The organism is Methanothrix sp. (genome assembly GCF_016706325.1).
In the GTDB taxonomy this organism is placed as follows: domain Archaea; phylum Halobacteriota; class Methanosarcinia; order Methanotrichales; family Methanotrichaceae; genus Methanothrix.
In genome coordinates this window covers 574,638-632,308 of record NZ_JADJJX010000001.1, presented here as the reverse complement: position 1 = coordinate 632,308, position 57,671 = coordinate 574,638, and the positions used below count along the sequence as shown (strand labels likewise).

Below are 57,671 nucleotides of genomic sequence, written 5' to 3'. Positions count from 1 at the left end.
CTCGCTCCTCCGTCCCAGGGCCAGCTCGAAGCAGGCCTCGGCCATTCGGGAGAGGAAGAGAGCTTTTGCATAGCGGTCCTTCTCCTCAACACCGATATGAGGGAGCAGGTAGCGATCCAGAACGTAGGTGGCCCTCTTCTTCTGGTACTCCTTGGCCTGGCCGGCAGCGACGCGAGAGCCGATCTTCTCCAGGGCCTCGTCATTGGTCGAGACCTCTGACTCCTCCAGGTTCTCCAGCATGAACTTGATGATCTCCGGGTTATCGGATACTGATTTGACTATATCCATATCTGTCTCCATCCCCAGGGAGCGGAGAAGGGTGATGAAGTTCAATCTGCCAGAGACGGAGGGGAATGAGACCTCGAGGATGGAGCGGCGGCCTCTTTCCACAATGACCAGCGATCTGTAGCCCTGCCTTTGGGAGAAGACCTTGGCCACCTCGATGTTCTCGTCATAGCGCTGGTTGTACTCCACCAGGATCTTGTTCGGGGCCAGATCCTCCAGGGTCATGATCACCCTCTCCGAGCCGTTGACCACAAAGTAGCCGCCGGGATCAGAGGGGTCCTCTCCAAAGGATATCATCTCGTCTGCGTCCAGGCCGAAGAGATTGCAGACCCTGGAGTTGAGCATGATGGGCAGTGTGCCTATGTCAGCCTCCACTGGATCTTTCTCCGTCTCCCCCTCGACGATGGTCATCTCCAGCTTGATCGGCGAGGCATAGGTCAGGTTGCGCAGACGGGCATCATTGGGGTAGAGCCTCTCCACTGAACCGTCCGCCTCGCGCACCATGGGCTTTTCCACCCGGATGTTCCCCAGCCGGACATAGGTGTTCTCGATATTGGTCTCTATGACATTGACCTCATCGATCACCTTCTGCAGGCCTTTATCTATGAAGTCATTGAAGGAGTTGATATGATGATGCACCAGCTTATCCCTGGTAAAATAGGCGCTATAAAGGGCATTTCTGTCGAGCAAAAGACCACCTTTAATCGATTACCAGCCGGTAGAAGACTGAATGTTTGGCTGTTGTGCTTTTCCTTATTATCTTGATTATGTCGCCCACTTTGGCCCCGATCTCCTTGGCGGCGGGGTCGCTTGCATGGATCTTCGGCAGTTGTGGCGCATCGATGCCGAACTCCTTCAGCACCTGCAGTCCCTCATCCGGAGTGAGCAGAATATGTTCCGGAACCATCTCATGATCTCTTACGGCAAATTTGGTCACAAAAACCACCAACCCTTAGAAGGAGCAGCATACAGGCTCAAGGAAACTCCAAACGGGCTCGGGGGGATTTGAACCCTCGACCACCTGGTATCTTCATACAAAAATTTAAAAGCCAGACGCTCTGCCTAGCTGAGCTACGAGCCCTCGCGGCCTGGCATTCCTCAAGCCCTATGTGCTGCACTAGTTGAGAAATGAAGAGATCCTCCTTAAAAGCCTTTTCCTTTGTGGGACTTACATCAGTCCCACTAGGCGAGCAATCTCCGATCCAACCTCGGAGGTGGTTGAGCTTCCTCCCAGGTCATATGTCTTTATCTGGCCTTCAAATAGGTTCCGCTCTATAGCCGAGACTATGTCAGCTGCTGCAGCCGGCTGGCCGAGATGCTCCAGGAGTAGAGCCCCTGCCCAGATGGTGGCCAGAGGGTTGACCACATTTCGGCCCTTATACTTGGGGGCAGAGCCATGGATGGGCTCGAACATGCTGGTGCCCTCAGGGTTGAGGTTGGCTCCCGGCGCCAGGCCCAGGCCGCCCTGGATCATGGCCCCCAGATCGGTGATTATGTCTCCGAACATATTGGGGGCGACGACCACATCGAACCACTCCGGATTCTTGACAAACCACATGGTTATGGCATCAACGAAGTTGAAGTCATACTTGATCTCTGGATATCCTTTTGCCACATCCAGAAGGATCTCCCTCCAAAAGCCATAAATGTCGCTGAGCACATTGGCCTTGTCGACGCTGGATACCTTCTGGCGGCGCTTCCTCGCCAGGTCGAAGGCATACTTTATCACCCTCTGGCAGCCCTCCCGGCTGACCTCGCCTATCTGATAAGCGATCTCCTCGCTATCTGAGTCGATATCCAGGCCGAACTTTATATTGTAGAGCTTGCGGCTGACCTGGAAGTCGGCATGGCTTTTGCCCTTCTGTGCGCGACTGCCTATGCCGATGTAAAAGTCCTCAGTGTTCTCGCGAACCACAACAAAATCGATATCTTTCGGCGTTTTATCCTTTAGAGGGGTCCAGACGCCCTCCAGTAGCCTGACCGGCCGGAGGTTGATATACTGGTCGAGGTAGAAACGCATCGTGAGAAGGACGCCCTTCTCCAGCACCCCTGGCCGGACCCTGGGGTCGCCTATCGCCCCCAGATAGATGGCCCGATAGCCTGAAAGCTCTTTGAGCGTCTCCTCGCTTATCAGCTCGCCCGTCTTCAGGTAGTGCTCTGCACCGATGGAGTAATCGATCCACTCCAAGGAGAAGTTGTACTTGTCTGCTGCTGCCTCCAGCACCTTCTGGCCCTCGGCTACTATCTCCGGGCCGATGCCATCGCCGCCGATAACTGGTATTTTATAGTTCATGCCCTCACTCCGGACACCTGTAGTCTGGTGTACTCCACCAGGCCGCCCGCATTGACGATCTCCCTTAAGAAACTTGGAAGTGGTGTGGTCTTATAGGATTCATTGCGGGTTATATTCTTTATTACTCCGCCCGCCATATCGATCTCGATATAAGCGCCCTCCTCGATCCTGTCCACATCTGGACAGATGAAGAGGGGCAGTCCTATGTTTATGGCGTTTCTGAAGAAGATTCTGGCAAAGGACTTGGCGAGGACTGCTGAGATACCAGCTCCCTTCAGGGCCAGAGGTGCGTGCTCTCGCGATGAGCCGCAGCCGAAGTTCTCCCCCGCCACCACATAGTCTCCTTCCTTGACTGCTCCTGCCATCTCCGGGCGCACCCCTTCAAAGAGGTGTGCAGCCAGTTCCTGCGGATCGTTCATCACCAGGTAGCGACCGGGGATGATGGCATCGGTATCGATATCGTCCTTGAACTTCCAAGCTCTGCCCGCCAAAATATCAAGCTCCCCAATAGTGAACCACTTCTCAATGAGAATGAAGTATATTAAAGTAATGCACAGAATTTTTTGAGAAAGAGCGCCTTTCCCGTTCGCGATCCCCAGTCCGGGGAGGAGAGCAGGGCTGATGCTCCGGCAAGCCCTCCAGGCGGCAGTGATATAGTGGAGGAGGAAAGAGAGGGCCAATCCCGCCTGCTGGAGGGAAGAAGGATCCAGAGGCAGGAATTAAAGGCGAGGATAAGAGGCAGGGATAAGAAGCAAGGGGCATGAGGGGCATAATCTTTATCGCAGTGAGGGTACTTGAGATGGGAGGATTGGCAATAGGCAGCATGGGATGCTGATACCTGTCCGGAACCGCCGGGGCTTCTCTCCCTGCTGCCTGAGGCCCTTCTATGTTGTCAGGAGGGAATAGAGGGCGATGTCTTTGTGTGATAGGGTCATCTTGATAAATCGGGATGGGAATATGAGGGACCAATATAATTATTTTGAGGTGCTCAGACTTGATTGAACGCAGCAAGGTTCTGGAGGTGTTGAGGGGATACGAGCTCAAGGATCTGAGAATCGGGATGATAGCATCCCATTCTGCCCTGGATACGGCAGATGGCGCAGTGGAGGAGAACTTCAGGACTTTGGCGGTATGCCAGGAGGGGAGGGAGAAGCCCTATGTCAGGTACTTCCGGGCGGAGAGGGACCGGAAGGGGAGGATAATAACCGGCATGATCGATGAGATTATGATGCTGAAGCAGTTCCCGGATGTCTTAGACCCGGAGAACCAGGAGATTCTCAAGGATAAGAACACCCTCTTCGTTCCCAACCGCTCATTCACCTCCTACTGCGGCATCGATGCTGTGGAAGAGCAGTTCGCGCTTCCCCTGCTCGGCTCGCGCAACCTCCTTCGCTCTGAGGAGAGGGGGGATAAGAGAGATTACTACTGGCTGCTGGAGAAGGCGGGCCTGCCCTTCCCCGAGCCGGTGGAGGCGGAGGAGATCAACCAGTTGGTGATGGTCAAGCTGCCCCATGCAGTGAAGACCCTGGAGAGGGGGTTTTTCACTGCCGCCTCCTATGAGGAGTATTGCCAGAAGGCTGATCTCCTCTTGCGCCAGAATGTAATCGATCAGGATGGGATTGAGCTGGCCAGGATTGAGCGCTATATCATCGGCCCGGTCTTCAATCTGGACTATTTCTACTCCCCAATAACGGAGAGGATTGAGCTGATCGGTATAGACTGGAGGTTTGAGACCAGCCTGGACGGCCACTGTCGCCTGCCCGCTCCCCAACAGCTAACTCTCAATGAGCAGCAGATCAACCCCGAGTATACTGTCTGCGGGCACAACTCCGCCACTCTTAGGGAGTCGCTCTTGGAGAAGGCCTTCGTCCTGGCGGAGAAGTATGTGGAGGCGACACAGGAGTACTACAAGCCCGGGATCATCGGCCCCTTCTGTCTGCAGACCTGTGTGGACAAGGACCTGAACTTCTACATCTATGATGTCGCGCCCAGGATCGGCGGTGGGACCAATGTGCATATGGCAGTTGGCCATCCCTATGGCAATGCCCTCTGGCGGACAAATATGTCCACGGGGCGCAGGCTCGCCCGCGAGGTGAGGATCGCTCTGGAGAACGGCTGCCTGGAGCAGATTGTGACCTGAGGCTGCAGGAGAAGATGACTGAAATCGCGCAGACAGGCGAGGGCGGGTCCAAGGAGCGGACACAGAGCCCGGAGGTTCCCAAGAAGCTGGGGAGGATTGCAAGGAAGCTCTCCGCCTCCGGGGAGGAGCTGGTGCTCATCGCCCCGGCCATTCTGCACAGCCAGGCATCGAAGCAGATGCTGACCATCGCCAGGATGGGGATGCTGGACAAGATCCTGGGCTACCTGGTCACCACCGATAAGAATGTGCATTTCGTCCGCCCGGGGCTGGCCTGGGATAGTGTGCGCTCAGTGCCCTTGGATCAGGTCACCGGTGTGGAGTATGTGGATGAGTTTCATAATAACACCCTGAAGCTGCTGGTGGGGGAGAAGGCGGAGAAGATAGTATTTTATGATGATCTGCATGGCATCCGGTTTTATCAGTATATCCGGGGGCTGAAGCGATAGGATCAGGCAGGTGGGGTCCGGCCGGCCCAGACCCCCTCTTCCTGAGATGTATTGTTGCGCAATGGAGCTTTGACGATTATGATGCTGCCATCAAGGGAGGGCATTCAAGCCCGGAGGAGGGAAGAGCCGACTGATTACGGAGGGCAGGAGATCGTTCTCGTTGCCCATTGCCTTCTCAATCCTATGACCCGGGTCAAGGGCCTGGATCCTCTGGCCTTCTCTCCAGCCGGGCCGACGATTCAATTGCCCTGCCCGGAGGCGCTCTATCTGGGCCTTGAGCGCTGGGCTGTTACCCGAAACCAGCTTGATGTACCCCAGTTTCGCCTGTTCTGCCGCTCGCTTATTGTCCAATATGCAGACCTGCTGCAGATGCTAGCAAGAGAGGGAATTCGGGTGCGTATTGTGGGCGTAGCCGGCAGCCCGAGCTGTGGAGTTGTCAGCACGAGCAGCGGCTATAGGGGCGGGCGGGTTGAGGCTTGCGAGCATGAGCATGTGCCCGGGCGGGGGGTCTTCATGGAGGAGCTGCTGGCTGAGCTGGAGGGGCGTGGCATTATCTTTGACTGCGAAGAGATCGGCCAGAAGTCCGGGAAACAGTTCTTATAATTTTATAGGTATATAGAGGTCCCTGCTCCCTTTGGGGATGACAGTGCTATTCGGCCCTTCCCTCTATTGCTCTCCTCTCAACGCCGGGTGCTTGGCTATATGCCCGGCCAGAACATCATTTCAGGACTGCGCATCACGCCTGGACTACGAATACCATTAAATACTACTACTGCATGAGACATGGCTGCACCCTTTTGCGGGGGTTGCCAAGCCAGGTCAAAGGCGCTGGATTCAGGGTCCAGTCACGAAGGTGTTCGTGGGTTCGAATCCCATCCCCCGCACTATCTATTTCATGTGATTGGATGGATGTCATATTCACGGATGCATCTGAGAAAGTGGTTTGCCGGCTTCAAGTTCAACTAATACAGATATCTTGAAACCACTGTAGAGGGGCTGACTGCCTTCGCCATGCCCTCCCCTCCTCGGATCGTAATTGCTCGATTTTTTATCCACTCAGAGGATTGACATAAAAAATTAATCGCGATATTAGCCTTTGGACAAAGGAGTTTCTAATCATAATTTTTTCCTGAGATAAAGGGTTTATTTGGCCGGATGAATCTGATTGTTGAATGCAGCCCCCCTCTGGACTAAATAAATGCTAACCGTAATGCATTTAAAGTAGTTTGAAGTGATGGAATACTGATCATAAATATGAATTAAGAGGGTGAGGGCGGGAGAGGCTTCGAGGATAGTCTGCAGAAGGTCCCGTATCTGGCTTCTGACTGGCTAAGACGGTATACAAGGCAGGTCGCTGAATTGAGGATGCTTCAAATACATCTGTGATAGGTGATAAGAGCCATCCAAGGATGATAAGAGGCGCCTGACCATTCAGCGATAGCTGTAAGATTTTCGTTTGATGCCATCCATCGCCATCCTGTGCACTTATCAGTCTGCAGATCGCGCCATCGCCGGGGGCCGCTATGAGGTCTTTGATGATGTTGATAAGCTTCTGGCTTGGCTATCTGAAGATCCCTGATATCTTTTCTATCAGGCCTTTCATATTGTTTAGGCCTTCGCTTTCAAGCCATCCCCCTAATCAATTCAGGAAGCTAACCAAAAAAGATGCCAATTTAAGAGAGAGGCTTAAAAGAAGCAGATCAAAGTGATAGTCAATAACCCCGAGTAGAATCATTGATCTTCCTTTAGAGCTTTTGGGTTTGCCTCATGGCATCCGGGACACTGATTCTGTGGGGTTCCTAAGAGCTTTTGCAGTTGGAGCTGGGTGGCAGGCAGGCCTGGCCGGCTCCGGCAAGGGGCCGGGAGGAGGCATGGTTCCTGAGGGTGCCCTGCATGGCTTTGCGGGATGATATCAAGAGGCCGGAGACGATCGAGGTGGGGGGGCAAATGTCGTTGATTTGGCTTTTCATCCTCTGGTTTTGTTCTGCATTTCTGGGATGTTACTGCAAATGTTTACCGGAAATAGGAGTGGATTTTTTGGGTTTAACCATCGCGGCCATGCCGGCCTACAATGAGGAGCAATCCATTGCCAGGATGGTTTGTGGCTGCAAGAAGCACGTCGACTGCGTCGTAGTGGTCGACGACGGCAGCTCCGACCGGACGGCTGAGATTGCCGCGTCTTCGGGCGCCCACGTCGTCCGCCATATGAAGAACAGGGGATATGGCGCAGCTTTACAGACCTGTTTTGAGACTGCCAGGGATTTGGGCGCAGAGAGGATGGTTGTCATCGACTCGGACGGCCAGCATGATCCTGAAGAGATACCAAAGCTGCTAGCCCGCCTGGGCAGGGGCGCAGATCTAGTGATTGGCTCGCGGTTTTGCAACGGAAACGGCAGCGATATCCCCGCCTATCGCAAGGTAGGTATGAAGGTGCTTGATATCGCCACATATCTGGTTGGCGGGATCAAGGTGACCGATAGTCAGAGTGGCTTTAGGGCCTACGGAAGGCGGGCGATCGACTGCATCTGGATCGATAACCAGGGGATGTCTGCAGGCTCGGAGATTCTGTTGCAGGCCAAGGACAACCGTCTGAAGGTCGAAGAGGTGGATATCCACTGTAGATATGATGTGCAGAGGGCCTCAACAGAGCACCCGGTGAGCCACGGGGTCAAGATACTATTGATACTGCTGCAGGATATGGAGCTGCGCCGTCCGCTGTATTATTTCACCTTGCCGGGAACTGCTCTGGCGGCGGTGGGAATCGGGATCGGGCTTGAGCTGTTGCGAGTATTTTATCATGGTGGGCAGCTTAGCTATGGGCTCACACTGCTGATGATACTGCTGACGCTGGTAGGGTCGTTCATGGCATTTACTGGGATTATATTGCATGCCATATCCAGGCTGATCGACCAGTCGATAAGGAAGCTCGAGATCGAGAGGCCGAGAAAGGCGAGGGTGGAGTCGGTGTAAGTGCGGGCTGGGTTTAGGTCGGGTAGATGAGAGGCGATAAAGCGACATAATCGTTGCAATCCTCGGGACATGGCCGGAGGTCATCAAGAAGGTCACGGTGATCTGCGAGTGCCAACACCTATGCCCGAACTGCAGCGTGATCCCTGCTGGCCTTCTCTGCTCTCGTCCTATGGATCAATTTGGCATGGTTTTGCCCTTTTGTGAGAAGGTTGTTTAGCCTTTAGAATCCTATTTCAGTGGAGTTTTTGCGGTTTAAGGTCGTTATCAGCAATGGGGAAGATGGCCAGTTGGTTGTAGAATGCTCATCTCTTCCAGGCTGCGTCTCATAAGGAAGAAACGTTGAAGAGGGCCAGTAAATGACCGAGGATGCTATACTGGGCTGTCTGGATGTGCTTGGCGATAGAGCCCTGACCAAAGGCAGTGAAAGGATGGTGGAAGTAGAGGCTTAACGTCCCGGCTGGTTCTGACCGATTCAGGAGTGGGTGCAGAGGGAGGCCTGCATCCTTGGCATGCCCTGCGTGACCTTGCGGGATAACACAGAGAGGCCGGAGACGATCGAGGTGGGGGCCAATGTGCTGGCGGGGGCGGGTGGTCATCAGATGATGAAGAAGGCAATGCTGATGATGCAGAGGGGGGGGGGAGGCCCGTTTGGGATGACGGGCAACAGAGAGCATAATCGAACATCTGCGCCTTCGCAGATAAAGCCAAACACAAAGAGCGTGAGATTGTAGATGACGATGAGGTTCACAGCATACGTCTCCGGAAGGTCAGGAGGTCGGATATCGAGCCAGGGTAGTCGATATAGCCAATGCTCTTGGCCTGAAGGGCATGATAGAGAATCTGAAGGACGGCAGGGTGAAGATCATAGCCGAGGGCGAAGATGAAAAGAAGCTCAGGTGGTTCGAGGATGCAATAGACATAAAGAATGCCCTGATCTATGTCTCATCCATAGAAAAGAGCTACTCTCCTGCAAGCGGCGAGTTCAATTCGTTCGGCAAGCTGGTGGCAAAAAGGAGACCACACAAGGTTGGATACAGCGGCAGGCTACCTAAAAGAGCTTATCTCTGCCGTCAATAAGATGAACGAGAACCTGGGCGGCAAGATGGATCAGATGCTCAGCAAGCAAGATCAGATGCTCAACAAGCAAGATCAGATGCTCAGCAAGCAGGATCAGATGCTTGGCAAGCAGGATGAGCTTCTTGATGAAGTCAGAAGCATGAACGATAACCTGAGCGGCAAGATGGACCAAATGCTTGGCAAGCAGGATCAAATGCTAGACAAACAGGATCAAATGCTAGACAAACAGGATCAAATGCTAGACAAACAGGATCAAATGCTAGACAAACAGGATGGTCTTATTATCGAAGTCAAAGATGCGAACCGGAAGATGGATCGGGTACTTGAAACGGGCATTGTCCAGTTGAAGAGCGACATGGCCGAGGTTAAGTCTGCCCTTAAAGCGAAAGGTATAATCTAGGCTCTTCGCTGAATTTTTATCTGTGAGATCGGGCATAATTATCTTCTCTGTGCTTCAGTCCGGCGAAGGCGGAGAGGCACAAGGAGACAGAGAGCTCTGTGATTCTTTCTTTTCACCCCGGAGCGATGAAGGCGTCCGGCCCACTGGGGCCGCTCGGGCTCCAGGGGTGGGAGGCTGGCATCAGGCCCTGGCTCTGGCCGGTTCAGGAGGGGTGCAGGGGGAGGAGCCCGTTTTGGGATGACGGGCAACAGAGAGCATAATCGAACATCTGCGCCTTCATAGATAAAGCCAAATACAAAGAGCGTGAGATTGTAGATGACGATGAGGTTTACAGCATACGTCTCCGGGAAGGTCCAGGAGGTCGGATATCGAGCCAGGATAGTCGATATAGCCAATGCTCTTGGCCTGACGGGCATGATAGAGAATCTGAAGGACGGCAGGGTGAAGATCATAGCCGAGGGCGAAGATGAAAAGAAGCTCAGGTGGTTCGAGGATGCAATAGACATAAAGAATGCCTTGATCTATGTCTCATCCATAGAAAAGAGCTACTCTCCTGCAAGCGGCGAGTTCAATTCGTTCGGCAAGCTGGTGGCAAGGGGAGACCGACACAAGGTTGGACACAGCGGCAGGCTACCTAAAAGAGCTTATCTCTGCAGTCAATAAGATGAACGATAACCTGGGCGGCAAGATTGACCAGATGCTCAGCAAGCAGGATGAGCTTCTTGATGAAGTCAGAAGCATGAACGATAACCTGAGCGGCAAGATGGACCAAATGCTTGGCAAGCAGGATCAAATGCTAAGCAAACAAGACCAGATGCTCAGCAAGCAGGATCAGATGCTCAGAAAACAAGATAATCTTATTATCGAAGTCAAATATGTGAACCGGAAGATGGATCGGGCACTTGAAATGGGCATTGTCGAGTTGAAGAGAGACATGGCCGAGGTTAAATCTGCCCTTAAAGCGAAAGGTATAATCTAGGCTCTTCGCTGAATTTTCATCTGTAAGATCAGACATAAATTATCTTCTCTGTGCTTCAGTCCGGTGAAAACAGAGAGGCACAAGGATACAGAGAGCTCTGTGCTCCTTTCTTTTCATCCCGGAGCGATGAGGGCGTCCGGCCCACCGGGGCCGCTCGGGCTCCAGGGGTGGGTGGGTGGCTGGCATCAGGCCCTGGCTCTGGTCGGTTCGGGCGGAGTGCAGGGAGGCCTGTATCCTGGGCGTGCCCTGGGTGACCCTGCGGGATAACACAGAGAGGCCGGAGATCTTGGGGGTAAAGTCCAACGTTCTTGCTGGGGCCGATGCTCTGCGGATGGTTGAGAATGCAAAGCGGATGATGCAGCAGGGGAATTGGTGGAAGAATCCGTTTGGAGGCGGCAGAGCGGGAAAGATTATCGTTGAGCATCTCAGAAATTGACCATGTATGATAATTCTTTCATGAACCTTTATAAATGATCAAGAGCCAATTAAGTATTCGTGAGCGCTCATGATAGATGGGATCGATCTTATGGTCATTCATACATGGAGTTGTACCTGACAATGGCATCTGCGAATGACGAAATTGATGCTCTGATGCGAACTGAGATTTATAAGTCCCGAGAGGAGCTATTGAAGGATGCATTAAGAGCTCTATTATATATGAAGCCGGGCCTCCGAATCGAGATAGCTATTGATCTTTACAAGAATGAGAAGGTCAGCCTGTGGAAGGCTGCTGAAATAGCGGGGCTTTGCATGGAAGAGTTTAAGGACGTGCTGGCCTCCAGGTCCATTAAAGTCGAGGTAGGTGGGACGGATGAGGAGAGCCTGTTCCGACTGGCCAGATTGGGCCTCATATGACGACGATGATTATCATCGATTGCGATGTAGCAAGCATGCTTGCCAAGGTCGATCGCATTGATATCTTGATTAAAGCCTTCCCGGATGCGAACTTCTGTATAACCAACTCAGTTTACGCAGAGCTCATGAGGGCTAAGCATGCCGGTTATTCCTTTCCTGACCGGATCTTCAAACAGCTTCCGGTTATCACAATGGACCGAGATGATCTCAAAGCGTTTAAGGAAATCTCAACGGATAGCACCGTGCAATTCTGCCAGCCTTCAACGAGGAGATCTCCATCGGCAGTGTGATCTTGCGCTTCGCTGAATTTTTATCTGTAAGATCAGACATAAATTATCTTCTCTGTGCTTCAGTCCAGCGAAATACAGAGGTACAAGGAGACAGAGAGCTCTGTGATTCTTTCTTTTCACCCCAGAGCGATGAGGATGTCCGGGCCACCGGGGCCGCTCGAGCTCCAGGGGTTGGAGGCCGGCATCAGGCCCTGGCCCTGACCGGTTCAAGGGGAGGAGCCCGTTTGGGATGGCCGGGCAGAAGAGAGCATACTCGAACATCGGCGCCTTCATAGATAAAGCCAAATACAAAGAGCGTGAGATTATAGATGACGATGAGGTTTACAGCATACGTCTCCGGGAAGGTCCAGGAGGTCGGATATCGAGCCAGGGTAGTCGATATAGCAAATGCTCTTGGCCTGAAGGGCATGATAGAGAATCTGAAGGACGGCAGGGTGAAGATCATAGCCGAGGGCGAAGATGAAAAGAAGCTCAAGTGGTTCGAGGATGCAATAGACATAAAGAATGCCCTGATCTATGTCTCATCCATAGAAAAGAGCTACTCTCCTGCAAGCGGCGAGTTCAATTCGTTCGGCAAGCTGGTGGCAAAAGGGGAGACCGACACAAGGTTGGATACAGCGGCAGGCTACCTAAAAGAGCTTATCTCTGCCGTCAATAAGATGAACGAGAACTTGGGCGGCAAGATGGACCAGATGCTCAGCAAGCAAGATCAGATGCTCAGCAAGCAAGATCAGATGCTCAGCAAGCAGGATGAGCTTCTTGATGAAGTCAGAAGCATGAACGATAACCTGAGCGGCAAGATGGACCAAATGCTTGGCAAGCAGGATCAAATGCTAAGCAAACAAGACCAGATGCTCAGCAAGCAGGATCAGATGCTCAGAAAACAAGATAATCTTATTATCGAAGTCAAATATGTTAGCCGGAAGATGGATCGGGCACTTGAAACGGGCATCGTCGAGTTGAAGAGCGACATGGCCGAGGTTAAGTCTGCCCTTAAAGCGAAAGGTATAATCTAGGCTCTTCGCTGAATTTTCATCTGTAAGATCAGACATAAATTATCTTCTCTGTGCTTCAGCCCGGCGAAAACAGAGAGGCACAAGGGTACAGAGAGTTCTGCGCTTCTTTCTTTTCATCCCGTAGCGATTAGGGCGTCCGGCCCACCGGGGCCGCTCGGGCTCCGGGGATGGGAGTCCAGCATCAGGGCCTGGCCCTGGCCGGTTCAGGAGGGGTGCAGGAGGAGGCCTGCATCTTGGGCGTGCCCTCCCATCGGCAGTGAAAAAGAAGACTCGTACCTTTGCTGAGACCTTTGCGCTTTTTGTGGTTGAAGCCCTTCTATGGCAGCCCGATCAAAGCGAGGTCAGATCTGCGACGAATACAGACCGCAAAGCTCACAAAGGGCACCAAGACCGCACCAAATCTTCTCCCGATTATCAAGCATCCAAAAGGCGGCGATCTACCCGTGATCATTGCAATTATCCTCGGGACCCGGCCGGAGATCATCAAGATGGCTCCGGTGATCCGCGAGTGCCAGCGCCGATGCCTGGACTTCAGCATCATCCACACTGGCCAGCACTACTCCTACCACATGGACCGGATATTCTTCGAGCAGCTGGAGCTGCCTCAGCCGGATCATAATTTAGATGTAGGCTCCGGCAATCACGGTGAGCAGACCGGGCGGATAATGGCGGGCCTGGAGAAGGTGCTATTGGCAGAGCGGCCCGATGTGGTCCTGGTGCAGGGGGACACCAATACTGTGATGGCCGGGGCCCTTGTTGCCTCCAAGCTGCACATCAAGGTGGGGCATGTGGAAGCGGGCCTGCGCAGCTACGACCGCAGTATGCCCGAGGAGATCAACCGGGTGGTGGCGGACCATATATCTGATTATTGTTTTGCTCCCACTGAGAACTCCAAGGCCAACCTGCTTAAAGAGGGCATTGCCGGTGAGAAGATCCACATCACCGGCAACACCATTGTGGATTCCGTCTATCAGAATCTGGAGATCGCCATGAGGAAGGTCAACGTCCTGGCCGACCTGGATCTTGAGCCCAAGAGATATTTCCTGGCCACCTCTCACAGGCAGGAGAACGTGGACAGCAGGGAGCGACTGGGCGAGATCATCCGGGGTCTGGAGATGCTCGAATCCGAGTTCGGCCTGCCGGTGATCTTCCCGGTACACCCCAGGACAAGGAAGATGGCGGAGAGCTTCGGGTTTCGAGTTCGGTGGCATCAGAGCCATTGAGCCGCTGGGGTTCCTGGAATTCCTGCAACTGGAGGCCAGCGCCCGGCTGGCCCTGACCGATTCGGGTGGGGTGCAGGAGGAGGCATGCATCCTGGGCGTGCCCTGCGTGACCCTGCGGGATAACACAGAGAGGCCGGAGACGATCGAGGTGGGGGCCAATGTGCTGGCGGGGGCGGATGGTCATCAGATGATGAAGAAGGCAAAGCTGATGATGCAGCAGGGGGGCGGGTGGAGGAGCCCGTTTGGGGATGGCCGGGCAGGTGAGAGCATAATCGAACATCTGCGCCTTCATAGATAAAGCCAAATACAAAGAGCGTGAGATTGTAGATGACGATGAGGTTCACAGCATACGTCTCCGGGAAGGTCCAGGAGGTCGGATATCGAGCCAGGGTAGTCGATATAGCCAATGCTCTTGGCCTGAAGGGCATGATAGAGAATCTGAAGGACGGCAGTGTGAAGATCATAGCTGAGGGCGAAGATGAAAAGCTCAAGTGGTTCGAGGATGCAATAGATATAAAGAATGCCCTGATCTATGTCTCATCCATAGAAAAGAGCTACTCTCCTGCAAGCGGCGAGTTCAATTCGTTCGGCAAGCTGGTGGCAAAAGGGGAGACCGACACAAGGTTGGACACAGCGGCAGGCTACCTAAAAGAGCTTATCTCTGCCGTCAATAAGATGAACGAGAACCTGGGCGGAAAGATGGACCAGATGAATGAGAACCTGGGCGGCAAGATGGATCAGATGCTCAGCAAGCAGGATCAGATGCTAAGCAAGCAGGATCAGATGCTCATCAAGCAGGATCAGATGCTTAGCAAGCAGGATGAGCTTCTTGATGAAGTCATAAGCATGAATGAGAACCTGAGCGGCAAGATGGACCAGATGCTCAGCAAGCAGGATGATCTTATTATCGAAGTCAAAAATGTGAACCGGAAGATGGATCGGGCACTTGAAACGGGCATTGTCGAGTTGAAGAGCGACATGGCCGAGGTTAAGTCTGCCCTTAAAGCGAAAGGTATAATCTAGGCTCTTCGCTGAATTTTTATCTGTAAGATCAGACATAAATTATCTTCTCTGTGCTTCAGTCCAGCGAAATACAGAGGCACAAGGAGACAGAGAGTTCTGTGCTCCTTTCTTTTCATCCCGTAGCGATGAGGGCGTCCGGCCCACCGGTGCCGCTCGGGCTCCGGGGGTGGGAGGCTGGTATCAGGGCCTGGCCCTGGCCGGTTCGGGTGGAGTGCAGGAGGAGGCCTGCATCCCTGGCATGCCCGGCGTGACCTTGCGGGATAACACAGAGAGGCCAGAAAAGATCGAGGTAGGGGGGCAAATGTGCTGGCGGGGGCCGGTTAGCGCAGATTATAGGCGGCGCCAGGCAGATGCTCGGAGCGGATGAAGGATGGAAGAGTCTATTTGGAGATAGGAACACTGGCAATAAAGTTATACAGATTATCGAAAGTTAACGTTTTTTTTCATTCAGCCAACGGAATTCAATCACAAAGGCAAGAGATCGCAAAGGCCTGCAAAGGTCAATTGAGTTCGTGATAGCCAACAGAACTTCGGACAAGCTTGATAAACATCTCATGATTATAATTCGTGGAGCTTTTATATGAATACTCGGAAGATACTAGTAACTGGCGGTGCAGGATTTATCGGCACTAATCTGGTAAATGAGCTTAAGAGCCGGGGTCATGAGGTAACGGCCCTGGACCTTTACAATACCGACCGGGAAGACTACATCCGGGGTGATGTCAGGAACTACCGGCAGTTGGAGAAGGTTTTCGACCAGCATAAGTTCGATTACGTCTATCACCTGGCTGCCGAGTACGGGCGCTGGAATGGTGAGGATTACTATGAGAATCTGTGGCAGACCAATGTGATGGGCACAAAGCACATTCTCCGCCTGCAGGAGAAATTGAAATTCCGGATGATCTTCTTCTCCAGTGCTGAGGTCTACGGAGATTACGAGGGCATCATGTCTGAGGATGTGATGATCAACAATCCCATAAAAGACACCTACCAGATGAACGATTACGCCATCACCAAGTGGGCGGGGGAGCTGATGTGCATGAACTCGGCCAAGATGTTCGGCACCCAGACCGTCCGGGTCCGGCCGGTGAACTGCTACGGCCCGCATGAGCACTACAATCCATACCGGGGGTTCATTCCCAAATTCATCTATCACGCTCTCTTCAACAAGCCTTACACCGTTTTCAAGGGCCACAAGAGGATAATTGATTATGTGGAGGATACTGCCCGGACCTTTGCCAATATCGTGGACAACTTCATTCCTGGGGAGGCCTACAACGTGGGCGGGCGCCAGGAGTGGGAGCGGGACATCAAGGAGTACTCAGACCTGATTCTGAGGGCGGTGGGAAGGGATGAAACCCTTGTCACCTACAAAGAGGCCGAGCCCTTCACCACCAAGATCAAGACTATGGACTTCTCCAAGTCCGTGTGGGATCTGAAGCATGATCCGAAATACCCGCCGGAAGAAGGGATCAAGCGAACTGTGGAATGGATGAAGTGGTACTACAGGATTTAGAGCCCTTTGCCAACGTTAACCACAGAGGAGCAGGGCTTTGGTGCAGACTTTGTGCTCTTCGTGAGCTTTATGGTTTATTATTCTGCGCAAGTTGGCTGAACAAAATTAGCGCAATGCAGACTCAAACCAAAAAAAAACGTACAGAATGGCTGACATAACTGCAACAGATTGTAAGTGGGATCGATAAATGAAAGACATTTACTCAGATTATGATGGAAAGACAATTCTTGTCACCGGCGGGGCGGGAGCAATAGGCGGAAACCTTTGCCGGAAGCTCTCTGAGCTGAACGCTGAGAAGGTAATAATCTTGGACGACCTCTCCTCCTCTTACGAGTGGAATATTCCCAAGGCCAAGAACATCATGTTCGTGAAGGGGAGCATCCTGGACGATGAGATGCTGAAGCGCGTTTTCAAGGAGAAGCCAGAGTACGTCTTCCATCTGGCGGCTCACTTTGCCAATCAGAACTCAGTAGATAATCCTGAGATCGATCTCATGGTTAATGGCATGGGAATTTTGAAGGTGCTGGAGTATGCTCAGCTTGTGGATATCAAGCGCTTCGTCTACTCCTCTTCAGGCTGCGGGGTCTATGGCCTTGATTCCGTGATGCCCTTTGAGGAGCATGATACCTCCATCAGCCTGCACACGCCCTATCAGGTCACAAAGCTGATCGGAGAGCTTTACACCAATTACTTCCATAACCTGTACGGCATGCCGACGGTCAATGCCAGGTTCTTCAACGTCTTCGGGCCGGGGGAGGTTCCTGGGAGGTACAGGAATGTCATACCAAACTTCTTCTACTGGGCCATGAACGGCAAGCCGCTTCCGATTACCGGCGACGGGACCGAGACGCGGGACTGGACTTATGTCGATGACATAATCCGCGGACTGCTGGCGATGGGGGTTGTGGAGGAGGCAATCGGCGAGGCCTTCAATCTCGGCTCGGCCAGGGAGCACAGGGTAATTGATATGGCCAATATGGTGAACAAGCTTACAGGGAATGAGGCGGGGATTGTATTTGCTGAGAGAAGGAATTGGGATGTGAAGTGCAGGCTGCTATCGTCGGTGGAGAAGGCAAAGAGGATACTGGGATACCAGCCAGAGATGAAATTTGAGGATGGGCTGAAAAACGTTCATCAGTGGTTCACGAATAATTTGGATGATATACGGAAAGCAGCTGAATTCTAATGCGACGCCGCTAACATCATCTGTGCCTTAGATCATCCGGACCTGGAGAGCCTAGCCCAGGATGCGGCTCTTGGTGGAGCATCGATTCGAAAGAACTGTGGAGAAATGAAGAAAGGTGCTGGAGGTGGTCTGCAATGACGCATGGTGGCGGAGGAACTAAGAGACCGTCAGCGCTTCATCATATATTCTGCATTAATTACATTAAAAAATTGCTCCCGATGATACTCGTCACCCGTTGTAGATGAGGGCTGCAAGTATTGGGTTCAACGCACTCATGGAAGTTATAGTATGCTTGAGGATGGTAAACAGAAGTTGGAAAACCTAGCTGATCAGAAACCTAAATCTGAATTCAAACCGCTAAAAATTCTCGTTGTTGTGCCCAATTTCATTCCGGAAATTGGCAGTGCGGCGCACATATACTATGACCTTTCAAAATGTTTTGTTAACAGAGGTCATGAGGTTGATGTTATAACGACCTATCCCAGAGGGCATTACCTTTCCGAAAATAGTATCGATCCAAATATACCTCTAGACGAAGTAATTGATGGAATCAATATCCATCGATGTAAGTATCCGGTTATCAGGGATAATATTGTCATTCGAGGACTCGAACATTTCATAATTCCTAGGTTGTATTTTAAAAAATATCTTGAAATAGGGAGAAAATTTGATTTGAGCCTGATATATATACCTCCATTACCTCTTTATTATTTTGCAAAAAAAATAAAGAAATATGATGGGACACCATCCATCTTGAATTATCAAGATTTTCATCCCCAAGAACTTATAGATGTTGGGATTATCAGAAACCCTCTGGTGCGAAGAATTATGGAACATATAGAAAGACAATCATACAAGAATTCGGATTACATTACCGTGCTTACTGAAGGAGGTATAGAATTTGTTACACAGAGGGGGGCAGATCCAAAAAAAGTCTGCCATATATATAACGCTGTAAATCTAAATGACATCAATTCTCATCAAACAACAAATGATTTCAAAAAGGAAGAAGGGATCGAAGATAAATTTCTCATTTCTTACGCTGGGATTCTTTCATATTTCCAAAATGTAGACCAAATTCTCGAAGTCGCCAAAGAACTAAAGGAATACAACGATATCGTTTTCTGTATAGTAGGCGACGGAAACAGCAAAGAGATATTAGAGCATAAGATCTCTAAAGAACAAATTAATAATGTTAGATTGCTCCCACTTCAATCGCGAGATAAATATTACGATATCATAAAATCGTCAGATATTTCGCTATTATCCCTTGATAGTAGAATGCAAGCTCCTTGTTTGCCAGGGAAGACCATTAACCTCATGGCATTTGGGAAGCCGATAATTGCACTAGTTCCGGAAAATAGCGAGACTGCAATTATCCTGAAGCGCGTACAATGTGCAGTGGTAGTAAATCCAGGAGATATTGAAGGAATGCGATCGGCTATTCTTCGCCTTAAGGATAACGCTTCTGCTCGTGAAGCAATGGGAAACAACGGCAGGAGGTACCTGGAGCAGAACATGAACGTGGAAAAGAGCGTATCCATATACGAAGAGATTTTTCGCGCCCTTACAGAAAATAAGGATTTGGCGGAGAGGTCGATTTCTTCGAGCAGCAAGAATACGTTTGGAGGTATGAATTCTCATGGCACATAAAGTGGCAATCTTGGATACAAATGCCCTGGAAAACAAGGGAAGCTATGGAAGACTGATAGGTCTATTAAGAGCCCTTTTGGCTTAGATGGTATTTTGTTGTGAATTATGCAGGGATTATGCCTTACTTATAAGATGTTGACACTTTGATTATTATAATTAAATTAATATTAATTATATAATTGAATGGATGTAAAATTCCTCCCATTTAATGATAGTTCGAAAACGCAAAATGTTATATAAAACATAAATAATTTAAATAACGTCAGCTCATTATCTAATCAGATGCAAGGAAAATACGAACAACTATTTTCGAGATACTCAAAATCAAATGAGGGATAAAATGGAACGAGGGTCTTCTATATGGATAGGAAGCTTTCAATTTAGCCCTATCTACAAATCTCATTGTTGCGCATTGGGCAATCAACTCGAAAAATTAGGATTTTCTGTTAGATATTTATTTAGCAAGGAGTATGATTGGATGCTAACAGATCACCAAAAAAAAATACTATTTTTATTGGTAATTCTACCGATATCCTTTCTGCTATTCGGGATGGTTTTGATTTAAGGAATGTTGCAATTTTAAGGGAAAAAATTATAAGTGAGAGACCTGATTATATTTATATGTATAATTTCCATCCTTTTTTAAATTATTATTTAGCTAAACTAGCGCAAAGAAATAAGATCAAATACATATACCATATGCAGGAACCGTATGCTGAAAATAAAAAAATCTATGGAGGAGCATCCCAATATTGGCTACATACGTTTGAATTTTTTCAAGAAAAATTAGTAAATAATGTGAATACCGTTGTCCTTTCGTCTAATGTGGCGAGAAATCTTTTTAAAAAAAGATATAAAAAATTTAAAAGGAATGTAATATTCATACCTTTAATGTATGAAGACCTTGGACATAATGATAGAAATGAAAAAAGAAGATATATAACTTTTATAGGGCCACCTGTTCCTTCAAAATCTCCAGAAACTTTTCTTAAAATAATAGATAATACACAAGATCTGGATCTAGATTATCTCTTAATTACTCGAAAGCCGGTTCGAGATAAAAAATATATTAAAAAGAATTTAGAAATATATTTTAAAGAGAGAATCAGCGACTATGAAATTGGAGATAATCTAAGCCGTAGCATTATGACAATTGCTCCATATAAAGTCTCAACACAAAGCTCTGTTATATTAACTTCATTTATGTATGGAACACCAGTTTTGTCTACAAATGTAGGTGGAATCTCTGAAGTAGCTTCTCATGGGAAAACAGGATATTTAGTAAATTTGGGTTCGTCAGTCAGTGAATGGATAGCAGGTCTTAAATTTATATTGTCAAATCAAACTATAATGTCTCAGAATTGCAGACAAGAATTTATAAATAATTTTTCTGAAGCAAATTGGAAAAATTATTTAGATTATTTATAGTATAGATCAAGTTGCAAGAGAATTGCTGTTCACAAGCTAATCATGACGGCACTAACAACATGAGGGTAAAGAGAATTGGATTGTGCCCAAATGCTAACCATGAAACTGGCGAGTTATTATCAGGGGTGGAGTCCTTTCTGAAGTCCGATTTGGGAAACGTAGGCATAATGATTTCTGACTTCCGAGAAACTGGGTACTCTGCCCGAAGCATACCCCATTCATTTTGAGTGGGGTAACAATGCTCAGTTTGATTTAGCGAGGCGAGAAAGCCATGAATGTTCCTGAATGCGAATCAAAACTTTTTTTCAAAGGCGATTTTCAATTTTCTGAATTGATTAAGATGATCCTTCCGGGGGAGGCGTCTCTGTACACGGTTGCAATATTGATCTCTTTCTTCCTGAAATCTGAAGGGGCCAGTAGAGTAGCCGAACTGCAGGCTAAGGAATTAACAGCAATGGGCTACTCTGTGGTTGTCTTTACATTTGAATCTGATATTCATCCCACTGACTTCAGCGTTAAGATCATAGAATCTTGCACAGGAACGTCTACATCTAAATTAAGTATATTATATAGGGCATTATTCCCATTTAACCTTTGGAAATCAATAAGGCTTAGCTCCAAACTCAAAACAACAAATTTAATCATCGTTCATCAGGAGACATTAGTAAATGTAGCCTATTATGCGAAATTATTTCATGGATCTAAAATAATTTATTGGCATCATCATATTACCGAATCTCGTTTAATGACATTGAGAGAGCGGCTCTATAATCTGATTATTTCTCCATTTAATTGGAGAAAGATAAAAACATTCAATTTCATTATCTCAATAAGCGAACATTCGAAAGACATGCTCAGGGAAGAAAAAGGCGTTGAGAGTATAGTAGTCTATGATGAAATTGAATATAGTAGATTTAATAATAATAATCTAGATGGAACATACATCCGGAAAAAGTACAATATTGAATTCGATGATCCTGTAATTCTTTTTGTTGGACGAATAACCCCAACGAAGAACATCCATTTTTTAATATCTGCTTTCAGAATCGTAAAGATGAAAATCCCCAATGCAAAGCTAATTATTGTAGGCAGGGCTTACAATAAACCCTATGCAGAAAGTTTAATGAGAAATTGCGATCCAGGAGTTTCTTTTGCTGGATTTGTGGCTGATGAAGAGCTGCCGAGTTATTACGCTGCATGCGATGTCTATGCTACGTGTTCTTTAGTAGAAGGATTTAATATGCCTTTAGTCGAAGCTCAAGCTTGTGGAAGATCTGTCGTTGCGTTCGACATTGGCCCTCATAGAGAAGTTGTAAAAAATGGCCTTATAGTTGCTGAAGGAGATCTTAACGGATTTGGTGCAGCTTTAATATATATATTGACTTCAAATAAAGGGGATGTGAGTCTCTAATAGGTTATAGTTTTATGAAACTGAACCTGGTCGAGCAACTGGATGCGATACCGCAGGCTGATGCAGAACTGTATCAGAGAACTAAACACCGAAAAGCACACATGAACGGCTATAAGGAATTATCTCTGAAAAAAACGAGCATGAGAACTAAGGCATAAGAAGCCTCAATTCCGGGAAATTTCCTTTAAGGGAAAAGCAATGCCGTGTTCAAGGAATCTCAACCCTTGGAGTTGAGAATCTATCAGCGTCTAGAGTCTCAAGGATATCTTAAAAACTCGACGCGGAAATAGAAGAATTCTTCAATAAGCCAATTAAACGCCTAATCTCTTATCATTATATAGATGTAAGCTAATAAGGGTTAATCCAAGATAGACTCCTCGCTGTTTCATGTGGGTAAATTGAATTTGAGTTTCCCGGTCCTAAGATAAATAGTAGTAATGAAATTTTTTGTTAATCTGAAACCTCTGGCACTGTCCTTTGCAACCTGGATCAGACTATTTGCTCCTTTCAGGATACCATTATCGATTTTAGTTTTAATATAGTTAGTTACACCATTCCAGTGACTCTTTATCATTTTAGCGCAATCGATCACAGGATCGAGTCTGCTATGCGTAGCCCAAAAATACCAACGTTTGAGGTAGTCCTCGGCTGATTCCCGAGATTCATAGCTCCAAAAGTCGCGAAGGGCTAATTTGATATTATAAGCTCTCACCGTTTTTAATCGGATACGTTTTAGTGGCGTTAACATCCTATTTTGATTGGTTGTGTGGTTCTCGGGATTTTTAAGCCAGATATATCTTGTTCTTTTCAGCAAAGTATTATGTGATTGTTCTTCACGCCCGACTTTATCAACGGCTTCATTCATCAATTTCATAACATGAAATTTATCAAATGTTATCGATGCATTAGGAAAACTATTTTCTATGCCAGATATAAAAGCAGGTGATATATCGCAACAGAAATTCTCAATATTTTCGCTAGATCCGTTATACAGCTCTAGATCATCTTTAAATGTTTCGATCATTGAGGCATCTTTTCCTTCGCATACATGGAACAGTTCCGAGGAACGTTGCCAAGAAACCAAGCGTCATGAGGAGAATGGAAAAACATCATTTGGTTATACTGAATGTATTACAGCTTCTCCATTGAAGTATACTCTACTTGTTTTCTCTATTTGTCGCTCTTTGTCTCCTTTTCTATTCCCCTTTATATTAAAAGTAATTAAGGTATTATTATCTTGATCATACGGATATCTCTCAAATACGATAATTCTGTCTAGTGGTGTCTCTCCCCAGAAAAAAATGGCAGAATGAATAAAATATCTTGTTGTATCTATTAAAATTATAGGTTTTGCGGGGCTAAACCCAGCTATCCACTTGCCAACAGCCTCATATTTCTGCATATCCGGCAAATTATTTTCACACCAATAATAATCATTTTGGCCGAGACTTTTAAAATAATAAGCAGGAATATAATTTCCTCCAAAGAATGTTAATGTTATTATTCCTGCTGTAAATATGCATAATAATACAGTTATTGTCGTTCTTTTATTCAGTGATTTTAGCCATATATCCCTCAGCCTGAATAGCGTTAATGCTGCAAATACCCCAATCAACGTTTCATAAAACGCCACAATCCTACCAACCTCCAAGAAAATCAACGTATTTCCAATAATACCAAGTGCAATTAGAAGTGTGCATATTATCGAAAATAATATCTCTTCATGCGTTTTGGTTTTCATTGTATAACAAATTGATCCAAATCCCAATATAAGTACAATAAAACGAATATTTTGTATTATATATGTTGGAAAAGGAACACTACCCTCAACAGAGACAAGGGGGGCATTATACGGATTTGCAGAAAAAATTATATGAATGTAATCATTAATATGTCCAGAAAATACATAAAAGTGATAGCTAAGAACTATTATTAGCAGAAGAATGCTAGAAAAAAATATTTCGCTTGTCCATTCCACTCCAAATATATTTAATTGAGGGCTTGAGAGATTTCTATTAGCTATTAGTATAAATAAAAGTGTGCAGGAAAGAGATATCAAGATAAATGATATAAATAAGGAAGAAAAATAATGAGATGTGGTAAATGCTATTATAAATATAATAGCAAGTATTCTATATTCCATTTTGTTCTTTAATTCCCACGACCTTGATAACACAACGAGCAAGAACACAAGGATTATAAAAGCATATCCTTGAGGGTGATATTCTGACTGATAAAAGATTACATGTGAACTTAGAGACGAAATTAGTCCAGATATAAGAGATACTCCATAATTTTGAGAGACTGAATATGCTAACAAATAAACTCCTAAGAAAAAAATCATCCCGAAAATGGGCTGTTGGTAATTAAATAACCACATGTGATCAATGCCTCCAATTTGGGATAATAATTCGGTCATTATCATCATTAAAGGCCAATTAATTAGATTTTCTAATGGAGGGAACCAATAACTATATATTTGTTCTAATGTCCGGAATTCATGTATATTTAGAAATGTGACCAAAAAGGCATACGGATCCCAAAGCACTGGGTACGATAATCGAAGATATGGGATGCACCTCGCAATAAAGCAGATCAACAAACATTGGGGCATAAAAAGTATCAATTCTTCTAAATATTGTATCATAAAAGAACCAATGATAATTGATAACAATAGAGCAAATATTAATATTACTACAGATATATCGCTAACTATCGTATTAATAAGGGTCGGAAACAGCTTAAAATATAAAGCACTAATTGCGACAAGTACCCATGAGATAATAGAAAGACAATAAAGAAGCTTTTTTCGTAATATTTTCATCATTTTTAAAACTAATTGAGAATTTTCTGTATATGCACATATTTTATTTTTCATTGCGTTGCCACCTATTTACTGCCCTACTGTCCTTGGTATGCTACTATTATATGTTATTCAGTATATGTTTACTCCTCTGAATAGTTCGATTAATGCTGATTTCACCTATGACAAGCATGTGGCAAACAATCTACCCCATCGGGAAACGATAATAATAATTAGCCTCGTTCGAAATCTGCTATTGAGAATTGGTTGCACAAGAAGCTGCTTAATTGGTTCATTGGTATCGATTATGATAAACACATCCGTTATCTCTAATATGGTGATTTGAAATTTTGAAAAATTGATAAAATCAGACTGCGTGCGGCCGCCCTACCCTAAGGATGGAGTATGCTTCGGCCCGCACGCCCTCACGCCCGGTTTTGTGGAATCTTGAAATCGTCAAGTCTTCGTTGCCATAATCTCCTGGACCCGCACGATTGAATCTCCGCTTTCGGTTTCCTCTGAGATCCCTCAATATAGTGCTTGATTGTATCCGCAGTCACATTTCCCACAGATCGAAAGAACTTGCCACTTGACCATAGGCTTTTATTGAACGATTTTTATTAAGGAAGTACTTAGGTGGGATTCCAAGAGCAAGTGAGCGTGATCCGCCACAATTTCTATTATATGAATTTTATATATTTGCTCTATGTAACATGTCAATATTTTTGAGGATCAACTCACAATCCTGTTTAACTCGCCTGTCATAGAATATTTTGTATCAATACTTGAGCATCAACACGATGTGGAGGTGATTTGACCTTAGTCACGGCTGAAACTGCGCAATTTCAAGCTTATCACATCCTATCCACAGGTGGGTGGCACCGCCTGGGCTAGGGTGTCAAGTATAAACTCATCCTAAAAGAAGTGATGTTTAATCAATTTTGGTGAGCACAAAGAATGAGAGAGGGTTCACTTCATCCTCACTCTAAAGGATGGAGAATTCGCGACCCATCGCGCTCCCCATGTATTAACTGATGACCGATGAACTTCATTATGGAGATTGCTATGAAAGCTCTAATTTTAAATCTTGATCCTAAAAATAAGGGTAATGAGGCACTTGTCTCTTCGACCAAGTTTGTAATCAATCAATTTGAAGATGACATCAAATTCATTAATATGGGTGGGATGATAGATGCTATAAATTCGCAAAATACTATCATTCCATTACCTGCTGAGACTATTCTGAATCCCAACGCGTGGTTATATTTGCTAGAATGCTTTATCGTTAAGATCTTGCGACGATACGGATTTAAAGCCAGTTTGCCCACCATATCAAGAATCCATATTTACGATGATGTTGACGTTGTAATAAATAGCGGAGGAGACTATTTGAGTGGAGAAAAATTCACTTTGAGTGGTTTCTTAAATATTATATATGCTCTGTGGCTTGACAAACCAGTAGTTTTATTTGCTGAGAGTCTTGGATACTATAGATATTTATTGAACCGTATAACTGCCCGCTATGTTTTCGAAAATGTAAATCTGATATTGGTCCGCGAAGACCTTTCCAAAGAGTATCTATTGAAAATAGGGATAGATCCAGAAAAGATACATGTTACTGCTGACCCAGCATTTCTTTTATCTCCTGCACCACGCTCAAGGATTGATGAAATATTGAGATCTGAAAGCATTATAATCACATCGAGGCCGGTTATTGGCATAAATCCTAGTGGATTGATCGGTAGATATCGCGATCCTGCGGAGTCTGAAGAGGCATATACTCAGTCAATGGTATCTGTTATCGATCATCTTATTAAAAGTTGGGATGTTAATGTTTTATTAATACCACATGTGTATACTCCTGGCAGTGATGATAGAAGAATTATTGGTGAAATTATAAAAAACGCAAACAATCCACAGAGGATTTTTCAGATTAAGAATGAATACTCTGCAGCCGAGCTGAAAGGAATCATTCAACTATGTGATATTTTTATTGGCTCAAGAATGCACGCAACAATTGCCGCAACATCTCTTTGCATTCCTACTGTAGGAATTGCTTACAGCCATAAAATGAATGGAATTTTAGGCGGTTTGCTTGATATGGATCAGTATATCATCAAGATAAGTCAATTGAATGACACCCGGTTAATAGAAATTGCTGATTTGGTTTGGTCTAATAGAACTGCAATAAAGGAACACTTAGAAGAAACCATGCCGAGGGTAAAAGAAAAGGCTCTATTGAATGGATATTATTTTTCAAAATTCCTGAAAAATCTTGAGTCAAATCGGGCGAGTCATAGCAATCAACAAAACGAAAGGTAACCAATTCCTTGAGAATTTTTCCGGCCATATCTTCCAACGGTCTAGGGAATTCTACCTCTGAAGTCAAACAGCACACCCCACTGCAAGCTGCGAAGCATGTTCGAGTCGTTTGCCTTCATTCGAAATCCAGCAAATTCATTTGTTTATGGGATTTCTTTTCTTCAGGCGTTCCTTGTGTTTCAGCATAATTCCATATGGTGTCAGCTATAACACCATCGTCTACAGTTCCGACATAACCTCATCGCTCTAAAATTCTTCTTCCCAAAGCTGCTTTTTTACTTCTGAAAGCTTTTTAAAAAACTCTCCTTCGATAACGCCCTTTATATTTTGCACAATTCTTAAAGGCAAATAGTTGCAATGCCGACAAATACTTCAACCATTTGGTATCGATTATGCCGCTTTCCTTAAGTCGGTTTCTTGACCATCCCAGCAGCAAGCTGTGGGGTATTCATTTAAAAATAAATATACCTCTAATCATTAAATGAGCGATATGTCAAGGATTTATTATCGATGCTTAATTCAGTAGGTCGCCTTAATCGTCATTAGAAGATGATGAGCGACTCTGACCGGTAACATAATAGTATTTTGTATTGCCAGCTGCGTCAGAACCGGGCGCATCGCTTTTCTGAAGCTCTTTGTGTCTGTCATATTGTCAGCCCAAAGATCCTTGCTAATTATGCGCATCTCATCCTTCAAAACGATTTCCCTCCTCAAGAATAAATTTCTCGGTTTTTCTGGCCTTATCCTCGTTAGCACCTTTTGTCGTCTTCCCTGATCGAGATACATACGGTACCGTAGATGCTGCCGTTTGACCGCCACAACTCCTGCTTGACTCCTCACCAAACGATTGACCGAGATTGGTTCGAGCTGTGCTCCCTGCCCTCGTGCAATAGCTTTTTCCACTAGCGGTGACCTTACAAGCATTAGACTAGTTCCCCTGCCATCTTTCGCATATTCTGGGAGCCATGCATCCATGCAAGTTACATCCGCGCACTCTGCAAATATGTCATCGCAATAGTTGCAGGCATTCGGAGTGAACCATCGGTTCGTCCATGCCTCAGAGATCCCCTCTTTCCGAGAGATCTTCTTCACTTCGCCGTCATCAGTTGTGAAGGCAAAGTGAAAATTGGTCGCTGGGTGATCCAAGCTCTTTCCTCTGTATCGTACACCAATAACATTCCCTTGCGCTCCAACAACAGACGCTATATAATCAGTAAAATGCTTGCTCTTCATCTGCCCGCAGACAAGGCCTACGGTGATTGCGATCCTTTCTTTTAGCTTTGCATTTCTCTGCTGAGCTAGCCTGACGGCTTTGAGAAAACATGGAAGGCCGGTGATAGCATACCTGCCTGGCACCTCGATGACCTGCTTGATTACCCCCGACATCTCTACCGGGTAATAAGCGGAACCGGCCCCGGTCCGAATGCCCTCGGGAGTATTGAATATCCTGAAGGAGAAGAGTTTCTCGGGATTACCAGTGGGAGTAACGCAGATGACATGGTCGATGATGTCCTCTGCAAGCATCTTTTCCAAAAGCCAGGTAGCGATCCCACCCGAGGCACTGGTCTTTCGATGCTTCTCGGAGTATCCAACATATGATGCGAGATAGTAGCCGGTCTCAGGGCGGTGCTGGATCTCCGGGATTTCTCCATAGAGCCGGTTTCCGATTGTATCCTCATTTTCGCCTGAGTCGGTGAAGGGGCAGACCGTCAGGCAGGCACCACACTCCTTGGTGCATGGAGAGATCTCTACTGGGTTGTACTCTCCATAGCGGTTCCACTGCATCGCAAGGATGCTCTGTGGACAGAAGGCTGCACAGATGCCGCAGCCGATGCAGAGATTATGTTTAACCGTGTTCGCTATTACTGATTTCATACGATGATCCTCCTGACTGCTGGAGGCAGGTAGGATCCGAAGAGCTTGCGTTCAGATCCATTAAGACCGAATACCCAGACCGCCACAAGGTAAACCAGGGTGATAGTAGCAATGACAATGGCTGGCATTTCAGGAAAGGGGAGGACTGCACGAAGGGCTGCGGCCGAGATGCAGATTAGACCGGTAGCAGTGATCCCGGGGAGCATCGACTGGGTGAAGGTGTGTGCGCCTACTCCAAGCACTCTTGTTGCGTACCAGGGAGTGAAGAAGGCGTTCTTTAAGGTAAGGACGATCGCCCCAGCAGCTGCAACACCATAGTAACCCATTTCAGTCTGGAGCGAAAGGATGACTGCTAAGCAGAAGTTCCCGACTCCCATCAAGAATGTCACGATACCCGGCACCCGCACGCATTTGTGGGCGATGTTAATCGAGAAGAGAGGCATCACCGAGAAGTTGACCGTGAGGTGCAATGTCAGGAGGATCATCAGCGGCCAAAGGAAGGCAAACTCATCTCCCACCCAGAGAGTGAGGAGTTCAGGTGCAAGCCCGCAGACAAAACCGATCGGAAGAGCCATGGCAAGCCCCATCAGTTTGACAGCACTCTTTGTGACTTGGATAAGAGTGCCGGTCTGTTTTCGGGCATAACAGGAAAGGATTGTCGGTGTCAAGACGCCCGAGAGCATTCCGGCGATTGCCCGCAGGAGGATGACCCACTGTAGGACGATCGCATATTCGCCGGCAGATGGCGCCCCGAAAAGGAGGTTTACAATGATAAGGTCGATCTGAAGGAAGAGGAGGGCGCCGATATCATTTATGACCACCCACCATCCCATCCCACAGATTTCCATTACCCTTCCGCGGTCAAAGGAGTTGACTGAAATCCTTAGATGCGGGCAGACCCGCTTGGCAAGAAAGATCGCAATCCCTGATGCCACCAACGCTCCGACTAGGTAGGCTCCACCGATCAGGGCGAGGTCTGGATCAAGGATGGTAAAGAGAAGAAGGATCAATCCGGTCTGGATAATGAGGTTTGTTAAGTTGACAAGGTTCTGGAGGTCAAGGCGGTTATAGGCAAAAAGCTGGACAGTGAAGTTTCCGCTCCATGACCGGATCAGAAACCCGACTGAGACCCCGAGAAAGAGGAGGACTGCATCGGTCTCCATCCCTTTCGGAACATGGAAGATAGAGGGAGCGAAGCAGGCGATCATGAGGATGACCGGCACTATCAGAAGGATGACCACGGTAAGCCCGAAAAGAGCGGTGTTGAATGTCTTATTCGCCTCTTCGTAGTCTTGCCGCTGTAGGTCGATGGTGAGAAACCGGGAGACTGCGGTGTTAAGCGATTGGACGGAAATCGCTACATAGCTAGTGATCGAAGTCGCGAGCGGTATGATTCCGTAGGCAGCAATACCGAGGGTATTGATAAAGTAGGGCACAAGAAGTATACCTATGATGATGCTTGCTAGAAAATAAGTGATATTTGCCGCAAGGTTGCGGGGGAGCTGCCCGGCAAAGCGTTGATTAATCTCAGCCTCGGTCTGCACAATTTAACCTCAGGCAAAGGATTTACTTATGATCTTTGCTCTATTTGTACGTGTTTAGCTGACCAGTTTTATAGTTAGCATTTGGGATCGCGAATGAGAGCATTTAAATAGCAAAGAGAAATTCCAACAAAACGGGCTTTAAATAGGTTATAAGCATAAAGATAAATATGAATATATAATATCTAAAAATCCTTGAGTTAGCGCATATGGATATTCTTAAATCCCTTAGCCTGTAATCTCCTTCAGTCCTTCCTCCAGCGAATACCTGGTAGCAAATCCTAGGATCTCCATCCTAACAGTATCCGCCAGCGTATGCATCACATAGTTCTTAATGGGATTATCTCTGTAAATTGGCTTTAGATCCGTTTCCAATCGGGAATTTATTAGGTCCACCACATGATTGAAGCTAAAAGCCTTGCCTGTGCCAGCATTGAAGATCCCAGTACCTTTCTTTGAGGTTAGGAGCATAGCATCCACTATATTCTTCACATAAGTAAAGTCACGGGTCTGGCTACCGTCGCCGAATATGAGCGGCCGCTCTCCGGCTTTCATGCCCCAGAGGAACTGCGAGACCATGTTGGCATAAGTCCCCTTGGCCTCTTCATGCGGGCCGTAGACTGAAAAGAATCTGAGCCCCACATAATCTATCCCATAGAGCTGATAGTAGAGCTCAGCCACCCTCTCAATGGCCAGCCGTGCCTCGGTGTAGTAATCTTTGACCTGTATGGTTGCATCTTCGCGGTGCGGAGTGGGAACGCCGTTGTAAACCGAGGACGAGGAGGCGAATACTACTTTTTTGGCCTCGCTTCTCCGGGCCAGCTCCATTGTGGCCACCATGCCGTTTATGGCCTCACCCACCAGAAAGGGATCCTTCTTGTACATGGGCGAGGAGGAGGGAATCCCTAGATGAAATATGACCTCCGGCTGCAGCCCCAGATCCAGGCAGTTGTTGCAAGATCCCTTGATGAAATTCACATCCTTCTTTACCGATTGGAGATTATCGATGCTGCCGGTATGCAGGTTGTCAAGTACTGTGACCTCATAGTCATCAACCAGCTCCTCCACCAAATTGGAGCCGATAAATCCCGCTCCTCCAGTAACCAGTGCCTTCATCTATTTACCCCTCTATTGAATAATTTTATCGATATACTATAAAATCGGTTTATTGAATTGGATGTTGAAAAAATAGGCTGATGCGCGTCCTTTGCGGTCTATGTGCCCTTTGCAGTTCAATTCCGTTTTTTCCTCTGTGCCTCTGCGCCTATGTGGTCTCGTGGTTACAGTGGTCAGTTTCTATTGCCAACTAACGGAGACGCAGAGGCTTTTGCTTCTTTCAGGAAGGGCGACCTTGGGCAGAGTCGGCTCATCTCCGAAGATCGCTGATGAGGATGGGAAGATGAAACTCACTGCCCGGAGTCCTTAGCCGCCATCAGCACATTGAGCGTGCCATCCATCCAGGATGCGTATGCCGAAACCATAGAAAATTTTGGCTCTTCGCTATTTCGTGTGGGTAACCTCAGGATATCGATTCTTAATCCATGATACAAAGCCTGCAATGAGTCAGGCTTTAAGGATGATTGGTATTGATCCCATCATCAACTGTGCTATCCCGGCAATTGTGCGATAACTCTGATCATACCTTAGGATTCTTGGCCACCCACATAAAACAGCGAGGAGCCAAAGAAAAACATAATTATCGAATCCAGATAAGCTCGCTTTTCGTACCTATGATGTGCAAATCACTGCAATAAGGAATACCAAAAGGCCCTTTTTCAAATACCCTTTTTATTTGCCTGATTCCTACTGATTCTAATAAATTCTTAAGCAAACCGAAAGAGAAGCCACATTTATGAAAATTTCCTTCATATTCTTGTCCACCATAAATATTTTCTACATTCTTGGATGTAGGTTTTAGGAAGAATAAGAGAGCCCTTATACGTAGCCAAGGGCAGCGAATTTCTATTTGACCCCCAAGCTTTAAAACTCCAACCCATTCAATTGCTACATCACGAATTTCTCTGTGGCTAAAGTGCTCTATTGTATGTGCGGAATAGACTCGGTCAAACGACCCTGGTTTAAATGGAAGCCTAGTAGCATCTGCAATGACATCCACAGCTTTCGTTTTTCGTCTATCCACTCCAACAGCACCATCCATTTTTTTTTTCACCGCACCCTATATCAAGCACAAACATAAAATTCACCTCATATCCCATTAAAATTTGGATGTCTCTAATTGTCCTTCAAATCACAATAGCAGACCCGTCCAGATATAAGAAAAAATATAGAATTAAATATAGATATAACACGAAAAAATCCTTAAGCAAGATCATATGATTATTTTATAAATCCTTAGCCTGTTATCTCCTTCAATCCTTCCTTCAGCGTGTACCTAGAAGCAAATCCTAGGCTATTCATCCTGGTAGTATCCGCCAGCGTATGCATTACGTAGTTCTTGATTGGATTCTCTCTATAAATGGGCTTCAAGTCTGATCCCAGACAGGAGTTGATCAGGTCCACCACGTAGTTGAAGCTGAAGGCCTTCCCAGTTCCAGCATTGAAGATCCCAGTACCTTTCTTTGATGTCAGAAGCAGGGCATCCACGATATCCTTCACATAAGTGAAGTCACGGGTCTGGCTACCGTCGCCGAATATGACCGGCCGCTCTCCGGCTTTCATGCCCCAGAGGAACTGCGAGACCATGTTGGCATAAGTCCCCTTGGCCTCTTCATGCGGGCCGTAGACCGAAAAGAATCTGAGCCCAACATAATCTATCCCATAGAGCTGATAGTAGAGCTCAGCCACCCTCTCGATGGCCAGCCGTGCCTCGGTGTAGTAATCTTTGACCTGTATGGTTGCATCTTCGCGGTGCGGAGTGGGAACGCCGTTGTAAACCGAGGACGAGGAGGCGAATACTACTTTTTTGGCCTCGCTTCTCCGGGCCAGCTCCATTATGGCCACCATGCCGTTTATGGCCTCTCCCACCAGAAAGGGATCCTTCTTGTACATGGGCGAGGAGGAGGGAATCCCTAGATGAAATATGACCTCCGGCTGCAGCCCCAGATCCAGGCAGTTGTTGCAAGATCCCTTGATGAAATTCACATCCTTCTTTACCGATTGGAGATTATCGATGCTGCCGGTATGCAGGTTGTCAAGTACTGTGACCTCATAGTCATCAACCAGCTCCTCCACCAAATTGGAGCCGATAAATCCCGCTCCTCCAGTAACCAGTGCCTTCATCTATTTACCCCTCTATTGAATAATTTTATCGATATACTATAAAATCGGTTTATTGAATTAGGTGTTGAAGAAATGGGCTGATGCGCGTCATTTGTGGTCTATGTGCCCTTTGCAGTTCAATTCCGTTTTTTCCTCTGTGCCTCTGCGCCTATATGGTCTCGTGGTTACAGTGGGCAGTTTCTATTGCCAACTAACGGAGACGCAGAGGCTTTTGCTTCTTTCAGGAAGGGCGACCTTGGGCAGAGTCGGCTCATCTGCAAAGATCGCTGATAAGGATGGGAAGATGAAACTCACTGCCCGGAGTCCTTAGCCGCCATCAGCACATTGAGCGCGCCATCCATCCAGGATGCGTATGCCGAAACCATAAAAAATTTTTTATTATTTTTCAATTCCGGACTGGGCATTATTAAAATAATATATTTATTACCTTCAACCCGAAGATCTGAGCCTCATCCTCTCCATTCAACCCCCCTCAGCTGATTCTCTCCAGCTCGCGCTACAGTCCGATCCAGAATCCTCTTATCACAGGCAATCGGCATCCTTTTTGGCGCCACATCAATTCAGATTCCGGCGGCTTGATCTCAGCGGGCTTATATTCTCGCCCCTGGGCGGCCTTTAAGCCTCCAGTCCTCTGAGCATCTCATTCATCTCGAAGTTCTTAAATCTTTTTCTAATATCAATCCATAAAACCTTCCAATACATCTGAAAATCCTTTATTGCTTGATCAATCAACCGGGACGCCCCACCCTGCGCGATCTCCGCCAGGGCATTCAATAGAAAACATCGCCCTGCTCACTCCCCTCCAGGAGAGGGCAGCAGAATGAGCATGAAAAATAGCATCCCGGTTTCGCTCGTCCGGCTGACTTTCAGCCTGCTCTTTATTCTATAATCATCTGGTCTATCTTGGCCAGGGCCCGGCCCTCGCCTGACCAGCTCGCCTGCCCCCTTCCCGCACTGCTCGGCCCTCCCTCTCCGATAGGAAAGGCAGAGGAGGGGCACCGGCTCAGCCAGGATGACCTCACAGATCTCATAGCCAGGCCCGTCCGGCCGAGCAATCACCGGTGTTTGGCAAACCACTCCACCGTCTTTTCCAGCCCCATTTCCAGATCATATTCCGGCTCATAGCCCAGCTCCCTTCTCGCCCTGCTTATGTCCGCCAGAGAGTCTCTCACATCCCCCGGCCTTGCCGCTTCATAGACCGGGGCAATGCTCATTTTAGTGATCCTCATGATCTTTGCTGCCAGCTCATTCAGGCTCACTCTGCAGCCGCAGGCCACATTGAATACGCCCTCCGCCGGCCCTTCCATGGCCAGGATATTGGATTTGACCACATCCTGTACGAATGCGAAGTCCCGCGTCTGCCCTCCATCCCCATAGATCACCGGGGCCTCCCCCGCCAAAATCCTGGTGATGAACCTGGGGATGACTGCCGCGTACTGCGAATTGGGGTCCTGCCTTGGGCCGTAGACATTGAAATATCGCAGGCATGCTGTCTTCAGGCCGTAGACCTCTGAGAAGGCCTGGCAGTAGTACTCCCCCGCCAGCTTCGAGACTGCATAAGGGGATAGCGGATTGGGCCTCATCTCCTCCCTCTTGGGAAGAACGGGGTCATTCCCGTAGGCGGCTGAGGATGAGGCATAGACCACCTTTCTCACTTTGCAGTCCCGGGCGGCTACAAGCACATTCAGGGTGCCGCTGATATTGGCCTCATTGGATGCTACTGGATTGTCAACAGAGCTTTGAACTGAGGCGATGGCAGCCTGGTGGAAGATCGTGTCCGCCCCGGAGAACTCCCGTTTGAGAAGCTCGAGATCGGTGATGCTGCCCCTGATGAAATCTATCCTGCCCATGATCGATTCGAGGTTCTCGATCCTGCCCGTGGAGAGATCATCGATCACTGTAACCTCATGCCTCTTCAGCAATTCCTCTGCCAAGTTGGAGCCGATGAACCCCGCTCCACCAGTTACAATTATCTTCATGGATAAATTCATCTCCTGAATGACGAGACTTCATGCCTTCGAAGAACCATAATTCATAGATCGCTCTTGACGGACTATCGTGCCTGAATCTCCCTCTCGATCATCTCCGCTGAGAGCACTGTCCCCCGGCAGGTGTGCATGTTTATGGAGAGCAGCAGCCCCACGACCCTCCCCTCCTGCACCAGGGGACTGCCGCTATCCCCGGGCCCGGGGAGATCCCCTGGGGGCAGAATCACATAGACTATCGACCAGGAGGAATCGGAGACCCGGCAGTCTATGGAATGGCGGGCATTCACCAGCTCCGCCCTGCCTGGATGGGGCCGGCCTAAAGCCGTCCTCTGGCAGGGGGCGGGAACGGGAAAAAAGGCCAGATCGGCATCATCCGGAATATAGGATACCCGGCAGGAGACGCCCCCCAGCCTCAGATCCCGCGTCTTCGCCTGATGAAAAATATGGGCCGGAGCCACGCCGGCAAAGCCGTCGCGCCAGGGGATGATCGCCCCGACCACACCACCGGAGCGGCCGGCTATGAACTGGTCGCCTGATCTGATCACATTATCCAAGCTCGCTTGATGCCTCAGATATACTGCTGGATGAGCCCCTCAGGCTCAGCCATATGATCCCTCCCTTTGAGCAGGATCTTTGCTGCCGCCCTCTCAAAATCGCTCTGGTAGACGGTGATCCTCTCCTCCCGGATGGCATACATGCCCGCCTCAGTGGAGAGGGCCTTCAGATCAGCGCCGCTTGATCCCTCAGAGAGATCGGCTATCAGCCGCAGGTTCACATCCCTGTCCAGGCTCATGCCCCGGGTATGGATCTTGAGGATCGCCTCCCTTGCCTCCCTGTTGGGCAGGGGGATCTCAATCACCCTATCGAAGCGCCCCGGCCGGAGCAGAGCCGGATCGAGCATATCAGGACGGTTGGTGGCAGCGATGAGCTTGACCTCACCCCGGGGGTCAAAGCCATCCATCTCCGCCAGGATCTGCATCAGTGTCCTCTGCACCTCGCGATCACCGCTGGTGGCGCCATCCATACGCCGGGCGCCGATGGCATCCAGCTCATCGATGAATATTATCGCCGGGGATTTGCTCTTGGCCAGCTCGAATAGCTCGCGAACCAGGCGCGCCCCCTCACCGATATACTTTTGCACGAACTCCGAGCCCACCACCCGCATGAATGTGGCCTCTGTGCTCTGGGCGACAGCCTTCGCCAGGATGGTCTTGCCCGTGCCTGGCGGCCCGTGCAGAAGAACCCCTTTGGGAGGATCGATCCCCACCGAGGCGAACAGATCCGGCCTCTTCAAGGGGAGCTCGACGATCTCCCTGATCTCAGAGATCTGAGTGTCCAGCCCTCCGATCTGAGAGAACTGCACATCCGGAGCCTCCTCGATCTCCATGCCGAAGACAGCCGGATCGCGGGGGGAGGGAAGAACGCACATCACTGCAAATGACTGCTGGTTCAAGCCCACCTGGGCCCCGACCTTCAGCTCCTCCTCGATAAATTGAGATAGGCTGACGACGAATCTGGGGCCGGTGCTGCTCTTGACTATCACCCGGTTCTCATCCAGAACGTCTGCTATTGTTCCTACGATCATCGGACCGACGCGCAAGCGCTCCAGCTCACTCCTGAGCTTCCGGGCCTCACGCTCGAACTTGAGCTTCTGGTTCTCAATGAGCCTCTTCTCGCCTTCTACGCGGTCCTTCTGCTCACGCAGCGCCAGGTTTCGCTCTTCAAGCTGGCGCATCCGGTCCAGGATGTAGCGCGAGAAATCCGCGCCGGCCTGTGCCTCATTCATGCCTTCTCCACTATCCATAATTACAAAGGTTATTAAACTTTGACCCGTATAAAGGTTTCCGAAATGACCGAGAAGCAATGCGAGATTTGCGGCGCCGAGATCTCAGGTTCGCCCCAAAAGATCGTTATTGATCGCTCAACTATGGAAGTATGCAAGAGCTGTGCGCGCTTCGGAAAGCCGGAGGACAAATGGACGCCAGTTCCACGGAAGATGGTTCCTGTGGAGAGGGCCTTCACTGTACAGAGGCCCAAACCGCGCGACCAATTCAAGGATTTGGTGGAGTTGGTCCCGGAGTTCGGGCGCAAGATCAGAGAGGCGAGAGAGAGCCTGGGACTGACGCCAGAGGAGCTGGGTATGAGGATAAAGGAGAAGGTCACCCTTCTGAGGAAGATCGAGAGGGGGGATATCTCACCTGAGGACGAGGTCAGAAAGAAGCTGGAGAAGGAGCTGAAGATCAGGCTGACCGATCAGGCCAATGAGGCTCAGGTCAAATCCGGCGGCTCAGGCAGAGGGCTGACACTGGGGGATGTGGCAGACATCAAACGGAAATAAGAGATGATCGCCAGCGCTGCTCGATTTATCATTGGAGGGGGGGCAGTAGTGTACCCCACTGAGACCGTCTACGGCCTTGGTGCCAATGCTCTGGATGAGCAGGCGGTGCTGAGGATCTTTCTGATCAAGAAAAGGCCCCTATCCAGGCCCATCTCTCTGGCGGTCTGCAGCCTGGAGATGCTCAGAGATGTGGCCCATATTCGCGATGAGGAGATGAAGATCCTGGAAGAGCTCCTCCCCGGGCCGGTCTCCGTCCTCGTCCGGAAGAGGAGCATAGTTCCGGATATACTCACTGCCGGCTCTCCCCTGGTGAGCATAAGATACCCGGACCACAAGTCAGCCCTCAGTATAATCGATATTGCTGGACCCATCACCTCCACCAGCGCCAATCGCAGCGGCCAGCCGGCGCCGGTGAGCGCAAAGGAGGTGGCCGAAGAGATAAAGGAACGGGTGGACCTGGTGGTAGACGGTGGCAGATGCCAGTACAGCCAGCCCTCCACCCTCCTGGACCTGGAGAGAGGAGAGATAATCCGCCCGGGCGCGGGCCTGGATCGGGCGATGAAGGCCATAACGGCGATGAAGGCGATAGAGTGAGAGCCCGGATCAGGGACTTCTTCCAAACCATTGATGGCTGGATCTTTGCCGTATCTGATTACCACCATCCCCACGGCCTTCGCTCTCTGCTTCGCTATATCCCCGATCCGGCCGGGGAGCGGATCGCTGATGGCATACGATACCGGAAGATGGACTTCGACCAGGCATTTGATTTCTTGCGCCAGAAGAGGCCGGATTATATCAGCGATCTTCATGTGGTCCCCCCATCAGATCTCCTCCGGCTCTATGATCCCTCGCCGGGCCTGAGGGCCATAGTCGGGGGAGATCCCAAGACGAAAAAGCTCGCTCTCATACTCAGCCGGGCTGGGGTGCCCTGGGATAAGATGGGAATCACCGGCTCCAGGCTCATAGGCCTGCAGGCCCCGGACTCGGATATCGATTTCGTGGTCTATGGCCCCATGTGGTGGAGGGCCAGGGATATAGTGGAGCGGGCAAAGAGGGAGGGCGCTGTACAGGAGCTGGATGAAGAGACCTGGAAGAAAATATACAGCAAGAGGAATCCCGAGATCAGCCTGGATGAGTTCATCCTCCATGAGAAGAGAAAAGGGAACCGGGGCATGATCGACGGCACCTACTTCGATCTGCTCTTCACCCGCGACTGGGACCAGATCCAGCCCCTGGAGAGGGGCACTCCTGCCGGCCAGGGGCTGATTGAGGCCACTGTCACAGACTGTGAGTTCGCATTCGACAGCCCGGCCATCTTCCGGCTGGATCATCCTGAGGTGAAGGAGATCCTCTGCTTCACTCACACCTATGCCGGCCAGGCCCTTCCCGGCGAGAGGATAGAAGCGAAGGGCGTCCTGGAGGAGACTGCCAGTGGTCTTCGCCTGGTGGTGGGGACTACGCGCGAGGCGCGGGGAGAATGGATGAGATCGCTCTCGCTGATGGAAAAAGCTACTCAAGAGAGGTTATAGAAATGCTGCAAGTTCGACCCTTTGATATAGAGATAGGCCAGCACAAGGTTATGCTCAACACCACTGATGCCCGGGAGAGGGGCTTGAATCCTGGGGACCGGGTCAAGGTGAGGGCCAAGGGGGCGGTAACCACTGCCCTGCTCGACACCACCACCCAGATGGTCAACCCCGGGGAGATAGGCATCTTCACCGAGGCCCTCAAAGAGCTTAAAAATCCTGTGGATGTGGATATCATGCCCGCCCCAAGACCGGCATCTATCTGCCACATAAAAAGCCTGATGGACAACCAGAGGCTGAATGAGGATCAGATAAGGACTGTGGTGCAGGACATAGTGGACAACAATCTCAGCGATATCGAGCTTGCCGCTTATGTTACTGCCTCCTACATCCATAACATATCCCCGGAGGAGGTGGTCTGGCTGACCAAAGCGATGATCGAGACTGGTGAGCGGATTCACTTCGACACCCATCCGGTAATGGATAAACACAGCATCGGCGGCGTTCCCGGAAACAAAGTCTCCCTTCTCATTGTGCCCATTGTCGCCGCTTCAGGCCTTCTCATCCCCAAGACCAGCTCCCGGGCCATAACCGGGGCAGGTGGCACAGCCGACCTGATGGAGGTGCTGGCCCCGGTGGAATTCAATGCTGCCGAGATCAAGGAGATCACAGAGAAGGTGGGAGGAGTGATCGTCTGGGGCGGAGCCACCAATATCGCTCCCGCAGATGATAAGCTGATCAAAGCGGAGTATGCATTGTCCATAGATCCCTACTGCCAGATGCTCGCCTCCATCATGGCCAAGAAGGGGGCCGTCGGAGCGGATGCTGTGGTGGTGGACATGCCGGTCGGACCGGGCACCAAGCTGGCCACGCCAGATGAGGCTAGAACCATGGCCAAGGACCTCATCGATCTGGGTGATAAGCTCGCAATCCGGGTGGAATGTGCCATGACCTTTGGAGGCTCTCCCGTGGGAAGAACCATAGGGCCGGCGCTGGAGGTGCGGGAGGCGCTTGCCGTTCTGGAGAACAAGGGAGGGCCAAACAGCCTGAAGGAGAAGAGCCTCTCATTGGCTGGCATACTGCTGGAGATGGGGGGAGTGGCCGGACGGGGAGAGGGCCATGCTGCTGCAGAGGAGATCCTGACCAGTGGAAAGGCTCATGCCAAGCTGATGGAGATCATCGAGGCCCAGGGCGGCGACCCCAATGTGAAGAGCGAGGATATCGTTATCGGCGAGAACTGCGAGGATATCTTGGCACCAACGGGCGGATATGTGGTGGCCTTCTTCAACAAACGGCTGGTAGAACTGGCTCGCCTGGCTGGCGCCCCCTCCGACCAGAATGCTGGAGTTATCATCCATAAGAAGATGGGGGAGAGGGTGAAGAAGGGTGAGCCTCTGATCACCATCTGCTCCTCATCGGACTGGGAGCTGGATAGCGCAGTCAAGGATGCCAAGAGAGCTATGCCAATAGTGGTAGAGGGAATGCTGCTGGGACGGTATCCCCGCATAACTGAGCTTTAGAGATGCAGACTGAGATTCGGAGTGCAGATTGATGAGCTTTGGAGTGCAGGCTGAGATGAAATTGAGCCTGGGAGTTGTCAATGAAGGTCGCAATAACATATCATGAGGATTTCGGAAAGCATGGTTTTAGCGTTCTGAGGGAGAGGATTCAGCCATCCTTCGAGAGGCTGATGGAGTCTGGTCTGGTGGACGGGGTTGATGTTCAGGTCCTCCGGCCCAAGCCCGCTCCAATAGAGCTGGTCAGGCAGGCCCATACAGAGGCTCATATGGCCAACATGGAGACGGATCAGTACCGGGATGTGGCCATTCTGTCTGCAGGAAGTGTGATGATGGCGGCGGAGATGGTGGCCACCGGCCAGGCTGAGTCCGCCTTCGCCTTCACCGGGACCGCCGGCCACCATGCCTCAAGGGGAAGCTGCTGGGGATTCTGCTACTTCAACGATGTAGCAATCACTATACTGCGCCTGAGGGAGATGGGCTTTGAGCGCTTTCTCATTGTGGATGTGGACCCCCATTTCGGCGATGGCACCCGCGACTTCTTCGGGGATGATGCCGATGTCTTCCACATCAACCTGCACAGCGGATCGGGAGAGTCTTACGATCCTCAGCGGCACAACTACGATATCGGCCTCTCCTTTAATGCAGACAACCAGGCTTTCCTCTCCGCCCTGAAAAGCAGCCTGGAGCTGGCAGGGGACTTCGACTTTCAGATGGCTTTTGTCATCTTCGGCCATGACTCTCATCAGGACGACTATGGGGGATTCAACCTCACCTTTGATGCCTATCCCAGAATGACCCAGATAATAAAAGAGGCCGTGGGCGATAAGGGCCTGGTATTCGTCCTCAGTGGCGGGTCCTGCGTTCATGTGGGGGCAAGTTCGAGTGCGACATGCTCTTCACCCGGGAGGAGGATAAGAAAGCAGCAGTGGAAGAGCTGCTGGACTTCATGGCCCGCAACAAGGGCGGTGTCCCGGCGCTGATGGGCACAGAGAGGGAGTTTATCATCAAGAGAAGGAGCGGGAAGGCTGATCCATATAGGGAGCTGAAGGAGGAGAGCAACCGGGTGGCAAGGGGCCTTCTCCCCCAGGCAGAGGAGTTCTACGAGCAATCCCCGGACAAGATCGAGGCCCTGATCAGAATCGCCTCTGCTGCCAACTCCATGGAGTTTGGGGTGAAAGGGCACGACTTTGACAACGCCACCTTCGGCAGAGCCTTCGCCGGCACCCTCCGCGAGAGCCTGCATGCGGATATGGATGAACTGAAAAGGCGCCTGCAGTCATTTGATAAGATCTTCTATCTGACTGACAACTGCGGCGAGGTGATATTCGATCTGTTCGTGATCGAGAGGCTGGAGGAGATGGGCAAGAGGGTGGTTGTCGGCTCGAAGTCCGAGCCCATCATCAATGATGTCACCGCCCAGGAATTGAAGAGCTTCTCTGAGGTGGATGTGATACCAACCGGCAATGTGGTGGGAACGGCACTGGAGCACCTGAGTGAAGAGGCCTCTCTGCTCCTTAATGATAGTGAATGGCTGATACTCTCCAAGGGCATGGGCAACTTCGAGACCATGACGGAGTTCGACCAGAGGCTGAAAGGGAGGCTGATCTATATCCTGCGGGCCAAGTGCGAGCCTGTAGCAGCAAAACTGGCCGTCCCCAGGGGCTCGCTGGTGGCACGGGCGGTTTAGCCGGCTTCAGCAGTAGTTCATATCCACTTCTTCTGGGGCGGGCTCATCGGGCTCGATGAGGACCGACTCCATCAGGGAGAAGTCCAGTTCGAGATCGAATAGATCTCTCATGGCATAAAGAAGGTTCATAGTTGCTGGGATATCGACCAGATCGGCCCCGGAGCTGGTTCCCAGCAGGCAGAAGCCCCTCATCCTGTAGAGGGGCGCCATGCCGGCCAGAAGGCCGTTCATGCCCCCTATGGCCCCGCTCCTGAGGAGAGGAACTCCGGCATCCTGGAGCAGCATTGCTGATTCGAGGTCCGTGGCTGTGCCGAGTATGCTCTCGGCCGTCTCTCCCACAAAGGCGGCCAGAGTTATCACATCTGTGATCCCCTCCGATTCCATTGCCTGGAGGATCTCCCCCGCCAGCCCGTGCATCCCCAGCACATTCAGAGGCTGGGCATCGCCGGAGAGAACGAATATCCTCTCTTTATCCCGGGAGTGCAACAGCTCTGCATGCATAAGCTCTGCCCGTCCAGCGGAGACCGTCACCTGTGGCGGGAGGCTGTAGGAAAAAAAGGATCTGACGCTGCTGCATCCCAGTGCAGTGCTGAAGTATTCAGCCGCCACCTTGCCCACGCTTCCAATCCCCGGAAGGCCACATATGCAGACGACTCGAGACTCAAACATCAGCAGAGGCTTGATACATGCTGCTATAATTTGTTTTCGCCGGAGGATGATCAAAGGGCCATGCCATATAATCGGCCCTCCGGCGTCATCTGATTGTGCAGTTTACCTGCCCACGGCCTCGATCATCCAGTTGACCCCAACCGTCTCATTGGCCTTCGTGGTGAATTGAGCCGGTTGAATTTCTCCATTGATGAAGATGAATGAATTGCCTGTCGGGCTATCACTCTCCATCATTATGGCCATCCCTCCACGATCATAGAAGACGACATAGAACTCTTCATCCACCTCAAGTGGCGGAATCTCTATCACCCCATAGAATGGGCCCTGACTGGAGAGGAAGTAGCCGTTCTGTAGATCTGCAAATCTATAGAGGAGATGCAGGTCCTTATCCCTGATCTCGAGCAGGAAGTTCCTGTCCGGGGGTAGGATCTCAGTGGTATCACTAAACTCGCTCCATCCCAATACCTGCACTCCATACAGCCTCCAGCCGGGCTTGGGAGCTTTGAACTTGACGGCTTCCCCCACGTCCAGGCTGTAGGGCCCAAAGGCATCCATCATTGAGAATAAGCTGAGGTTCATCTCAGTTGCATTCTTTCCGCTATCCTGCTTCAGAAAGGTCAGATCCGATCCGGATGACGTATCTGCAGCCAAAGCTCCAAAGCATAACGCCATGCATAAAAGCCCGGCTATTGAAGGACTGATCTTGTTCAAATGATCACCTGAATTCTTTTGCCTTTAATTGCCCACCGCTCTGATTATCCAGTTGACTTTGGTCGTGGAGTTCTTCTCATCGGTGAACTCGGCTGGAAGCAGCTCAGAATGCAGGCTATCATAGAAATAGGAGTTGCCCGTGGCATTTTCCAGCTCCATTCCGATGAACATCGATCCCCGATCATAGAAGATCACATAGAACTCATCGGTCACGGGAACGGGGGGCAGGTCTATGCCCCGGAGAATTATTGCCGGAAAGGTGAAGAAGGCATTCTGGGTATCAACCATCCTGTACAGAAGATTTAAATCAGAATCCCTAACCTCAATCAGGAAGTTATCTGATTTGGGAATCGATGAGGTATTTCCATCAAAGCCGTTCCAGCCGGCAATTCTCACCTGCTTCAGCCTCCAGCCTGGATTTGGGGCGTTGAACTTGACCGCCTCGCCCACAGAGAATGCATCCATGTTCATAGCAGTGCTATATATCTTCATATTCATGAGGGTGAGATTTGTGCCGCTATCCTGCTTGAGGACTGCCATATCTGCACCCAAACGACCTCCATCACTCTGGGATACTGCAATCCCAAGCAAAGATACAAAACATAAAGCCAGAACAATTGAGATAATCTTATTCAATCGATCACCCGGGCAGCTGAATACATCTTATCTTTATAAAGATGATGCTGGATTCAGATGTGGCTGGCTGCAGGGTACCCTCTTCAGGGCACTCTCTTCCTTCATTCAGCCTCAAAATCCTTCCTGAGAGAATGGCCTCCGCCGGCCCGTTCACCTGCAAAGAGCATGTTCCCGGAGGCTTCTGCTGTTTATTCATTAATCAGGAAGAGGGCTTCATTCAGGGGCTGGCCTGATTTGCGTGCCACAATCATGATCTCCATCTCATCCAGGTCGAGGGGCCTTCTCCCCCAGTCCCCTGCAGTCCCGCCCCAGATGTTGGTCACAGACATTCCTGCCAGGCGAAAGAGCAAAACCAGCTCTGTGGGGACGAATGCCCTCTCTTTGACTGCAACTGCAGGCAGCCCATCTCGGGGCGAGCATTCCGAAGACTCAACCAGATTCAGGGGATCGAACCGTCCCTCCTCGACCTCCTCGTTGGTGCTCCTGCGAATCGATGCCAGGGCATTGAGAACGGTGAATGTGGCCTTCGCCTGCATTTTCAGGCTGCGGGATATATTGCAGAGTATGGAGAGGGGCTGGCCGATGGGATCATCCCCCTGGCCGAGAAGCCCAAAGCCTCCCTCGCAAAGGCAGATGGCAGCATCGTACTTATCCGGCAGGTGGAACCGGGCAGCGTCAGAGCGGATCCACTGGACATTCACCCCCGCGCTCCTGGCAGCATCCGCCGCCCGGGCGAGCATCTCTGAGGAGAGATCAAGCCCGGTTACAGCATATCCCCGCCTGGCCAGCTCAATGGAGTGACGGCCTGTCCCGCATCCAACATCAAGGATTGAGCCGCCCTTCTCCACAGCCAGCTCCTCTGTGAGAAAATCAACCTCCGGGATGGTGTTTTTTGTGAATACATTCTCCTCATAGATCGGTGCATGAGCATCGAAGAACTCCTCCCATACGCTTCTTTCTCTCATCGGCAGCACTCCTCTTGAGATGGGATATAGCATTTTCCGCGCCGCTTCATCTATGAAGCCGGGCTGCAGCCCTTTAGGAAACCGTCCGGACAGATACAGTCAGCCCGAATCGATAAATTCATAACGTTCCTCGTCTGCATTAGCTTAGCTACCAGAGGTGTACCCAATTGAAGATAATCGGTCTTGCCGATCCTGAAGTAGAATCAAGTCTCCGCGGGGCGGGCATAGGCATGTCAGTCTCAGAGGCGCGTTCCATCGCCGAGGTTCTGGGCCGTGACCCCACCCTCACCGAGCTGTTCTGCTATGATGCCATGTGGTCAGAGCACTGCTCCTACAAGAGCTCTCGCGCCACTTTGAAGGAGTTCCTGCCCACCGATGCCCCAAATGTGGTAATGGGCCCGATCGAGGACTCGGGAATAGTGGCCATCGATGAGAGATGGTGCGTGGTCATATCCCATGAGAGCCACAACCACCCCAGCCAGATCCTGCCAAATGAGGGTGCTGCGACTGGCATCGGAGGAATAGTCCGCGATGTGAACTGCATGGGAGCGAGGGTGGTGGCCACTGCTGATCCGCTCCGCTTCGGCGATCCATTCGGCCCCAAGGCCAGCAAGGTCCGGTGGGTGGCAGAGGGAGTGGTGGACGGGATCTGGCAGTACGGCAATGCCCTGGGAGTGCCCAATATAGCCGGCGATGTAGTCTTCAATGAGAGCTTCGATGACAACTGTCTGGTGAATGTGGTATCCCTGGGAATAGTCCGCCGCGACCAGATCATCCGCTCCCGTGCCCCACCGCTCTCAGGTGAGAGGGGCTATGATGTGATCCTGGTGGGCAAACCAACTGACTCCTCTGGGCTGGGCGGTGTCACATTCGCCTCTGAGGCCCTGCGGGAGGAGGATGAAGAGACCAACCGGGGGGCAGTGCAGATCCCGGATCCTTTCCTGAAGAACGTCCTCTTCAAGGCGAACAGCGATCTGTTCAGCTTGGTGTGGGAGTCAGGAGTCGAGATCGGATTCAAGGACCTGGGGGCGGGGGCTTCACCTGTGCCACATCGGAGATGGGGGCTGCGGGAGGCTTTGGCATGGAGATCGACCTGGATCTGATGCACAAGGCAGCAGATTTCCCCCCCGAGGTGCTGAGCATAGCCGAGACCCAGGAGCGTTTCCTGATCATCGCCCCGGAGGAGCTTAGGGAGAAGATCCTGAAGATCTACAATGAGGACTGGGATCTGCCCAACGTCTACGAGGGGGCAAGGGCGAGCGTTGTGGGCAAGATCAATAGCGGCGACAGATATATCGTCCGGCATAAGGGGGAGGTGGTATGCGATGTGCCCATACAGCACCTCACCGGAGGCATCCGCTATGAGAGGACTGAGAAGGAGAGGATCTACAGCGAGGCTGAGCCCGAGATCAGCGAGCCTGAGGACTACAATGAGGTGCTGCTCAGGATTTTAAGGTCGCCGAATATCGCCTCCCGGGAGCACATCTACCGCTACTATGATACCGAGGTCATGGGCAATGCAGTGATCAGGCCGGGCGAGGCGGATGCAGGGCTCATCGCACCAGTGCGGGGGGAGAGATTCGGGGTGGCACTGGCTGTGGACTCCAATCCCTTCTACGGCCGGATAAGCCCCCGCTGGGGGGGAGCGACAGCAGTGGCCGAGGCCATGAGAAATGTAGCTGCCATAGGGGCCACCCCCGTCACCATCACCGACTGCCTGAACTACGGCAATCCAGAGAAGCCCGAGGCCTTCTGGGAGTTTCGGGAGGGGGTGAAGGGGCTGGCTGAGTCCTGCAAGAATCTATGGCTGAAGGACTATAAAGAGGCTAGAATACCAGTGCCCATAGTCTCAGGAAATGTGAGCTTTTACAATGAGTCCCCCCAGGGCTCTGTGGATCCATCGCCTGTGATCGCCTGTGTGGGGATCATAAAGGACTTTGAGAGGGCGATCACCATGGATCTGAAGGCGGCTGATGAGGATCTCTATCTCATCGGCCCCCGGTTTGATGAACTGGGCGGCTCAGAGTACTATCAGACCATCTTCGGTGTCATGGGGGCCAATGTGCCTCGGGTTCGATTCGATCTGGAGAGGAGCATGATCTATGCCGTCATCGATGCCATAGATGAGGGTTTGCTCTCGGCGGCACATGACATCTCCAATGGCGGGCTGGCGGCGACGGCAATGGAGATGGCCATAACCCGGCCGGCGAGGTTTGGCATGGAGCTGGACCTGGATGGTGTGATCTGCGGCGATCTGGATCTGAGAACGGACAAACTGCTGTTCTCTGAATCATCGGGCTTCCTCCTGGAGGCGAAGGCAGGAAAGGAGAGGAGGCTGGAGGAGCTATTGAGGAGCCATGACCTCCTGCCGGCAAAGATCGGCAGGGTGACAGCGAAGAGAAGGATCAGGATCAGCAGATCGGGGGAGACGGTGGCCGACCTGGACCTGGACGAGGCGAGGAATGCATGGACTGAAGGCCTGGTGGAGGCGATGAGATGAAGATCGCAGTGATGCAGTTCCCTGGGACGAACTGCGAGTTTGAAACCCTGGTGGCGGTCAAGGAGGTGGGAATGGAGGGTGAGATCTTCCGCTGGAACCGGCCGGAGGGGGAGCTCTCCTGCTTTGACGGGTTCATCATCCCCGGGGGTTTCGCCTATCAGGATCGGTTGCGGGCGGGGGCGATTGCCTCCAAGGAGCCGGTGCTAAATACCCTGAAAGAGGAGGCAGCATCGGGCAAGCCGATCTTGGGAATCTGCAATGGTTTTCAGATCCTGGTGGAGGCAGGACTCTTACCCGGCCTGGTTCCCGGAGGGGAGAGGGTGGAGATGGCCCTGGCCCAGAATGTGATGGTCTCCAAAGGGCAGATCGTCCGCCGGGGCTACTACTGCGATTGGGTGTACCTGCGCCATGATGCCTCCTCCAGAAGGTGCAGCGGCTCGTATCTGATTGAGATGGGCGCTCTCTTGAAGATCCCGATCGCCCATGGGGGGGGGAACCTGGTCACCGCCTCGCCCGGGCTGATCAAAAAGCTCAACGATCAAGAGCAGGTGGTCTTCCGCTACTGCGATCGGAATGGCCGGGTGATAGATGAGTTCCCGGTGAATGTGAACGGCAGCACAGAGAGCATCGCCGCCATCTGCAATCCACAGGGAAATGTCCTGGGGATGATGCCTCATCCGGAGAGGGCGTTCTTCGCCTGGCAGCTTCCCTCCTTCGATCCGAGAAAGCATCGGCCCAACGAGCCGGGTCCGGGAAGGCGGATCTTCGAGTCGATGAAGCGTTACATCGAGGTGGAGTCATGTTGATCAATCTGCGCGTCTGGCTGAAGATACCGGATGCAGAAGCAGCTACAGTAAAAAATACCCTTGTCCGGAGACTGGGTTACGGAAATGTTTTAGGGGATGTGAAAAAGGAGAGGATCTTCTCCATCCAGGTCGATTCCGGGGATCCTGAGGAGCTGGCCCGGGCCTTTGCCCGCGAGCTGGTCAATGAGAACAAGGAGAGCCATAAGGTCCTGATCGACAGGCTGGAGTTCGAGGAGGGCTATGTGCCGGTCAAGGTTGCCCTGCATATCGAGGATGGCGAAGCAATTGCCATCCGGGAGAGGCTGAGGAGGAGGCTGGGCTACCAGAATGTGGTGGATGTGAAGAAGGCGACTGTCTGGAAGCTGTATTTCCGGCTGCTGAAGCCCGAGGCAGAGATCACTGCGCGTGAGATTGCCGAGAAGCTCCTCATAAATCCGCATAAGGATAGCTATGAGATAGTGATGTGACATAGCTGACGGGGAGGGCGGAGGGTTGGGCAAAGTCGATTGAAAACCAGGTAGGAGGAAAAGATGGTCGTGATGGTTGTGGTCGACTTTCGCCCGTTCATCAGTCGTCATTCAACGATATATAAATCTATGGTACAGATCGGGCTGTGATCATCAGTTGAACAATGCAGGCGGCTGTGAGCCCTATGATGAAGACCATTGCAGCTCTTGCAGTCGCCCTCCATATCCACAGCTCCGCCCGCGATCTTCTCTCCCAGGCCGAAGACGAATATCAGAGCGGCAAAGGTCCAGAGCAGGGGGTTGTCCAGACTGCCCAATGGCACTCCACCCAGGACGAAGAGCTGAGAGAGGGAGAAGGCCACCATCATCTTTCCGAGGAGGTCCGTCTCTTTGTGCCGCCAGTTATAGAGGTTGCTTACAGCCCACACGGCCAGGGGCAGGAGCATGGGCAAAGGTGCCTCTGCAGCAGAACTGCACCCTAGGTATCTCAGCCTCTTTCAAAGCTCCTGCATCTTAGTCTCCTCATCAGATGCCTCTTTTCATCTTTATCTGTGATCTCCAGTTTGCCCTTGTTGGAAATGCTCTCCAGGACCGCCCAGGAATGATGAACATGGCAGCACTGCCAGGCTCTCATAAATGATGGTTCTCTTTCTTTTTGAGTCCCCTGAGGATGTATCTCTTATCACTTATGGAAATAGGTCCTTCATAACCAGTGCTCCAGCAAACCACGTGGCTTATGATGTAACTTATTCATTATATAATATTCTAGATCGGTTTCTGCTGGGCAACTCTTATGAAGATTGAATGCCGACTGGCACCTCAGCTATGGCGCGCCTTGAAGACCTGACTGCTGGGACACTGGTAAAGGGTATTTTGCCCGATGGCCTGGTTACAGTAATCCAAGCCAAATGGCATGGCTCTAATGTCGTTGAACTGACGTATAAGGACAGCACTGGCAACCCCAGATGCGAGCTGCTTTATCGCGATCGTGAGCCAATCCTGGAGATCGCGTCTGCAGGGCTGCCCTGGTCCTTCGATGCAGATGGTGCTATGTTCCGCCTGGTATCAGAAGCCCGCCGTATCCGCATGGCCTATCTATTCGACCCCCTTCTTGCAGTCAATACATCATTGATAGACCCCTTACCCCATCAGATAACTGCTGTTTATGGTGAGATGCTCACTCGCCAGCCATTGCGTTATCTTCTGGCCGATGATCCTGGCGCTGGCAAGACCATCATGGCCGGACTTCTCATCAAGGAACTCTTGGTAAGAGGAGACCTTCACAGATGCCTGATATGCTCCCCGGGAAGCCTAGTCGAGCAGTGGCAGGATGAGCTAGGCAGCAAATTCCATCTGCCCTTTGATATTATCACGAGGGAGACTGTCGAGGCTTCTCGCAGTGGCAATCCTTTCGCTGAGAAGAATCTGGCTGTCATCCGGCTCGATCATGTAAGCAGGAACGATGAACTCCAGGCGAAACTGGCCCAAACAGATTGGGACCTCATAATATGCGATGAGGCCCATAAAATGTCAGCCACCTTTTTCGGCGGCGAAGTGAAATATACCAAACGTTATCGTCTCGGCCAACTCCTGTCCAGAATCGCCCGCCACTTCCTACTCCTTACGGCCACACCCCATAACGGGAAGCCTGAGGACTTTCAGCTATTCATGGCACTTCTGGATGGAGATAGATTTGAAGGTAAGTTCCGAGATGGCGTGCATAGTGTCGATGTCTCCGATCTTATGAGGCGCATGGTTAAAGAGGACTTGCTCAAATTCGATGGCAAGCGCCTCTTCCCAGAGCGGCTCGCCTATACTGTCAACTATAGTCTGTCTAGCCTAGAAGCAGATCTCTATGCCAGGGTTACAGACTATGTACGGGAGGAGTTCAATCGAGCCGATGCCCTGGAAAATGATGGCCGCAAAGGAACAGTAGGCTTTGCGCTGACGACTCTCCAGCGCCGTTTGGCATCCTCCCCGGAGGCCATATATCAATCTTTGAGGCGACGCAGGGAGAGGCTTGAAAAACGCCTCAGAGAAGAGCGGCTGATGAAGCGAGGTGCAGAGGCACGGATCGAGGCAGCGAAGGATCTGCCGTATCTGACAGAGGATGAAATCGAGGATTTGGAGGACGCTCCCAATTCAGAAATCGAGATGACTGAGGAGAAGGTGGTAGATCAGGCCACTGCCTCTCAGACCATAGCAGAGCTGGAACTGGAGATCACCAGGCTAGGAGAACTGGAAGGTCTCGCAAGGCGAGTCAGAGCAAGTGAAAAGGATAGGAAATGGGATGAACTCTCCAAGCTCCTTGATAATAATCGAGAGATGTTCGACGCCCAAGGTCACAGGCGGAAGCTGGTCATTTTCACTGAATTTCGAGATACTTTGAATTATCTGGCCGAAAGGATCAGAAATCAGCTTGGACGTCCTGATGTCATAACCACTATTTATGGTGGAATGGGCCGGGAGGAGAGAAAGAAGGCCAAGGAGGCTTTCATCCAGGACAAGGATATTTTGATTCTTGTGGCCACTGATGCTGCAGGGGAGGGCATCAACCTTCAAAGAGCCCATCTCATGATAAACTACGATCTGCCCTGGAATCCCAACAGGCTTGAGCAGAGGTTCGGAAGGATTCATAGGATAGGACAGACGGAGACCTGTCACCTTTGGAATCTTGTTGCAGCCGAAACCCGTGAGGGCGAAGTTTACAACCTATTGCTCCGTAAACTGGAGGAGGAGAGCAAAGCTCTTGGAGGAAAGGTTTTCGATATCCTGGGGAAGGTGACATTCGATAACAGGTCATTGCGAGAGCTTCTCATAAATGCCATAAGGCAGGGCGATAGCCCAGAAGCTAGAGCTTGTCTCAATCAGGTGATATATAAGGCCCTGGATAGGCAGCAGCTCATCACCCTGATAGAAGAGAGAGCCCTGGTGCACGACAGCATGGACATAACCCAGGTGATGCAAATAAGAGAGGAGATGGAAAGGGCACAGGCCAGGAGGCTGCAGCCGCATTTCATAGCATCATTCTTCCTGACGGCTTTCAGGCTCCTGGGCGGGAGCATAAAGGAGAGAGAGGCGAGGCGGTACGAGGTAAGCCATGTTCCTGCTATGATAAGAAACAGAGATCGCCTGATAGGCACGGGCGAGGCGGTCCTCACCAGGTATGAGAGGATATGCTTCGAGAAGGATCTGATCAGCGTGCCAGGCAAACCTCTGGCGGCCTTCGTATGCCCGGGGCATCCTCTCCTGGACGCAACCATCGATATCATCCTTGAGAGGTACAGGGATCTGTTGAAGAGAGGCTCAATTCTCATAGATCCCAGTGACTCGGGCTCGGATGCCAGGGCACTGGTCTATCTGGAGCATTCCATTCAGGATGCAAGGATGGATTTATCAGGCGAGTATAGAGTTGTCTCCAAGCGCATGCAGTTTGTTGAGATCGATTCCGAAGGCAAGGCCCACAATGTTGGCTATGCACCATATCTTGACTACCGCCCAGCCAGTGAAGAAGAGCAGAAAGCGATTGAGCACCTGCTTAAGGAGACATGGTTAAACCAGGAGCTTGAAGATAAGGCTTTCTCATATGCAGTAGAAGATCTTGTGCCCCAGCATCTTGGAGAGGTTAGACAGAGAAGAGAGGAGCTGATATCCAAGACGATGGATGCTGTGAAAGATAGGCTTACCAAAGAGGTCAATTATTGGGATCATAGGGCCAATGAGCTGAAGGATCAGGAACGGGCTGGGAAAATCAATGCACGAATCAATTCAGCCAAAGCTCAGCAGAGAGCTGACGATCTTTACGCCAGACTCCAAAAGCGCATGGCTGAGCTGGAGCAGGAGAGGAGATTATCGCCGATGCCGCCTGTGGTTATTGGAGGTGCTCTGGTGGTTCCCCAAGGTCTCATTGAGAGGTTGAATGGCGCCGTAAGAGGCATGTCTGATGATCCGGTAGCAAGAGCCAAGGTGGAGCAGATGGCCATGAGGGCGGTGATGGAGGTGGAGAGGGCATTGGGATATGAACCGATGGATGTGAGCGCAGAGAACCGGGGCTATGATATTGAATCAAAGATCCCTGAAGAAGGAAGGCTGAGATTCATTGAGGTCAAAGGCAGGACGAGCGGATCGGAGACGGTTACCATCACCAGAAATGAGATACTGACTGGACTGAACAAGTCTGAGGATTATGTCCTGGCTGTGGTTGAGATCGATGGTGAGGTGGCAAGACCCTGGTATATTCGGCAGCCTTTTGGAAAAGAGCCGGACTTCGGAGCGGAGAGCGTGAACTATTCTCTGCGCGAGCTGTTGATTCATGCTAAAGACCCCAATTAAAATAGCATAAATTGCAATCGAAAGGAATGGAGTTAAATAAAATAGAAATGATAGGGATTGATTGCCAGATTTCACCGAGCTTGCAGGAATTTATCTTTGACTTTATCGAAGGTATCTTCCGCCATTCGCCTTCCTATGGTCTGTGGGTCTTCGATCTCGATCAGCATCCTCTTCTGGAAACATTTGGGCAAGTATGTCTTCTCAATCTCCCTGATCGACTTATATTTCCTGGGTCCGCTCATCTCCTCCACCTCTATAATAATTAGCGAAGAATTGAGGATTCAATTCCGCCTTGAAATAATGTTTCCTCTTTATCCATATAAAACCATCTCCTTTGGAGATCAAGGCAACGTCAACAGGACCACCAACCGTTTCACTTTCCATGGTGACCTTTCTCTTGAATGATGTCAGGTTCACAAGTGATTCCGCCATTGCTGCCAGTTCGTCTTTGGGAAGAAATGAGACTACATTAATTATGGGCAGGACGTACTTATCTTTGCGGTGATTTTCCAATTTCGTTTTGAAATCAGTTAATATATTTTTTCCAGCTGAAACAAGATTTTCTTTGAGCTTCTCCTGTTCCTCTGGCGTATATTTTTGCAGGTTTCTTGAGATTGCAGCAGCATATCTATCGAAGATATCGTTAAGGAACCCATCCTCCACATTCAGGTAAAATGGGTCAGCGCCCTGCATAAAAGTGTCCACCATCTCCCTTTGGGCAAATGGTATTATAGCCGCTCTGTTATTGAAACCGATCCGTGTTGTCCTCAGCCGTTTATACTTTAGCTTGTCATGGGCTATGCCTTCGAGGTAGAGTTCATCCAAGACGGGGAACGTATCCAGTTCACCAAAGCCTGCTATCACGATGCCTGAGAAGCTTGGATTCTGGATTCCAGAAGGGAACTTTGAGAAGAGACTGCACACAATGCGCTCCAAATGCTCCTGGCATTCTTTTGATAAAGGAAGTTTTTCGAAAGTATCTTGAATCAATTCCTTTATATTATTATAATATTTTTTATGTATCTCTTCGCAATAGCTTTCGGGAATTGTGGCGATATTCTCAGTGACTTTCCATGTATCATAGTGGCTTTTTATTACATGTACGACGGTTTCATGAACGCCTTCTTCGGTCAGCTCTTTTTCATCCTCTATCTTTTTTTCTAATAGTTTAATAATATCTGAACGTATATATAATAAATAATTTAAAATAGATTCGATAACGTGCTGATCCTGAATCTGAGCAGGGAATAGGGAGTTGCCTTCGGCTAGAAATCTTATGAAGTCTTCGGAGTAATCCTCAAGTTTATCGAATTTGTTTAAGCCCAATTTATTCTTATATAATTTTATTATTACTTCCCAAGGCACGCCCATAAATGAGGCGTTTTGATAGAGCATTATTCCAACAGGGTGATATTTCGAGAGCGAGAAGAGCTTATTTGCAGAGGTGAATATCTTGGGACTTGAATCACCCGACAAGGTAACAGCGCTATCTGATGCCAGTGCAATAGCCTCTTTATTAAGAATAGCAATCTCAGCAGTCATGTCTTATTCGGTGCCCCTTCTCGTCGAATGAAACAAATGATACTGTCATCGAATTTATAGCTATCTCAGTCATGGAGAATCTTCTCAGATCGAGGTTGAAACGGATTGTTTTCTTGTATAACAAATTCCTAAATAATATAGCAATAAATTCCGTTAACGCACCTTGTATTATTGCATGCTTATTATGGAAGCCATACACTAGTTTTGCCCTACTGTGCAAAACCCTTTTCTGCTAGACCCATATTACTCTTGGAGGTCTTATTACGTCTGCCCCATCCTACAGAAAGAAGCTCATCGAGGTGGCCCTGCCCCTGGAGGCGATCAATGCCGCATCCGCACGGGAGAAGTCCATCCGCCACGGCCACCCCTCCACTCTGCACCTGTGGTGGGCGCGACGCCCGCTAGCCGCCTGCCGGGCGGTGCTCTTCGCCTCCATCGTTGATGATCCCTCCAGCCGTCCGGAGGAGTTCCCGACAGAAGAAGCTCAGGAGGCAGAGCGGCAGCGCCTCTTCAAGATCATCGAGCGATTGGTTTTATGGAAGAGCACAAATAACGAAGAAGTCTTGAATGAGGCCCGAGCGGAGATCCTCAAGGCCACAGATGGCCATCCCCCGCCGGTGCTCGATCCCTTCTGCGGCGGCGGCTCGATCCCCCTGGAGGCGCAGCGCCTCGGCCTGGAGGCTCATGCCAGCGACCTGAATCCCGTGGCAGTGTTGATCACCAAGGCCCTCATCGAGATCCCGCCCAAGTTCGCCGGGATGCCGCCGGTGAATCCCGAGGCCAGAAAGAAGATGCAGATGACGCTGAAAGGGGCGAAGGAGTGGAAGGGGGCTGAGGGGCTGGCAGAGGATGTGCGCTACTATGGGAAATGGATGAGAGATGAGGCGGAGAAGAGGATAGGCCATCTCTATCCAAAGGCCAAGCTGCCCGATGGCACAGAGGCCACAGTGATCGCCTGGCTGTGGGCCAGGACGGTGAAGTGCCCCAATCCGGCCTGTGGAGCGATGATGCCATTATTGACATCATTCGTTCTTTCCTCGAAGAAAGGAAAAGAGGCATATTTAGTTCCCAAGTTCGAAGGGAAAAAATTATCATTCGATATAGCATCACAGCCACCTGATGTCGAAGACATAAAAAAGGGCATGAAACGTGGCATGTCTGGCATATTCAAGTGTATATTTTGTGGAACCACGACCACAAGGGACTATGTAGCTGCTGAAGGTAAAAACAAGCTCATCGGAGTATTGCCTACAGCTATCGTAGCGGAAGGCTCAAAAGGTCGAATATATCTGCCAGCTAACGATTCAATATTGCCTGAAATTAAGATTCTACCAGAAATAGATAAAGCTGGCCTTGAAGCTGAGCTATCTCCTAATCCTCGTGATGTTTGGTGCAGAAATTTTGGACTGAATACACCTGTAGATCTTTTCACCCCTCGCCAGCTCGTCGCCCTCACCACCTTCAGCGACCTGGTGGCCGAGGCCCGGAGGTGCGCTCTTTCCGACGCACTTGCAGCAGGCATGCCGGAGGGGAAGGGCATTGCCGAGGGCGGGCGGGATGCGCGGGCGTATGCGGACGCGGTGGCGACGTATCTGGCAATGGCCTTCGATAGACTCGCAGATCGAAGTTCAACAATTTCTTCGTGGGATGCAACCCGAGATAGTATTAGAAATACCTTCGCCCGCCAGGCTATCCCCATGGTCTGGGATTATGCTGAAGCCAACCCTTTCAGCAATTCAAGCGGCAACTTTCTTGGCGCCGTGGGTTGGATTGTGGATGTTCTTCGAATGCTTTCTCCAAAGGTTAATGGCCGCGCTGGACAGTATGATTCCACAATGCTCATCCCCCATAATCTCTCACCACTCATCTCAACAGATCCTCCCTACTACGACAATATCGGCTATGCAGACCTCTCCGATTTCTTCTACGTCTGGCTAAGGAGATCCCTGGCTCAAGTCCATCCCGATATCTTCAGCACCCTGCTGGTGCCAAAGGAAAGAGAACTGGTCGCC

General features: G+C 50.0%; 58 protein-coding genes, 2 tRNA genes and 4 pseudogenes (2 of these 64 cut by a window edge). 38 read left to right on the top strand and 26 right to left on the bottom strand.

Translation table 11 applies throughout. From position 1 onward, the window contains the following. The 5 genes from IPI63_RS03285 to IPI63_RS03265 all read right to left on the bottom strand — a co-directional run. On the bottom strand, positions 1–975 hold the 5' portion of the coding sequence (locus tag IPI63_RS03285; protein ID WP_292476612.1) for a DNA-directed RNA polymerase subunit B''. The gene continues 516 nt to the left of window position 1, outside the view; the window shows 975 of its 1,491 coding nt (coding positions 1–975); its start codon is at positions 973–975; its stop codon lies beyond the left edge, outside the window. Positions 976–985: 10 nt separating this feature from the next. Next, positions 986–1,222, bottom strand: a complete 237-nt coding sequence (locus IPI63_RS03280; RefSeq protein ID WP_214064456.1) for a DNA-directed RNA polymerase subunit H — start codon at positions 1,220–1,222, stop codon at positions 986–988. A gap of 53 nt (positions 1,223–1,275) precedes the next feature. Then, positions 1,276–1,366 (bottom strand) — tRNA-Lys (locus tag IPI63_RS03275). 87 nt (positions 1,367–1,453) lie between these two features. Next, positions 1,454–2,578: an isocitrate/isopropylmalate dehydrogenase family protein gene (locus IPI63_RS03270; protein WP_214080097.1), complete on the bottom strand. Its 1,125-nt coding sequence runs from the start codon at positions 2,576–2,578 to the stop codon at positions 1,454–1,456. After that, complete coding sequence (locus IPI63_RS03265; RefSeq protein WP_214064923.1) at positions 2,575–3,069, bottom strand: 3-isopropylmalate dehydratase small subunit; 495 nt, start codon at positions 3,067–3,069, stop codon at positions 2,575–2,577. Before IPI63_RS03265 ends, IPI63_RS03270 begins: the two co-directional genes overlap by 4 nt. Before the next feature lie 72 nt (positions 3,070–3,141). On the opposite strand from IPI63_RS03265, the gene IPI63_RS03260 reads away from it, so the two are divergent. The 6 genes from IPI63_RS03260 (at position 3,142) to IPI63_RS03235 (ending at position 6,873) form a co-directional block, all read left to right on the top strand. Continuing rightward, positions 3,142–3,342: a hypothetical protein gene (locus IPI63_RS03260; RefSeq protein WP_292476610.1), complete on the top strand. Its 201-nt coding sequence runs from the start codon at positions 3,142–3,144 to the stop codon at positions 3,340–3,342. 230 nt (positions 3,343–3,572) lie between these two features. Beyond that, a complete protein-coding gene (locus IPI63_RS03255) occupies positions 3,573–4,718 on the top strand; it encodes a formate--phosphoribosylaminoimidazolecarboxamide ligase family protein (protein ID WP_292476609.1) in 1,146 nt (381 codons plus the stop codon). Positions 4,719–4,732: 14 nt separating this feature from the next. After that, positions 4,733–5,164, top strand: coding sequence for a hypothetical protein (locus tag IPI63_RS03250; RefSeq protein WP_292476608.1), 432 nt, complete (start codon positions 4,733–4,735; stop codon positions 5,162–5,164). A 78-nt stretch (positions 5,165–5,242) separates the two neighbouring features. Next, on the top strand, positions 5,243–5,767 hold the full coding sequence (locus IPI63_RS03245) for a hypothetical protein (RefSeq protein WP_292476607.1): 525 nt from the start codon (positions 5,243–5,245) through the stop codon (positions 5,765–5,767). A gap of 196 nt (positions 5,768–5,963) precedes the next feature. Further along, a tRNA-Leu gene (locus IPI63_RS03240) sits at positions 5,964–6,048 on the top strand. Between the two features lie 651 nt (positions 6,049–6,699). Beyond that, complete coding sequence (locus IPI63_RS03235) at positions 6,700–6,873, top strand: hypothetical protein (RefSeq protein ID WP_292476605.1); 174 nt, start codon at positions 6,700–6,702, stop codon at positions 6,871–6,873. Positions 6,874–6,963: 90 nt separating this feature from the next. Here IPI63_RS03235 and IPI63_RS03230 read toward each other — a convergent pair whose 3' ends face one another. Then, complete coding sequence (locus IPI63_RS03230; protein ID WP_292476604.1) at positions 6,964–7,134, bottom strand: hypothetical protein; 171 nt, start codon at positions 7,132–7,134, stop codon at positions 6,964–6,966. A 67-nt stretch (positions 7,135–7,201) separates the two neighbouring features. Between IPI63_RS03230 and IPI63_RS03225 the strand changes: the two genes are divergently transcribed. The 19 genes and pseudogenes from IPI63_RS03225 (at position 7,202) to IPI63_RS03130 (ending at position 22,191) form a co-directional block, all read left to right on the top strand. After that, positions 7,202–8,134 (top strand): glycosyltransferase family 2 protein, encoded by a 933-nt coding sequence (locus IPI63_RS03225; RefSeq protein WP_292476602.1) that lies wholly within the window; start codon positions 7,202–7,204, stop codon positions 8,132–8,134. A gap of 451 nt (positions 8,135–8,585) precedes the next feature. Beyond that, positions 8,586–8,865: pseudogene (locus IPI63_RS13085) on the top strand (UDP-N-acetylglucosamine 2-epimerase); the annotation flags it as partial. Between the two features lie 97 nt (positions 8,866–8,962). Beyond that, the gene (locus IPI63_RS03215; protein ID WP_292476598.1) at positions 8,963–9,211 is read left to right on the top strand and encodes an acylphosphatase; all 249 of its coding nucleotides are present in this window, start codon (positions 8,963–8,965) and stop codon (positions 9,209–9,211) included. A 1-nt stretch (position 9,212) separates the two neighbouring features. Continuing rightward, positions 9,213–9,611 carry a hypothetical protein gene (locus tag IPI63_RS03210; RefSeq protein WP_292476597.1) on the top strand — a complete coding sequence of 133 codons (399 nt, stop codon included), beginning with the start codon at positions 9,213–9,215 and terminating at the stop codon, positions 9,609–9,611. 22 nt (positions 9,612–9,633) lie between these two features. Beyond that, complete coding sequence (locus IPI63_RS03205; protein WP_292476596.1) at positions 9,634–9,852, top strand: hypothetical protein; 219 nt, start codon at positions 9,634–9,636, stop codon at positions 9,850–9,852. A gap of 80 nt (positions 9,853–9,932) precedes the next feature. Next, positions 9,933–10,274, top strand: coding sequence for an acylphosphatase (locus IPI63_RS03200; RefSeq protein WP_292476594.1), 342 nt, complete (start codon positions 9,933–9,935; stop codon positions 10,272–10,274). Position 10,275: 1 nt separating this feature from the next. Beyond that, positions 10,276–10,590 carry a hypothetical protein gene (locus IPI63_RS03195; protein WP_292476593.1) on the top strand — a complete coding sequence of 105 codons (315 nt, stop codon included), beginning with the start codon at positions 10,276–10,278 and terminating at the stop codon, positions 10,588–10,590. Between the two features lie 175 nt (positions 10,591–10,765). Then, entirely contained in the window at positions 10,766–11,026 is a 261-nt protein-coding gene (locus IPI63_RS03190) for a UDP-N-acetylglucosamine 2-epimerase (RefSeq protein WP_292476591.1), read from the top strand. A 104-nt stretch (positions 11,027–11,130) separates the two neighbouring features. Beyond that, a complete protein-coding gene (locus IPI63_RS03185; protein WP_292476589.1) occupies positions 11,131–11,445 on the top strand; it encodes a UPF0175 family protein in 315 nt (104 codons plus the stop codon). Then, the gene (locus IPI63_RS03180) at positions 11,442–11,735 is read left to right on the top strand and encodes a hypothetical protein (protein WP_292476588.1); all 294 of its coding nucleotides are present in this window, start codon (positions 11,442–11,444) and stop codon (positions 11,733–11,735) included. Before IPI63_RS03185 ends, IPI63_RS03180 begins: the two co-directional genes overlap by 4 nt. Before the next feature lie 314 nt (positions 11,736–12,049). After that, positions 12,050–12,751 (top strand): acylphosphatase, encoded by a 702-nt coding sequence (locus IPI63_RS03175; protein ID WP_292476587.1) that lies wholly within the window; start codon positions 12,050–12,052, stop codon positions 12,749–12,751. A gap of 446 nt (positions 12,752–13,197) precedes the next feature. Beyond that, positions 13,198–14,272: pseudogene (gene wecB, locus IPI63_RS03170) on the top strand (non-hydrolyzing UDP-N-acetylglucosamine 2-epimerase). Between the two features lie 35 nt (positions 14,273–14,307). Continuing rightward, positions 14,308–14,997 (top strand): acylphosphatase, encoded by a 690-nt coding sequence (locus IPI63_RS03160; protein ID WP_292476583.1) that lies wholly within the window; start codon positions 14,308–14,310, stop codon positions 14,995–14,997. Between the two features lie 166 nt (positions 14,998–15,163). Beyond that, positions 15,164–15,364, top strand: coding sequence for a UDP-N-acetylglucosamine 2-epimerase (locus IPI63_RS03155; RefSeq protein WP_292476582.1), 201 nt, complete (start codon positions 15,164–15,166; stop codon positions 15,362–15,364). Between the two features lie 213 nt (positions 15,365–15,577). Further along, complete coding sequence (locus IPI63_RS03150) at positions 15,578–16,513, top strand: NAD(P)-dependent oxidoreductase (protein WP_292476581.1); 936 nt, start codon at positions 15,578–15,580, stop codon at positions 16,511–16,513. Between the two features lie 187 nt (positions 16,514–16,700). Continuing rightward, complete coding sequence (locus tag IPI63_RS03145; RefSeq protein ID WP_292476579.1) at positions 16,701–17,699, top strand: NAD-dependent epimerase/dehydratase family protein; 999 nt, start codon at positions 16,701–16,703, stop codon at positions 17,697–17,699. A 288-nt stretch (positions 17,700–17,987) separates the two neighbouring features. Further along, the gene (locus tag IPI63_RS03140) at positions 17,988–19,352 is read left to right on the top strand and encodes a glycosyltransferase family 4 protein (RefSeq protein WP_292476577.1); all 1,365 of its coding nucleotides are present in this window, start codon (positions 17,988–17,990) and stop codon (positions 19,350–19,352) included. A 474-nt stretch (positions 19,353–19,826) separates the two neighbouring features. After that, entirely contained in the window at positions 19,827–20,780 is a 954-nt protein-coding gene (locus IPI63_RS03135) for a glycosyltransferase (RefSeq protein WP_292476576.1), read from the top strand. 340 nt (positions 20,781–21,120) lie between these two features. Beyond that, positions 21,121–22,191, top strand: a complete 1,071-nt coding sequence (locus IPI63_RS03130; RefSeq protein WP_292478189.1) for a glycosyltransferase family 4 protein — start codon at positions 21,121–21,123, stop codon at positions 22,189–22,191. Positions 22,192–22,576: 385 nt separating this feature from the next. Here the strand turns inward: IPI63_RS03130 and IPI63_RS03125 are convergent, their stop codons facing one another. The 3 genes and pseudogenes from IPI63_RS03125 to IPI63_RS03115 all read right to left on the bottom strand — a co-directional run bounded on the left by IPI63_RS03125 (position 22,577) and on the right by IPI63_RS03115 (position 25,807). Further along, positions 22,577–23,275 (bottom strand): transposase, encoded by a 699-nt coding sequence (locus IPI63_RS03125; RefSeq protein ID WP_292476575.1) that lies wholly within the window; start codon positions 23,273–23,275, stop codon positions 22,577–22,579. A gap of 33 nt (positions 23,276–23,308) precedes the next feature. Beyond that, positions 23,309–24,610, bottom strand: coding sequence for a hypothetical protein (locus IPI63_RS03120; protein ID WP_292476574.1), 1,302 nt, complete (start codon positions 24,608–24,610; stop codon positions 23,309–23,311). 809 nt (positions 24,611–25,419) lie between these two features. Then, positions 25,420–25,807, bottom strand: a pseudogene (locus IPI63_RS03115) (transposase). A gap of 228 nt (positions 25,808–26,035) precedes the next feature. On the opposite strand from IPI63_RS03115, the gene IPI63_RS03110 reads away from it, so the two are divergent. After that, complete coding sequence (locus IPI63_RS03110) at positions 26,036–27,316, top strand: polysaccharide pyruvyl transferase family protein (RefSeq protein WP_292476572.1); 1,281 nt, start codon at positions 26,036–26,038, stop codon at positions 27,314–27,316. A 115-nt stretch (positions 27,317–27,431) separates the two neighbouring features. Here the strand turns inward: IPI63_RS03110 and IPI63_RS03105 are convergent. From IPI63_RS03105 to IPI63_RS03060, 10 genes and pseudogenes are all read right to left on the bottom strand, one after another. Then, positions 27,432–27,622, bottom strand: a pseudogene (locus IPI63_RS03105) (IS200/IS605 family transposase); the annotation flags it as partial. Between the two features lie 213 nt (positions 27,623–27,835). After that, positions 27,836–29,191: a Coenzyme F420 hydrogenase/dehydrogenase, beta subunit C-terminal domain gene (locus IPI63_RS03100; RefSeq protein WP_292476571.1), complete on the bottom strand. Its 1,356-nt coding sequence runs from the start codon at positions 29,189–29,191 to the stop codon at positions 27,836–27,838. Beyond that, complete coding sequence (locus IPI63_RS03095) at positions 29,188–30,735, bottom strand: lipopolysaccharide biosynthesis protein (RefSeq protein WP_292476569.1); 1,548 nt, start codon at positions 30,733–30,735, stop codon at positions 29,188–29,190. The genes IPI63_RS03100 and IPI63_RS03095 overlap by 4 nt, the downstream gene beginning before the upstream one ends. A 225-nt stretch (positions 30,736–30,960) precedes the next feature. Continuing rightward, positions 30,961–31,848 carry an NAD-dependent epimerase/dehydratase family protein gene (locus IPI63_RS03090; protein WP_292476568.1) on the bottom strand — a complete coding sequence of 296 codons (888 nt, stop codon included), beginning with the start codon at positions 31,846–31,848 and terminating at the stop codon, positions 30,961–30,963. Between the two features lie 580 nt (positions 31,849–32,428). After that, positions 32,429–32,902 carry a methyltransferase domain-containing protein gene (locus IPI63_RS03085; protein ID WP_292476566.1) on the bottom strand — a complete coding sequence of 158 codons (474 nt, stop codon included), beginning with the start codon at positions 32,900–32,902 and terminating at the stop codon, positions 32,429–32,431. Between the two features lie 182 nt (positions 32,903–33,084). Further along, positions 33,085–33,972 (bottom strand): NAD-dependent epimerase/dehydratase family protein, encoded by an 888-nt coding sequence (locus IPI63_RS03080; RefSeq protein ID WP_292476565.1) that lies wholly within the window; start codon positions 33,970–33,972, stop codon positions 33,085–33,087. A 792-nt stretch (positions 33,973–34,764) separates the two neighbouring features. Next, positions 34,765–35,031, bottom strand: a complete 267-nt coding sequence (locus IPI63_RS03075; RefSeq protein WP_292476563.1) for a hypothetical protein — start codon at positions 35,029–35,031, stop codon at positions 34,765–34,767. Further along, a complete protein-coding gene (locus tag IPI63_RS03070) occupies positions 35,028–35,951 on the bottom strand; it encodes an SDR family oxidoreductase (RefSeq protein WP_292476562.1) in 924 nt (307 codons plus the stop codon). Before IPI63_RS03070 ends, IPI63_RS03075 begins: the two co-directional genes overlap by 4 nt. 74 nt (positions 35,952–36,025) lie before the next feature. Continuing rightward, positions 36,026–36,505: a hypothetical protein gene (locus IPI63_RS03065; protein ID WP_292478187.1), complete on the bottom strand. Its 480-nt coding sequence runs from the start codon at positions 36,503–36,505 to the stop codon at positions 36,026–36,028. 23 nt (positions 36,506–36,528) lie between these two features. Then, a complete protein-coding gene (locus tag IPI63_RS03060) occupies positions 36,529–37,764 on the bottom strand; it encodes a proteasome-activating nucleotidase (protein WP_292476560.1) in 1,236 nt (411 codons plus the stop codon). A 45-nt stretch (positions 37,765–37,809) separates the two neighbouring features. On the opposite strand from IPI63_RS03060, the gene IPI63_RS03055 reads away from it, so the two are divergent. From IPI63_RS03055 to IPI63_RS03030, 6 genes are all read left to right on the top strand, one after another. Continuing rightward, a complete protein-coding gene (locus tag IPI63_RS03055; RefSeq protein ID WP_214065315.1) occupies positions 37,810–38,298 on the top strand; it encodes a multiprotein bridging factor aMBF1 in 489 nt (162 codons plus the stop codon). Positions 38,299–38,301: 3 nt separating this feature from the next. Next, positions 38,302–38,892: an L-threonylcarbamoyladenylate synthase gene (locus tag IPI63_RS03050; RefSeq protein ID WP_292476558.1), complete on the top strand. Its 591-nt coding sequence runs from the start codon at positions 38,302–38,304 to the stop codon at positions 38,890–38,892. Beyond that, positions 38,889–39,827, top strand: coding sequence for a nucleotidyltransferase domain-containing protein (locus IPI63_RS03045; RefSeq protein WP_292476557.1), 939 nt, complete (start codon positions 38,889–38,891; stop codon positions 39,825–39,827). Before IPI63_RS03050 ends, IPI63_RS03045 begins: the two co-directional genes overlap by 4 nt. A gap of 2 nt (positions 39,828–39,829) precedes the next feature. Further along, positions 39,830–41,344 (top strand): AMP phosphorylase, encoded by a 1,515-nt coding sequence (locus IPI63_RS03040; protein ID WP_214065312.1) that lies wholly within the window; start codon positions 39,830–39,832, stop codon positions 41,342–41,344. 80 nt (positions 41,345–41,424) lie between these two features. Further along, positions 41,425–42,324, top strand: coding sequence for a histone deacetylase (locus IPI63_RS03035; protein WP_292476555.1), 900 nt, complete (start codon positions 41,425–41,427; stop codon positions 42,322–42,324). Further along, complete coding sequence (locus IPI63_RS03030; RefSeq protein ID WP_292476553.1) at positions 42,270–43,031, top strand: DUF89 domain-containing protein; 762 nt, start codon at positions 42,270–42,272, stop codon at positions 43,029–43,031. The genes IPI63_RS03035 and IPI63_RS03030 overlap by 55 nt, the downstream gene beginning before the upstream one ends. A 6-nt stretch (positions 43,032–43,037) precedes the next feature. Here the strand turns inward: IPI63_RS03030 and IPI63_RS03025 are convergent, their stop codons facing one another. The 4 genes from IPI63_RS03025 to IPI63_RS03010 form a co-directional block, all read right to left on the bottom strand. After that, a complete protein-coding gene (locus tag IPI63_RS03025) occupies positions 43,038–43,700 on the bottom strand; it encodes a PAC2 family protein (RefSeq protein WP_214065551.1) in 663 nt (220 codons plus the stop codon). Between the two features lie 102 nt (positions 43,701–43,802). Next, complete coding sequence (locus IPI63_RS03020; RefSeq protein ID WP_292476551.1) at positions 43,803–44,351, bottom strand: hypothetical protein; 549 nt, start codon at positions 44,349–44,351, stop codon at positions 43,803–43,805. Between the two features lie 84 nt (positions 44,352–44,435). After that, entirely contained in the window at positions 44,436–44,963 is a 528-nt protein-coding gene (locus IPI63_RS03015) for a hypothetical protein (protein WP_292476550.1), read from the bottom strand. Between the two features lie 272 nt (positions 44,964–45,235). Further along, positions 45,236–46,012 (bottom strand): class I SAM-dependent methyltransferase, encoded by a 777-nt coding sequence (locus IPI63_RS03010; protein WP_292476549.1) that lies wholly within the window; start codon positions 46,010–46,012, stop codon positions 45,236–45,238. A 167-nt stretch (positions 46,013–46,179) separates the two neighbouring features. Between IPI63_RS03010 and IPI63_RS03005 the strand changes: the two genes are divergently transcribed. Genes IPI63_RS03005 through IPI63_RS02990 form a run of 4 tightly spaced genes read left to right on the top strand, consistent with a single transcriptional unit; the run spans position 46,180 to position 49,785 of the window. Further along, positions 46,180–47,115, top strand: coding sequence for an AIR synthase related protein (locus IPI63_RS03005; protein ID WP_292476547.1), 936 nt, complete (start codon positions 46,180–46,182; stop codon positions 47,113–47,115). Continuing rightward, the gene (locus tag IPI63_RS03000; protein WP_292476545.1) at positions 47,094–48,512 is read left to right on the top strand and encodes an AIR synthase-related protein; all 1,419 of its coding nucleotides are present in this window, start codon (positions 47,094–47,096) and stop codon (positions 48,510–48,512) included. The genes IPI63_RS03005 and IPI63_RS03000 overlap by 22 nt, the downstream gene beginning before the upstream one ends. Further along, positions 48,509–49,318 (top strand): phosphoribosylformylglycinamidine synthase I, encoded by an 810-nt coding sequence (gene purQ, locus IPI63_RS02995; protein WP_292476543.1) that lies wholly within the window; start codon positions 48,509–48,511, stop codon positions 49,316–49,318. The genes IPI63_RS03000 and purQ overlap by 4 nt, the downstream gene beginning before the upstream one ends. Then, on the top strand, positions 49,312–49,785 hold the full coding sequence (locus IPI63_RS02990; protein ID WP_292476542.1) for a phosphoribosylformylglycinamidine synthase subunit PurS: 474 nt from the start codon (positions 49,312–49,314) through the stop codon (positions 49,783–49,785). The genes purQ and IPI63_RS02990 overlap by 7 nt, the downstream gene beginning before the upstream one ends. Positions 49,786–49,892: 107 nt before the next feature. On the opposite strand, the gene IPI63_RS02985 is transcribed toward IPI63_RS02990, so the two are convergent. After that, positions 49,893–50,231 (bottom strand): hypothetical protein, encoded by a 339-nt coding sequence (locus IPI63_RS02985; protein WP_292476541.1) that lies wholly within the window; start codon positions 50,229–50,231, stop codon positions 49,893–49,895. Positions 50,232–50,610: 379 nt separating this feature from the next. Here IPI63_RS02985 and IPI63_RS02975 point away from each other — a divergent pair, with 379 nt between their 5' ends. Then, positions 50,611–54,117: a helicase-related protein gene (locus IPI63_RS02975; RefSeq protein WP_292476540.1), complete on the top strand. Its 3,507-nt coding sequence runs from the start codon at positions 50,611–50,613 to the stop codon at positions 54,115–54,117. A gap of 71 nt (positions 54,118–54,188) precedes the next feature. On the opposite strand, the gene IPI63_RS02970 is transcribed toward IPI63_RS02975, so the two are convergent. Then, a complete protein-coding gene (locus tag IPI63_RS02970; protein ID WP_214065561.1) occupies positions 54,189–54,359 on the bottom strand; it encodes a hypothetical protein in 171 nt (56 codons plus the stop codon). Next, on the bottom strand, positions 54,337–55,659 hold the full coding sequence (locus IPI63_RS02965) for a hypothetical protein (RefSeq protein ID WP_292476538.1): 1,323 nt from the start codon (positions 55,657–55,659) through the stop codon (positions 54,337–54,339). Before IPI63_RS02965 ends, IPI63_RS02970 begins: the two co-directional genes overlap by 23 nt. Positions 55,660–55,958: 299 nt before the next feature. Between IPI63_RS02965 and IPI63_RS02960 the strand changes: the two genes are divergently transcribed. Next, positions 55,959–57,671, top strand: partial view of a DUF1156 domain-containing protein gene (locus tag IPI63_RS02960; protein WP_292476536.1) — the 5' portion only. 1,068 nt of this gene lie beyond the right edge of the window; 1,713 of the gene's 2,781 nt are visible here — the first part of the coding sequence; it begins with the start codon at positions 55,959–55,961; its stop codon lies off the right edge, out of view.

Coding starts and splice junctions, on each gene's coding strand:
- IPI63_RS03230 (WP_292476604.1), bottom strand. CDS start 7,134: ATGAAAAGCCAAATCAACGACATTTGCCCCCCCACCTCGATCGTCTCC.
- IPI63_RS03160 (WP_292476583.1), top strand. CDS start 14,308: ATGAGGTTCACAGCATACGTCTCCGGGAAGGTCCAGGAGGTCGGATAT.
- IPI63_RS03215 (WP_292476598.1), top strand. CDS start 8,963: ATGATAGAGAATCTGAAGGACGGCAGGGTGAAGATCATAGCCGAGGGC.
- IPI63_RS03250 (WP_292476608.1), top strand. CDS start 4,733: ATGACTGAAATCGCGCAGACAGGCGAGGGCGGGTCCAAGGAGCGGACA.
- IPI63_RS02965 (WP_292476538.1), bottom strand. CDS start 55,659: ATGACTGCTGAGATTGCTATTCTTAATAAAGAGGCTATTGCACTGGCA.
- IPI63_RS03025 (WP_214065551.1), bottom strand. CDS start 43,700: ATGTTTGAGTCTCGAGTCGTCTGCATATGTGGCCTTCCGGGGATTGGA.
- IPI63_RS03060 (WP_292476560.1), bottom strand. CDS start 37,764: ATGGATAGTGGAGAAGGCATGAATGAGGCACAGGCCGGCGCGGATTTC.
- IPI63_RS03140 (WP_292476577.1), top strand. CDS start 17,988: ATGCTTGAGGATGGTAAACAGAAGTTGGAAAACCTAGCTGATCAGAAA.
- IPI63_RS02970 (WP_214065561.1), bottom strand. CDS start 54,359: ATGAGCGGACCCAGGAAATATAAGTCGATCAGGGAGATTGAGAAGACA.
- IPI63_RS03000 (WP_292476545.1), top strand. CDS start 47,094: ATGGAGATCGACCTGGATCTGATGCACAAGGCAGCAGATTTCCCCCCC.
- IPI63_RS03245 (WP_292476607.1), top strand. CDS start 5,243: ATGATGCTGCCATCAAGGGAGGGCATTCAAGCCCGGAGGAGGGAAGAG.
- IPI63_RS03080 (WP_292476565.1), bottom strand. CDS start 33,972: ATGAAGGCACTGGTTACTGGAGGAGCGGGATTTATCGGCTCCAATTTG.
- IPI63_RS03185 (WP_292476589.1), top strand. CDS start 11,131: ATGGAGTTGTACCTGACAATGGCATCTGCGAATGACGAAATTGATGCT.
- purQ (WP_292476543.1), top strand. CDS start 48,509: ATGAAGATCGCAGTGATGCAGTTCCCTGGGACGAACTGCGAGTTTGAA.
- IPI63_RS03235 (WP_292476605.1), top strand. CDS start 6,700: ATGATGTTGATAAGCTTCTGGCTTGGCTATCTGAAGATCCCTGATATC.
- IPI63_RS03210 (WP_292476597.1), top strand. CDS start 9,213: ATGAACGAGAACCTGGGCGGCAAGATGGATCAGATGCTCAGCAAGCAA.
- IPI63_RS03150 (WP_292476581.1), top strand. CDS start 15,578: ATGAATACTCGGAAGATACTAGTAACTGGCGGTGCAGGATTTATCGGC.
- IPI63_RS03120 (WP_292476574.1), bottom strand. CDS start 24,610: ATGACCGAATTATTATCCCAAATTGGAGGCATTGATCACATGTGGTTA.
- IPI63_RS03090 (WP_292476568.1), bottom strand. CDS start 31,848: ATGAAGGCACTGGTTACTGGAGGAGCGGGATTTATCGGCTCCAATTTG.
- IPI63_RS03180 (WP_292476588.1), top strand. CDS start 11,442: ATGACGACGATGATTATCATCGATTGCGATGTAGCAAGCATGCTTGCC.
- IPI63_RS03040 (WP_214065312.1), top strand. CDS start 39,830: ATGCTGCAAGTTCGACCCTTTGATATAGAGATAGGCCAGCACAAGGTT.
- IPI63_RS03035 (WP_292476555.1), top strand. CDS start 41,425: ATGAAGGTCGCAATAACATATCATGAGGATTTCGGAAAGCATGGTTTT.
- IPI63_RS03055 (WP_214065315.1), top strand. CDS start 37,810: ATGACCGAGAAGCAATGCGAGATTTGCGGCGCCGAGATCTCAGGTTCG.
- IPI63_RS03145 (WP_292476579.1), top strand. CDS start 16,701: ATGAAAGACATTTACTCAGATTATGATGGAAAGACAATTCTTGTCACC.
- IPI63_RS03195 (WP_292476593.1), top strand. CDS start 10,276: ATGAACGATAACCTGGGCGGCAAGATTGACCAGATGCTCAGCAAGCAG.
- IPI63_RS03175 (WP_292476587.1), top strand. CDS start 12,050: ATGAGGTTTACAGCATACGTCTCCGGGAAGGTCCAGGAGGTCGGATAT.
- IPI63_RS03270 (WP_214080097.1), bottom strand. CDS start 2,578: ATGAACTATAAAATACCAGTTATCGGCGGCGATGGCATCGGCCCGGAG.
- IPI63_RS02985 (WP_292476541.1), bottom strand. CDS start 50,231: ATGCTCCTGCCCCTGGCCGTGTGGGCTGTAAGCAACCTCTATAACTGG.
- IPI63_RS03010 (WP_292476549.1), bottom strand. CDS start 46,012: ATGAGAGAAAGAAGCGTATGGGAGGAGTTCTTCGATGCTCATGCACCG.
- IPI63_RS02990 (WP_292476542.1), top strand. CDS start 49,312: ATGTTGATCAATCTGCGCGTCTGGCTGAAGATACCGGATGCAGAAGCA.
- IPI63_RS03050 (WP_292476558.1), top strand. CDS start 38,302: ATGATCGCCAGCGCTGCTCGATTTATCATTGGAGGGGGGGCAGTAGTG.
- IPI63_RS03100 (WP_292476571.1), bottom strand. CDS start 29,191: ATGAAATCAGTAATAGCGAACACGGTTAAACATAATCTCTGCATCGGC.
- IPI63_RS03130 (WP_292478189.1), top strand. CDS start 21,121: ATGATCCTTCCGGGGGAGGCGTCTCTGTACACGGTTGCAATATTGATC.
- IPI63_RS02975 (WP_292476540.1), top strand. CDS start 50,611: ATGGCGCGCCTTGAAGACCTGACTGCTGGGACACTGGTAAAGGGTATT.
- IPI63_RS03070 (WP_292476562.1), bottom strand. CDS start 35,951: ATGAAGATAATTGTAACTGGTGGAGCGGGGTTCATCGGCTCCAACTTG.
- IPI63_RS03110 (WP_292476572.1), top strand. CDS start 26,036: ATGAACTTCATTATGGAGATTGCTATGAAAGCTCTAATTTTAAATCTT.
- IPI63_RS03200 (WP_292476594.1), top strand. CDS start 9,933: ATGAGGTTTACAGCATACGTCTCCGGGAAGGTCCAGGAGGTCGGATAT.